General features: G+C 46.2%; 53 protein-coding genes and 5 riboswitches (1 of these 58 running past the window's edge). Of the genes, 39 read left to right on the forward strand and 14 right to left on the reverse strand.

Going from position 1 to position 57,671, the window contains the following annotated elements:
- The 3 genes from VP97_RS00840 to VP97_RS00845 all read left to right on the forward strand — a co-directional run.
- Positions 1-690 (forward strand): SGNH/GDSL hydrolase family protein (locus VP97_RS00840; RefSeq protein WP_050179721.1); only part of this gene is annotated, 690 nt, incomplete at its 5' end.
- 48 nt (positions 691-738) lie between these two features.
- Complete coding sequence (locus tag VP97_RS23615; RefSeq protein WP_156153373.1) at positions 739-879, forward strand: hypothetical protein; 141 nt, start codon at positions 739-741, stop codon at positions 877-879.
- Between the two features lie 124 nt (positions 880-1,003).
- The gene (locus VP97_RS00845) at positions 1,004-1,369 is read left to right on the forward strand and encodes a hypothetical protein (RefSeq protein WP_050179722.1); all 366 of its coding nucleotides are present in this window, start codon (positions 1,004-1,006) and stop codon (positions 1,367-1,369) included.
- 120 nt (positions 1,370-1,489) lie between these two features.
- Here the strand turns inward: VP97_RS00845 and VP97_RS00850 are convergent, their stop codons facing one another.
- Positions 1,490-1,972: a sigma-70 family RNA polymerase sigma factor gene (locus tag VP97_RS00850; protein ID WP_050179723.1), complete on the reverse strand. Its 483-nt coding sequence runs from the start codon at positions 1,970-1,972 to the stop codon at positions 1,490-1,492.
- Between the two features lie 344 nt (positions 1,973-2,316).
- On the opposite strand from VP97_RS00850, the gene VP97_RS00855 reads away from it, so the two are divergent.
- Positions 2,317-2,721 (forward strand): hypothetical protein, encoded by a 405-nt coding sequence (locus tag VP97_RS00855; protein WP_050179724.1) that lies wholly within the window; start codon positions 2,317-2,319, stop codon positions 2,719-2,721.
- A 58-nt stretch (positions 2,722-2,779) separates the two neighbouring features.
- Here the strand turns inward: VP97_RS00855 and fba are convergent, their stop codons facing one another.
- Both fba and tkt read right to left on the reverse strand, forming a co-directional pair.
- Positions 2,780-3,634, reverse strand: coding sequence for a class II fructose-1,6-bisphosphate aldolase (gene fba / locus VP97_RS00860; RefSeq protein WP_050179725.1), 855 nt, complete (start codon positions 3,632-3,634; stop codon positions 2,780-2,782).
- A complete protein-coding gene (tkt, locus tag VP97_RS00865; protein ID WP_050179726.1) occupies positions 3,631-5,643 on the reverse strand; it encodes a transketolase in 2,013 nt (670 codons plus the stop codon). The genes fba and tkt overlap by 4 nt, the downstream gene beginning before the upstream one ends.
- 197 nt (positions 5,644-5,840) lie before the next feature.
- Here tkt and VP97_RS00870 point away from each other — a divergent pair, with 197 nt between their 5' ends.
- The 9 genes from VP97_RS00870 to VP97_RS24660 all read left to right on the forward strand — a co-directional run bounded on the left by VP97_RS00870 (position 5,841) and on the right by VP97_RS24660 (position 13,374).
- Positions 5,841-6,629 carry a DeoR/GlpR family DNA-binding transcription regulator gene (locus VP97_RS00870; RefSeq protein WP_050179727.1) on the forward strand — a complete coding sequence of 263 codons (789 nt, stop codon included), beginning with the start codon at positions 5,841-5,843 and terminating at the stop codon, positions 6,627-6,629.
- A 6-nt stretch (positions 6,630-6,635) separates the two neighbouring features.
- Positions 6,636-7,790: a diphosphate--fructose-6-phosphate 1-phosphotransferase gene (locus VP97_RS00875; protein WP_050179728.1), complete on the forward strand. Its 1,155-nt coding sequence runs from the start codon at positions 6,636-6,638 to the stop codon at positions 7,788-7,790.
- A gap of 34 nt (positions 7,791-7,824) precedes the next feature.
- Positions 7,825-9,135, forward strand: coding sequence for an ABC transporter substrate-binding protein (locus VP97_RS00880; RefSeq protein WP_050179729.1), 1,311 nt, complete (start codon positions 7,825-7,827; stop codon positions 9,133-9,135).
- A complete protein-coding gene (locus VP97_RS00885; protein WP_050179730.1) occupies positions 9,089-10,084 on the forward strand; it encodes a carbohydrate ABC transporter permease in 996 nt (331 codons plus the stop codon). Before VP97_RS00880 ends, VP97_RS00885 begins: the two co-directional genes overlap by 47 nt.
- A 1-nt stretch (position 10,085) precedes the next feature.
- A complete protein-coding gene (locus tag VP97_RS00890; RefSeq protein WP_050179731.1) occupies positions 10,086-10,907 on the forward strand; it encodes a carbohydrate ABC transporter permease in 822 nt (273 codons plus the stop codon).
- 676 nt (positions 10,908-11,583) lie between these two features.
- Entirely contained in the window at positions 11,584-11,928 is a 345-nt protein-coding gene (locus VP97_RS00900) for a hypothetical protein (protein ID WP_050179733.1), read from the forward strand.
- Positions 11,903-12,019 carry a hypothetical protein gene (locus tag VP97_RS24860; protein ID WP_425388423.1) on the forward strand — a complete coding sequence of 39 codons (117 nt, stop codon included), beginning with the start codon at positions 11,903-11,905 and terminating at the stop codon, positions 12,017-12,019. Before VP97_RS00900 ends, VP97_RS24860 begins: the two co-directional genes overlap by 26 nt.
- A gap of 309 nt (positions 12,020-12,328) precedes the next feature.
- Positions 12,329-12,715, forward strand: a complete 387-nt coding sequence (locus VP97_RS00905; protein WP_050179734.1) for a Rok-like winged helix domain-containing protein — start codon at positions 12,329-12,331, stop codon at positions 12,713-12,715.
- Positions 12,716-13,122: 407 nt separating this feature from the next.
- Positions 13,123-13,204: riboswitch (cyclic di-GMP riboswitch) on the forward strand.
- Between the two features lie 38 nt (positions 13,205-13,242).
- Positions 13,243-13,374 (forward strand): hypothetical protein, encoded by a 132-nt coding sequence (locus VP97_RS24660; RefSeq protein WP_281175064.1) that lies wholly within the window; start codon positions 13,243-13,245, stop codon positions 13,372-13,374.
- A gap of 76 nt (positions 13,375-13,450) precedes the next feature.
- On the opposite strand, the gene VP97_RS00910 is transcribed toward VP97_RS24660, so the two are convergent.
- Positions 13,451-15,505 (reverse strand): methyl-accepting chemotaxis protein, encoded by a 2,055-nt coding sequence (locus VP97_RS00910; RefSeq protein ID WP_050179735.1) that lies wholly within the window; start codon positions 15,503-15,505, stop codon positions 13,451-13,453.
- A gap of 206 nt (positions 15,506-15,711) precedes the next feature.
- Between VP97_RS00910 and VP97_RS00915 the strand changes: the two genes are divergently transcribed.
- A complete protein-coding gene (locus VP97_RS00915; protein WP_050179736.1) occupies positions 15,712-18,066 on the forward strand; it encodes a phosphodiester glycosidase family protein in 2,355 nt (784 codons plus the stop codon).
- Between the two features lie 177 nt (positions 18,067-18,243).
- Here VP97_RS00915 and VP97_RS00920 read toward each other — a convergent pair whose 3' ends face one another.
- Together VP97_RS00920 and VP97_RS00925 are read right to left on the reverse strand one after the other, a co-directional pair.
- The gene (locus tag VP97_RS00920) at positions 18,244-19,566 is read right to left on the reverse strand and encodes an ABC transporter permease (protein WP_050179737.1); all 1,323 of its coding nucleotides are present in this window, start codon (positions 19,564-19,566) and stop codon (positions 18,244-18,246) included.
- Positions 19,563-20,222, reverse strand: coding sequence for an ABC transporter ATP-binding protein (locus tag VP97_RS00925; RefSeq protein WP_050179738.1), 660 nt, complete (start codon positions 20,220-20,222; stop codon positions 19,563-19,565). Before VP97_RS00925 ends, VP97_RS00920 begins: the two co-directional genes overlap by 4 nt.
- Positions 20,223-20,363: 141 nt before the next feature.
- On the opposite strand from VP97_RS00925, the gene VP97_RS00930 reads away from it, so the two are divergent.
- The 9 genes from VP97_RS00930 to VP97_RS00980 all read left to right on the forward strand — a co-directional run bounded on the left by VP97_RS00930 (position 20,364) and on the right by VP97_RS00980 (position 31,990).
- Complete coding sequence (locus tag VP97_RS00930) at positions 20,364-21,272, forward strand: GDSL-type esterase/lipase family protein (RefSeq protein ID WP_050179739.1); 909 nt, start codon at positions 20,364-20,366, stop codon at positions 21,270-21,272.
- Positions 21,273-21,794: 522 nt separating this feature from the next.
- Positions 21,795-21,878, forward strand: a riboswitch (cyclic di-GMP riboswitch).
- A 13-nt stretch (positions 21,879-21,891) separates the two neighbouring features.
- Positions 21,892-23,772 (forward strand): S8 family peptidase, encoded by a 1,881-nt coding sequence (locus tag VP97_RS00935; RefSeq protein WP_050179740.1) that lies wholly within the window; start codon positions 21,892-21,894, stop codon positions 23,770-23,772.
- Positions 23,773-24,206: 434 nt separating this feature from the next.
- Positions 24,207-24,301, forward strand: a riboswitch (glycine riboswitch).
- A gap of 3 nt (positions 24,302-24,304) precedes the next feature.
- A riboswitch (glycine riboswitch) is annotated at positions 24,305-24,386 on the forward strand.
- Positions 24,387-24,451: 65 nt separating this feature from the next.
- Positions 24,452-25,549: a glycine cleavage system aminomethyltransferase GcvT gene (gene gcvT / locus VP97_RS00945; protein ID WP_050179742.1), complete on the forward strand. Its 1,098-nt coding sequence runs from the start codon at positions 24,452-24,454 to the stop codon at positions 25,547-25,549.
- The gene (gene gcvPA, locus VP97_RS00950) at positions 25,546-26,886 is read left to right on the forward strand and encodes an aminomethyl-transferring glycine dehydrogenase subunit GcvPA (RefSeq protein ID WP_050179743.1); all 1,341 of its coding nucleotides are present in this window, start codon (positions 25,546-25,548) and stop codon (positions 26,884-26,886) included. Before gcvT ends, gcvPA begins: the two co-directional genes overlap by 4 nt.
- Entirely contained in the window at positions 26,883-28,349 is a 1,467-nt protein-coding gene (gene gcvPB, locus VP97_RS00955) for an aminomethyl-transferring glycine dehydrogenase subunit GcvPB (RefSeq protein WP_050179744.1), read from the forward strand. The genes gcvPA and gcvPB overlap by 4 nt, the downstream gene beginning before the upstream one ends.
- Entirely contained in the window at positions 28,346-28,642 is a 297-nt protein-coding gene (locus VP97_RS00960) for an iron-sulfur cluster assembly accessory protein (RefSeq protein WP_050179745.1), read from the forward strand. The genes gcvPB and VP97_RS00960 overlap by 4 nt, the downstream gene beginning before the upstream one ends.
- 179 nt (positions 28,643-28,821) lie before the next feature.
- Complete coding sequence (locus VP97_RS00965) at positions 28,822-30,042, forward strand: ATP-grasp domain-containing protein (RefSeq protein ID WP_050179746.1); 1,221 nt, start codon at positions 28,822-28,824, stop codon at positions 30,040-30,042.
- Positions 30,043-31,064: 1,022 nt separating this feature from the next.
- Positions 31,065-31,568, forward strand: coding sequence for a VanZ family protein (locus VP97_RS00975; protein ID WP_245629803.1), 504 nt, complete (start codon positions 31,065-31,067; stop codon positions 31,566-31,568).
- Between the two features lie 179 nt (positions 31,569-31,747).
- Positions 31,748-31,990: a hypothetical protein gene (locus VP97_RS00980; RefSeq protein WP_050179748.1), complete on the forward strand. Its 243-nt coding sequence runs from the start codon at positions 31,748-31,750 to the stop codon at positions 31,988-31,990.
- Between the two features lie 58 nt (positions 31,991-32,048).
- On the opposite strand, the gene VP97_RS00985 is transcribed toward VP97_RS00980, so the two are convergent.
- Positions 32,049-32,681, reverse strand: coding sequence for a DUF975 family protein (locus VP97_RS00985; RefSeq protein ID WP_050179749.1), 633 nt, complete (start codon positions 32,679-32,681; stop codon positions 32,049-32,051).
- 142 nt (positions 32,682-32,823) lie between these two features.
- Between VP97_RS00985 and VP97_RS00990 the strand changes: the two genes are divergently transcribed.
- Positions 32,824-34,149, forward strand: coding sequence for a M48 family metallopeptidase (locus VP97_RS00990; protein ID WP_082220173.1), 1,326 nt, complete (start codon positions 32,824-32,826; stop codon positions 34,147-34,149).
- Positions 34,130-34,576 (forward strand): YaiI/YqxD family protein, encoded by a 447-nt coding sequence (locus VP97_RS00995; protein WP_050179750.1) that lies wholly within the window; start codon positions 34,130-34,132, stop codon positions 34,574-34,576. Before VP97_RS00990 ends, VP97_RS00995 begins: the two co-directional genes overlap by 20 nt.
- A 33-nt stretch (positions 34,577-34,609) precedes the next feature.
- Here VP97_RS00995 and VP97_RS01000 read toward each other — a convergent pair whose 3' ends face one another.
- The 4 genes from VP97_RS01000 to VP97_RS01015 all read right to left on the reverse strand — a co-directional run bounded on the left by VP97_RS01000 (position 34,610) and on the right by VP97_RS01015 (position 37,716).
- Positions 34,610-34,939 (reverse strand): helix-turn-helix domain-containing protein, encoded by a 330-nt coding sequence (locus VP97_RS01000; RefSeq protein WP_050179751.1) that lies wholly within the window; start codon positions 34,937-34,939, stop codon positions 34,610-34,612.
- Positions 34,940-35,092: 153 nt separating this feature from the next.
- Positions 35,093-35,812 carry a twin-arginine translocase subunit TatC gene (gene tatC, locus VP97_RS01005; protein WP_050179752.1) on the reverse strand — a complete coding sequence of 240 codons (720 nt, stop codon included), beginning with the start codon at positions 35,810-35,812 and terminating at the stop codon, positions 35,093-35,095.
- 53 nt (positions 35,813-35,865) lie between these two features.
- Entirely contained in the window at positions 35,866-36,060 is a 195-nt protein-coding gene (locus tag VP97_RS01010; protein ID WP_050179753.1) for a twin-arginine translocase TatA/TatE family subunit, read from the reverse strand.
- A gap of 12 nt (positions 36,061-36,072) precedes the next feature.
- Positions 36,073-37,716, reverse strand: a complete 1,644-nt coding sequence (locus VP97_RS01015) for a PhoX family protein (protein WP_050179754.1) — start codon at positions 37,714-37,716, stop codon at positions 36,073-36,075.
- A gap of 172 nt (positions 37,717-37,888) precedes the next feature.
- On the opposite strand from VP97_RS01015, the gene VP97_RS24160 reads away from it, so the two are divergent.
- On the forward strand, positions 37,889-38,053 hold the full coding sequence (locus VP97_RS24160) for a hypothetical protein (protein ID WP_172656722.1): 165 nt from the start codon (positions 37,889-37,891) through the stop codon (positions 38,051-38,053).
- Positions 38,022-38,873, forward strand: a complete 852-nt coding sequence (locus VP97_RS01020) for a prohibitin family protein (RefSeq protein WP_050179755.1) — start codon at positions 38,022-38,024, stop codon at positions 38,871-38,873. The genes VP97_RS24160 and VP97_RS01020 overlap by 32 nt, the downstream gene beginning before the upstream one ends.
- A 36-nt stretch (positions 38,874-38,909) precedes the next feature.
- Here VP97_RS01020 and VP97_RS23620 read toward each other — a convergent pair whose 3' ends face one another.
- Positions 38,910-39,386 carry a hypothetical protein gene (locus VP97_RS23620; protein WP_156153374.1) on the reverse strand — a complete coding sequence of 159 codons (477 nt, stop codon included), beginning with the start codon at positions 39,384-39,386 and terminating at the stop codon, positions 38,910-38,912.
- A gap of 122 nt (positions 39,387-39,508) precedes the next feature.
- Between VP97_RS23620 and VP97_RS01030 the strand changes: the two genes are divergently transcribed.
- From VP97_RS01030 to VP97_RS01055, 5 genes are all read left to right on the forward strand, one after another.
- On the forward strand, positions 39,509-40,954 hold the full coding sequence (locus VP97_RS01030; RefSeq protein ID WP_050179757.1) for an LPXTG cell wall anchor domain-containing protein: 1,446 nt from the start codon (positions 39,509-39,511) through the stop codon (positions 40,952-40,954).
- Entirely contained in the window at positions 40,951-41,592 is a 642-nt protein-coding gene (locus VP97_RS01035; RefSeq protein ID WP_245629804.1) for a class A sortase, read from the forward strand. The genes VP97_RS01030 and VP97_RS01035 overlap by 4 nt, the downstream gene beginning before the upstream one ends.
- A gap of 152 nt (positions 41,593-41,744) precedes the next feature.
- Entirely contained in the window at positions 41,745-42,134 is a 390-nt protein-coding gene (locus VP97_RS01045; RefSeq protein ID WP_050179760.1) for a GntR family transcriptional regulator, read from the forward strand.
- Positions 42,127-43,026 (forward strand): ABC transporter ATP-binding protein, encoded by a 900-nt coding sequence (locus VP97_RS01050; protein ID WP_050179761.1) that lies wholly within the window; start codon positions 42,127-42,129, stop codon positions 43,024-43,026. The genes VP97_RS01045 and VP97_RS01050 overlap by 8 nt, the downstream gene beginning before the upstream one ends.
- On the forward strand, positions 43,001-44,995 hold the full coding sequence (locus VP97_RS01055) for a hypothetical protein (protein WP_050179762.1): 1,995 nt from the start codon (positions 43,001-43,003) through the stop codon (positions 44,993-44,995). Before VP97_RS01050 ends, VP97_RS01055 begins: the two co-directional genes overlap by 26 nt.
- A 616-nt stretch (positions 44,996-45,611) precedes the next feature.
- Here the strand turns inward: VP97_RS01055 and VP97_RS01065 are convergent.
- On the reverse strand, positions 45,612-46,403 hold the full coding sequence (locus tag VP97_RS01065) for a hypothetical protein (RefSeq protein WP_050179764.1): 792 nt from the start codon (positions 46,401-46,403) through the stop codon (positions 45,612-45,614).
- A 215-nt stretch (positions 46,404-46,618) separates the two neighbouring features.
- Here VP97_RS01065 and VP97_RS01070 point away from each other — a divergent pair, with 215 nt between their 5' ends.
- The 3 genes from VP97_RS01070 to VP97_RS01080 all read left to right on the forward strand — a co-directional run bounded on the left by VP97_RS01070 (position 46,619) and on the right by VP97_RS01080 (position 51,821).
- Positions 46,619-48,007, forward strand: a complete 1,389-nt coding sequence (locus VP97_RS01070; protein ID WP_050179765.1) for an O-antigen ligase family protein — start codon at positions 46,619-46,621, stop codon at positions 48,005-48,007.
- A gap of 153 nt (positions 48,008-48,160) precedes the next feature.
- The gene (locus VP97_RS01075) at positions 48,161-50,296 is read left to right on the forward strand and encodes a 5'-nucleotidase C-terminal domain-containing protein (protein ID WP_050179766.1); all 2,136 of its coding nucleotides are present in this window, start codon (positions 48,161-48,163) and stop codon (positions 50,294-50,296) included.
- A gap of 157 nt (positions 50,297-50,453) precedes the next feature.
- A complete protein-coding gene (locus tag VP97_RS01080; protein ID WP_050179767.1) occupies positions 50,454-51,821 on the forward strand; it encodes an aspartate kinase in 1,368 nt (455 codons plus the stop codon).
- Positions 51,822-51,875: 54 nt separating this feature from the next.
- On the opposite strand, the gene VP97_RS01085 is transcribed toward VP97_RS01080, so the two are convergent.
- Positions 51,876-52,031, reverse strand: coding sequence for a hypothetical protein (locus tag VP97_RS01085; RefSeq protein ID WP_156153375.1), 156 nt, complete (start codon positions 52,029-52,031; stop codon positions 51,876-51,878).
- 166 nt (positions 52,032-52,197) lie between these two features.
- Between VP97_RS01085 and VP97_RS01090 the strand changes: the two genes are divergently transcribed.
- From VP97_RS01090 to VP97_RS01105, 4 genes are all read left to right on the forward strand, one after another.
- The gene (locus tag VP97_RS01090; protein ID WP_050179769.1) at positions 52,198-53,451 is read left to right on the forward strand and encodes an S-layer homology domain-containing protein; all 1,254 of its coding nucleotides are present in this window, start codon (positions 52,198-52,200) and stop codon (positions 53,449-53,451) included.
- A 132-nt stretch (positions 53,452-53,583) separates the two neighbouring features.
- Positions 53,584-53,753, forward strand: a riboswitch (cobalamin riboswitch).
- A gap of 140 nt (positions 53,754-53,893) precedes the next feature.
- Positions 53,894-56,119 carry a ribonucleoside-diphosphate reductase subunit alpha gene (locus tag VP97_RS01095; RefSeq protein ID WP_050179770.1) on the forward strand — a complete coding sequence of 742 codons (2,226 nt, stop codon included), beginning with the start codon at positions 53,894-53,896 and terminating at the stop codon, positions 56,117-56,119.
- A gap of 12 nt (positions 56,120-56,131) precedes the next feature.
- Positions 56,132-57,172: a ribonucleotide-diphosphate reductase subunit beta gene (locus VP97_RS01100; protein ID WP_050179771.1), complete on the forward strand. Its 1,041-nt coding sequence runs from the start codon at positions 56,132-56,134 to the stop codon at positions 57,170-57,172.
- Positions 57,173-57,318: 146 nt separating this feature from the next.
- On the forward strand, positions 57,319-57,671 hold the start of the coding sequence (locus VP97_RS01105) for an S-layer homology domain-containing protein (RefSeq protein WP_050179772.1). The gene runs 5,149 nt beyond the window's last position; the window shows 353 of its 5,502 coding nt (coding positions 1-353); the start codon lies at positions 57,319-57,321; the stop codon falls past the right edge of the window.

Consider the following 57,671-nt stretch of genomic DNA (forward strand, 5'->3'; position numbering starts at 1 on the left):
AGTCTAGTTTATCGTTTACAGGCAGCCAATCCTGAGCAACCGCTTGTAGATTACCTTCGCTACAAGTCTTTAACTGAGGACGAGGTAACCATCTCGCTTTTTGGCAGCAGTGCCACTGCTGGAGTGGGCGCAAGTGAGCCGAAATATGCATGGGGAGGGCATCTTGAAGCACAGCTTCATGCCCTGGGGAAGGATTTTCAAAAGGTACAAGTCGTGGCACACGGATTTCCCACATACTCTACCACCCGGCTGGTGAAAGAAGTAAAGATTAAAAGCGTCCTGGCTGACAAGCCGGATCTTGTGATTGTGGAAACGGGTCTTTTTCACAATTATGATCAGCACGTGCCGCTGGATGAAACAAAGCAGAAGATTGACGCGATTGTTCATTCTCTTCAGAAAAACGTGCCTGAAGCAAAAATTATCGTTACGTCCTCGAATCCGGTATCGATTGTATCAGAGGAAAACACGGAAAACTACATAGACTATACATACAATGATTATATCGAGTCGCTTACCGGACTGGCGAAGGAGAAGGGGTGGGCATATGTGAATATCCATGATGAAATGGAGGCGCGTCTCGCTCAGGAAAACATACAGCTATCAAGCTTGCTGACGAAGGGAACTGACTTGATCGATGACGGACATGCCATCTGGGCGGAAGAGCTGGTCGAGTACCTATCAAAAAAATAAACGGAATATTCAATAAGCGTTGCTTTCTTTCTGTAAAGCAGCTAGTTGGTGACTAACTCATGTAAACGAGCCGTATTGGCGGATGCAGTGAACAAAGCTGTATCCGTTAATACGGCTTCTTCTTTTTGTTATGGCAGCCGCTTCATTTCCACACAGGGTCATGATCGTATCCTTTATGAAGGGGTATAAACAAAAATAAATTTCATTATATTTAACAATAAAGGGTTTTTATGTATTTTTATTGAGTGAAAAGAAGGATATAAGATGAATTTGTCGAATTTTACCTGTGTACGTTATTTCAAGGAGGGATTTGGTGGATCAGGAGATTCGCGTGAGTCGGTTTGTGGGCGTTTCGTATACGAAGGGGAAGATTGCTTTTGGGAATAAGAAAGCGATTGTGCCGTATGAGCTTGGGTTTCACGGAGAGCAGGCCTATCATGTTGATATGCAGGATTTGCGGGAGCTGATGGAAAAATATCCAGACTACTTGAATTCCTACAACAAGCAGCTTTACATGACCCGATCGTACTGGGGCCAGAACAATATTGAAGTCGGCCTGTGCTGGCTGATGAAAGAAGGACGCGTAACGCTGCGGCGGCAGCGACAGGATATCCACTTTACGTGGGTAGGCCCTGACTGGAATCCAGACCACCCGAATTGGAATCACCGAATAACGTAATGAACCAATACATAGCCCTGTTTTTTGGTTAGACGTGTGACGGTTTGTATAAAGGGGAGGCGGACTCTCTAGAGGGAGCCGCCTCTTTTTTTATGGGCATCGTGGCGATAGAGCTAAAGCTTACTGCTCCTCCGCAAACCGGGCTTTTAGTACAGCCTGTGCAGAGAGCTGCCATTTGCGTACAGCAGCGGGCGTTACGCCGAGCTTTCGGGCGATGTCAGGATTGGTAAGCCCTTCGATCACGGATAAGTTGTACCAGTCTTTTGCCCGACCGGTTAGGAGGTCGCCGCATAGATGCACGGCTGCCACTGTATCAGGTGTCGGAGCAGGATCAATTCCTTCATATAAAACGGGCTCTCCCGTCAGAACCATTTTGTCACTCGTTTTTGCGTCTTTCGTTAATGTGCTTTTTATCCGCCCTTGAATGTACGAATAAGCGAAAGGAGGGAACGCTCCTTTTGCCTCATCGAACCGTTCGCATGCTTCCCAAAGGGCAATCATTCCCACTTGAACAAATTCATCTTTGTTCTTGTAAATGTGCAGCTTCTGTAGGATGCGGTGAATCATCGGCGTGTACTGCTTGGCTAACTGTTCAAATTGCATGATAAACATCCAATCTGGCCAGCGCGCCAGCGGGTTTATTCCCGGGTTGCTTTAAGCATATAACAATTGTCGAAATGTGTTAACAGCTAGTCAAATTGACGTAATGCATAGGTATCGCATTCAGGAAATGGGAAAAAGACGAGATTTACATTTAACCCTTTTGGAACAGGGCTGAGCAGGATTATGAAACTAATGTAAAATTATTGTAAAAAATGGATGGAGAAGAATAACGCAGGTAGAAAGTCTTTGATAAGTAAACAAAAAAAGTCAGTAAGGGTTCTCATATTGATCATGATGGCATCTGTTTTTGGGGTACGGTGATGCTGTAAAGGAGGAAAACGGGTTTGGAAGAAGCATATTTGCATGGGGATATTTTTCATATTGAAAAAAAGCGAAGAGAAGTAGAGCCGCTGTTTAAAAATTGTCATGATGTGAAGAAATGGTTCAATGACCGGTATCGTGTTTTTTCGGAAAAAAGTGCTTTTACCTGCCTGTGCTGCAGCAGTCCCGTTAATATGAATTTGACGGAAGTGGAAGGACGCCCGTTTTATTTTAAGCATATAGACGGCGGAGAATGTTCTTACTCGGGCAATGCGAGAACCTACCAGGATCATGTTTCAAAATATGAAAGCAGGCCTGTAAAAGATATTGGACTGACGGTGTTCCGGGAGATTTTAGAAGGCCAGCTTGAAAATTCGGTATTATCTTTAAAAAACTTGCCTTTAAACAAGGTTAATTTTCGTAATTGAATGGTCCCTAAAGCTGGACAGGCCAGCTTTCGGGACAGCTTTGTTGAGGGATGGCAGTTTACACCCGGTTATTCGATCCAAACAGCCGAATTTTTGCACGAACAGTTTCTTTAATGGCCGCTCTGCCTTCACGAAGGAAATCACGTGCATCTGCAATGACCGGCTTTTGGTTTAACACGCTCCGGGTGCTTTCTGCAAAAGCGACCTGGTTTTCGGTATTGACGTTGATTTTGGCAGCGCCGGCTGAGATGGCCTGCTGGATAACCTCTTCTTTCACCCCGGACCCGCCGTGAAGCACGAGCGGGGCATTGATTCTAGAAGAAATGTCCGCAATGCGATCACAGCGGACATTCGGTTCTGCTTGATACAGGCCATGAGCGGTACCGACCGCAACAGCGAGTACATCTACCTTCGTTTGTTCCCAAAATGAAACGGCTTCTTCTACGGTTGGAAGCTGGGCATCTTTTTCCTCGACGGTAACGTCCTCTTCTGTTCCGGCAATGCTGCCAAGCTCTCCCTCTACAGAGACGCCGGCTGCGTGGGCCAGCTCGACGACTTTTTGGGTGAGCGCTACGTTTTGTTCAAGCGGATGATGGGAGCCATCAATCATAACGGATGAAAAGCCTGCACGGATGCATTGAGCGATCACGGGAAAAGAACTTCCGTGATCGAGGTGAAGGGCAACCGGGACACGGCTTCTTTTTGCGGCGCACTCGGCAATACTGACGACATAATCGATGCCCATATATTGAATGGTTGCTTCGCCGACGCCTAAAATGACCGGAGCTCTTTCTTCACTGGCTGCTTCGCAAATGGCCTGGGCAAATTCCATATTGATCATATTAAAATGTCCGACGGCATAGCGGTTTTTCTTCGCATCATGTAGCATATCTGTAATCGGTACTAAGCTCATTGAACCGCCCCCAAAATGTTTTTCCCCACGTAATCCATGATTTTTGCCGTGATGGCTTCCGGTGTGAATCCAAACTGCTCCATCATTTTTTCTCCGGGTGCGGAGGCGCCAAACCGGTCTATGCCGATAATGAGTCCGTGTTCCCCGGCATACTTTTCCCAGCCGCACGGGTGTGCCATTTCAATGACGACTCGTTTTCGGATCGAAGGCGGGAGAACACCCTGCTGGTATTCCTTAGACTGCTGCTCGAACAGCTCTTTGGACGGCATGCTGACGATGATCACGTTCATGCCCTGCTCTTCCAGTTTGGAGCGGACTTGGTCCGCTAAATGAACCTCGGAGCCAGTGGCGATAAACAATACAGCATCATCCAATAGGGGTGACTGGTAATACGTATAAGCACCTCTCGCAATGGTTTCAGGGTCTGCCGATGAATATGGCAGGACCGGAACATCCTGCCGGGTTAAAATCATCGCAATAGGCAGGGCGGTTTGCTGAAAAGCAAACTGATAAGCAGCTGCAGTTTCTCTCGCATCTGCTGGCCGCATAACGATCAAGTCTGGAATAAGACGCAGCGACGGAATGTGTTCGATCGGCTGATGTGTTGGGCCATCTTCTCCGTAGGCGATACTGTCATGGGTAAATACATATACGACCGGCTGTTTCATAAGGGCAGACAGGCGAATCGCCGGCCGTATGTAATCAGAGAAAGCAAGAAAAGTGCCGCCAAATGGCCGGAGTCCTCCATGCAGGGAAATGCCGTTCATGATGGCTGCCATCGCAAACTCTCTTACGCCGTAATAAAGATTAGCGCCTCCCGGATTTTCGACGCTGAATATACTCTTTTGATGCAGATTGGTTTTGTTGGAAGAAGCAAGATCGGCTGCGCCGCCTATTAAGAGATTCGTGTTTAAAGCATAGGCATTCAATATGTCTTCAGATGCTTGTCTTGTTGCGAGAAGCTGTCCCTCTTTGTATAAAGGAATGTTTTTCTCTTCTGCTTGAAGAGAAGGCTCTTTCATCGCTTTTATTAACCGGGCAGCAAGATCAGGAAATTCAAATTGATAACGCTTCCATTTATCTTCCCACTCCATATATTGCTGCTCGTTGGAAGAAGTAATAGCTTGAAAGTGCTGCTTTACTTCCTCTGGCACGTAAAAAGGAGGGTGCGGCCAGCTGTAAGCTTCTCTTACACGTTCCGTCTCTTTTTTCCCAAGCGGTGAGCCGTGGGCGTCTGAGCGTCCTGCTTTTGCAGGGCTGCCGTAGCCGATAATGGTGTTAACAATGATGAGAGTTGGGCGGTCGCTGTGATGAGATTGTCCGATGGCTTGTTCGATTTCCTGGAGGTTATTGCCGTCTGCAACCGAAAGAACATTCCAGCCGTAAGCTTCGAACTTTTTCTGTGTGTCTTCGGTGAAGGTTAAGGAGGTGGGGCCGTCTAAACAGACGTGGTTAGAGTCAAAAAGAACGGTTAGCTTACTCAGTTTCAAGTGTCCGGCAAGGGAAGCTGCTTCCTGGCTGACTCCTTCCATCAAATCGCCGTCTCCACAAATTACATATGTGCGGTGGTCAATGATGTCACAGCTTGGCCGGTTAAAGGCAGCAGACAAGTAGCGTTCAGCAATGGCCATGCCAACTGCCATCGCAAAGCCTTGTCCAAGCGGCCCGGTTGTGGCTTCAACCCCTTCTGTGTGGCCGTATTCAGGGTGTCCGGGCGTTTTGCTTCCCCATTTCCGGAAATTTTTTAAGTCATCCATCGTCAGATCGTAGCCGCTTACGTGAAGCAAACTGTACAAAAGGGCTGATCCATGGCCGGCGGAAAGAACAAAACGATCACGGTTCCACCACCTGGGGTGCCGGCTGCTTTGCGTTAAAAACCTGCTCCACAGTGTGTAAGCCATTGGGGCAGCGCCCATGGGCATACCGGGATGGCCCGAGTTTGCCGTTTCTACGGCATCAATCGATAGCATGCGAAGCGTTGTAACAGACAAGTTTTCAATCGAAGACATGAAAGAACCTCCTCTGTAATAAGAGAGTGATAAATTCTGACAATTCACTCTTTTTATCATCATATGCTCATTTTTTTTCGAAATCAATAAATTTTTGATCAAAAAAATAAATTTACAAACAACAAATGATCAACTATAATAAAAAAAAGCAAAAAATGAATCAATATTCTGAAAATTAAACAGTGGGTGATTCTGCTATGATTACAAAGCAAAGACATAATCTTATGATTGAAATGATTAAGGATAAAAAAACAGTCAGCATTTCTCAGCTGGCAAAGGAGCTCGGTATTTCCAGCGTTACGGCCCGGCGCGATGTAGAATTTTTGGAAAAGCAATTTAAAAACATTATTCGAATTAGAGGAGGGGCGGAGTGGAAAGCAGATCTGCCAGAGTACTCTACAAAAGGATTAAATGATCGCTTTCAGCAGCAGTACGAAAAAAACAAAGAGGAAAAGCAGCAAATTGCCCGAAAAGCCTCTTCGCTTATCCAGGATTATGAAAGCGTTATCATAGATGCGGGGTCTACCACCTTTCATCTTGCCCAGTACCTTGATTCACAAAAGAAAATAACCGCTTTTTTAACAGCGGTTAATATTGCCGAAGCCCTGGAGGAAAAGGAAAACATCACAAAAGTGCTGATGGGCGGCATTTTTCGCTCGCGTACAACGACCATTGTTAGTTCTGTACTGAAAGACAGCTTAAGTGAACTATATGCGGACAAGGTATTCATCGGGGTATCCGGCGTTTCACTGGAAAAAGGATTTACGTGCCACGATTTACTAGAAGTCGAGGTGAAAAGAATGCTTGCTCATTCTGCAAGGGAAGTCTACTGGCTGGCGGATTCTTCGAAATTGGATACCATTGCTTCTTTTCAAGTTCTAGACTTGGAATCTCGTCATACTATTATTACGGATGACAAGATAGATTCTTCTATTCTTGAACAGCTAAAGCAAAAGGTGAATGTAATCATTGCTGAAAGGGGGTGATGACGTATGACAAATATGCTGATCGCACAATCAGGCGGACCGACATCGGTTATCAATCAATCATTGTATGGTGCCGTTGCGGCTGGTATCGCACATCCGGATATTCAACATGTGTACGGTTCTTTAAATGGTGTAGAAGGTCTTTTGAATGGGCGTCTTGTACTGCTGGATGAAAAGCTGAGCACGTTAAAACAGGCATCCTGCCAGCCGGGAGCGATTTTAGGTGGTTCAAGATATGAACTGGCTGAAGGAGATTTAGACCGGATGATCAGTAAAATGGAGGAGCTAAGCATTGGGATTTTCTGCTATATAGGCGGCAATGGCTCATCCAGAACGGTAAATGTCCTGCATCATTATGCAAAGCTGCTCCAGAAAGATATCAGGTTTGTGCATATCCCAAAGACCATTGATAATGATTTGTTTGGCACAGACCATACACCGGGCTACGCGAGCGCCGCCGCCTTTTTAATACAGTCTATTCAATGGATTGGGGCGGATATGGATTCGCTGGGCACATATGATCAAATTGAGCTGATTGAAGTGATGGGCGGGAATTCTGGCTGGCTCGCTGCTGCGAGTGCTTTCGGCAAGCAAAAGCCGGAGCAGTTTCCACAGCTGATTTATCTTCCGGAAAAAAAGCGAACGCTCGATCAGTTTCTGCAGGAGATCGAATTGTATTACCGTAAATATAAAAAATTAATGGTCATTGTTCCCGATCACTTTCAAGTGGGTGAAATCCGGTCGGCTTCTTCCGCGAATAAAACAAGAAAAGGCTTCAATGGCGGCATCAGCTATACGCTGTCAAGTGAAATTGTCGAGAAGCTCGGTTACAAAACAAGACTAACCAATCCTGGCTCCCTGTATAGAAGTGCTTTCAGCCTCGCATCCCGAACGGACTTGGAGGAAGCAAAGCTTCTCGGGGAACGTGCTGTGGAAGCCGCCATGAGCGGTTTGTCCGGTGTGATGATGTGCTTAAAGCGGCTGCAGAATGAGCCTTACTTATGTAAAGTAGAAGACAGGCCACTAGACGATATTGCCGGAAGAGAAAGAAAACTGCCTTCTGCGTATTGGGACGACGGGACTCAAATGGCTACCCCGGCCTTTCAGCAGTATTTACGTCCTTTAATCGATTTTGAAATAATGAAACCGCTTACTATATAATGCACATTATTTTAAATTGAGGGAGATGAACCTTTTGAAGAAAAAATGGTTTTCAATGCTCTTTATTGTTTCTTTATTCCTGACTGCATGCTCCCCCCCTTCAACATCTAATACAGCCGGTTCTGAACCAGAAGAAGCATCCAAAAGTGAAGATGGTAAAACACAAGTACGCTGGATGCAGCACTGGGTCAATGAACAGGGTCCTGACAAAATCAACGAAGTAAAAGCCGCCTTTGAAAAAAAACATCCAGATATTGAACTCATCATTGAAGACATTCCTTTTGCACAAGAGCATGATAAACTTTTATCGCTTGACCTGGCCGGTATGCCGCCAGATGTCATTACTGCTTCAGGCGCCTGGGTAACAGAATTTGCGGATGCAGGCATTATCGATCCGATTGATCAGTATATTGAAGATCTTCCAGAGGATTATCAGGCTGCGATTGAAGGGCCGATGACTCAGCCGTGGAAAGGCAAGCGTTATGGCATTCCGATTACGAACGGCAATATTGCCCTGTTTTATAATAAAAAGCTGCTTGAAGAAGCAGGTGTAGAGCCGCCTACAACATGGGATGAATTTTTAGCGGCTTCGATTAAGTTAACCGATACGAGCAAAAACCAATATGCACTGACAGGCAACCTGGCTGCCGAGCCGCCGACGGTTATTTCTTACGAGGTCTTCCCGTTTATTCTTCAAGCAGGAGGCAAGATCATCGAAAACAACCGCGCTGCTTTTAACACACCAGAAGGCGTAAAAGCACTCGAGTTTTACAAATCATTAGTAAAAGAACATAAAGTCACGACGCCTGGAGAATTGAGTGCAGGCGAAAAAGAAAAACGGGCCAACTTCTCAGCAGGAAATGTCGCATTTATGTTTGAAGGACCGTGGGGAGTCAAAATTCAAGAAGGCTTGAACCCTGATTTGGAATTTGGCGTCGTGCCTCTTCCGGCAGATAAACAAACCGGCACGATTGCGCAGGGGTCAGTTCTGACTCTGGCTTCCAAAGGGAAAAACAAAGAAGCCGCCTGGAAGTTTATTGAGTTTATGGGCAGTGCAGAAGGACAGCTGTTGTGGGATAAAGCGACAAACTTCTTCCCGTATAACAAACAAACAATGAAGGATTCTTATTTCCAGGAAGATCCTTATTTGAAGGTGTTCATTGATCAAGCAGAAACGGCAGATCGGGTAGAAGTTATCGACAACTTCCTGCCGCAGGCAAATGATTTAAGAAAGCAGTTTACGATTGAAGTGCAAAATTATTTAACAGATAAAAAGACAGCGAAGGAGGCTTTGGACGATGCAGCGACCTATTGGAATGCAGCGTTTGAAAAAGCTGAGCAGTGATGGTGTTCGGGGGCTCACAAAGAGCCTCCCCTTCCTTAAAAACAAGGAAGAGCCAGCGGGTACGAAAGCAAAGAATTTACAGCAATTCTTTGTAAAAGTCTCCTTTATTATGCCGGCTATGACACTCTTAATTCTGTTAACAGGCTACCCGCTTTTTCAGGTGATTCAAATGAGCTTTTACGATTATACCGACAAGGCCAATCCGGTTTTTGCCGGTTTAGCGAATTACAGTCATTTTATTGTAGATCCGCTGTTTTGGAATGCTGTGAAAAATACCGCTATCTTCACATTCACGAGTGTTTTGCTAGGCTTGACGGTTGGCATGACGTTTGCTCTTTTGTTGAATCAGCCCATTAATTCAAAGTTCAGAGGCGTATTCCGGGCTCTTTTAATGTTTCCATGGCTTACATCTTCAACAGTTGTCGCCGCTATTTTTATGCTCATGTTCAACCCATTTGGCCTCATCAACTACTTACTGAAAGGCATTGGGCTGGAAACCATTTCTCAAACAGCGTGGCTGAGTAACGAAACGACGGCTCTTTTTGCCGTTATTATCGCCAATGTATGGCGTGGATTCCCGTTTATGATGCTCATGATTTTAGCGAGTCTGCAAACCATCTCTCACGATTTGTACGAAGCAGCCGACATTGACGGTGCAGGCTTTTTTCAAAAGCTGATCTACATTACCATTCCTCAAATTAAAAATATCATTTTAACAGTAGCCGTTTTAGAGTTTATCTGGAATTTCCGTTCCTTTGACCTTGTTTTTCTTATGACAGGCGGAGGGCCTGTAAATTCTACCGAGATCCTGTCTACTTATGTATACCATTATGCGTTTAGAACGCTTGACTTTGGTTACGCGTCTGCCACAGCCATTTTCATGCTGATCATTATGGTTGTGATTTCGTCATTTTATATTCGGGCAACGATTCGAAAGGAGAGGGCGTAACATGACAGGCAGGCCGCAATATACAACGTATGCTGCTTTACTTGTGCTGGGGAGCATTGCGCTTCTTCCGATTTTCTGGATGATCAGTGTGTCATTTAGAGCAAACACAGAGGTATTTTCGATGCCTCTGTCCATCCTCCCGCAAAACTGGACGCTGGAAGCATTCGAGAAGGTATTTCAAAATGCCGAGCTTATGAGGCTGTTTATCAACAGTTACGTGATTGCCCTGTCTGTTACCTTCGTGTGTCTTTTGTTTGCCGCACTGGCCGGGTATGGATTTTCAAGATTTAAGTTTAAAGGGAAAAGAACAGCCATTACATACATTTTGATTACACAAATGTTTCCGATGGTTCTTCTGGTCATCCCATACTTTTTATTTATCACCCGTGTTGGTCTTTATAACAGTTACTTTGCGCTTATTCTGGCTTACACATCGTTTGCGCTGCCGTTTTCGATTATGATGATGCGTGATTTTATTACAACGATCCCGTATGAATTGGACGAAGCAGCTAAAATCGATGGATGTGGTCCATTTCGGACGTTCTTCCACATTATTTTGCCCCCGAGCCTGCCAGGATTAATTGCAACCGGAGTTTACACATTCATTCTCGCCTGGAACGAATTTTTATTTGCGATTGTACTGACAAATTCGGTTAGTGTCCGGCCGCTTACGATTGGGATCGGAATGTTAATTGGTGAATTTACAACCGAATGGAATGCGCTAATGGCGCTGTCGTTTATGGCCAGTGCACCACTGATCGTCGTGTTCCTTTTTGTACAAAAGTATTTCCTTCAGGGGCTTACAGCAGGAAGTGTAAAGTGAACCACTGTTTTTCAAGAACCGGACGTTCCTGTGGAACGTCCGGTTCTTATTTATTTGCCTGTTCTTTTTTAAGAGTAAGTAGAATTTAGCGTTGTTAAGCTGCACGATTAACACCTGATCGCGGCACCAGCCAGTGGCTTCCTTACATACTCGAATCGGACAAATACGTTAATAGCTGTCGAAATGAGGGGGTATTAAAGAAACAAGAAAAAGGTCATCCTCCATCTCTACTGCAAACCTGTTTGCTTAAAATAGGGAAGTAGTAGGTCTTTTTTCACCATAAGTCTTTCAATGACAAAACCGGCTTTTATGTTAATAAACAAGCAAAATTTGTCTCCTGGAATCAATAAACAGATTGGGAGTGAAGAGGGTATAACAATACTATTTATAATGATATAAAGAAAAAAATCAATTTTTTTAAATATTTTGTTCGTTATAAAGGATTAAATGTGTAATAATGGGTATAAATGATAGAAAAGTAATTTAAGAGAATCGATTTGCTTATCCATGAAGCAAATCAAGCAGCGAAGGATTGTAATTGTGACAGTTACTTTAAAATGATGGAGTTATTTACTTTTTTTATGTATTCAACAGTGAAAAAGTACTACAATCTATGTATACTGTTAAAGATATATAGATTGTATATTTTTAATTCAAAGGAAAGGCAGAGGCAGCCATGAATAGTACGTTCGGGGAGAGAGAAGCGATTAAAAAGCGGCTGAATCAAATTGAGCAGCTTGAGAAGGACATTAAACGACATTTTCAATTGGAGCGGAAGCAGCTGTTCCTTAGACTGAATATAATAGAAACATTGGACACAGAATCTAGAGCAAGCAGTGTAACATTTCAGCGCAGAAAAGCACGGGTTACCTTTTTACAGGAAACGATTGTCGGCTATTTGAAGCAGGAAAACCGGCCCGTCCGCGGCCTGGCGGTGCAGCGGTATGTAGATAGAGGATCAGACCGGTCACCGTATTGGGAATGTAAGTGCGTTTATGAATGCGCTTATGCCAAAGTATAAAGAGGTCCGCAAACTCGGACGCGGGATGTATGTGTATGAAAATAAAGTGTTACCGCAGGAAAAACCGGAACAACGTCAACATCCTCGATAAGGAGCAAATCCCTTTACCTTCACAAGCAAAAAGGATGATTGGACTTTTATAATTTTCCTATATGAACGCCCGTTGCCGTTAACAATGATGAGTTGGAATCATTGGATCAGAAACAGGGCTAGTTTTGTTTAAAGATTCGTTATACTTATCCAGCTCTCACAAACATGCACAGCATATGTATATAAAAGCTATAAAGTGATAAAAAGATATTTATTATTTTTTAGTAATTTAAATAGAACAAAAGTTGCTTATATATAGTATAATATGGAATTATAAAAAACAATTTCCTAGGAGAGAAAGGAATCCATTTTGAGCGGAAGGTTTACTGAACAGCAGGCGATTAAAACAAGATTAAGCCAAATTGACCAAGTGGAATCACGAATGCTAAAAGAATTACAGGCAGAACGGGAAGCTCTTTTACAAAGGCTGGAGGATTTAGAAAGTGGTAAGAGCAGGGAGCATCAGCCCGTCCGCCGGCCGAAAGAAAACGTACATGAGCTGCGGGAGGTAGCTGTCGCGTATTTAAAAGAACGAAAAGAGCCAGCACGGGCAGTGGAGATTCAAGCGTTTGTTGAGCAGGCAACTGGCAAGCGTATTTCGAATATGAGTTCATTTATGAAAGCGTTAGAGCCTGAATATGACCGCGTTGAGCGGCTTGGGAGAGGCTTATACATTTATCGGTATGGAATAGAATAAGTAAAAAAGCAAGCCGCCTGAAGAGGCGGTTTTTTTGTCCTTTTCATTAGGCAGCGGCTGTAGAAGCAGGAAGTTAACGCTGTGCATTTCTTTATTCTTCCATTTTAGACCTGTTCGTTTCTGATTGTATATTTTTGTAATTATTAAAGGGATGTAATAAAGCGATAATATTGAAGTAAAATCCTGTATACACTATGTATGCAGGGCTTTCTTGTTTAAAGAAGGAAATGAAATTACTTTTTAATAACATAAGTATAATATACCAATTTTCAATGAAAATAGAGTAAAAGTGTATTTATGGAAAGGACAGTAAAAATCCTATAATAGCGCGGTTTGTAAGAATTTGTCGAACGAATATCCCTGTTTTTTTAAGCGTTTTTGTTCTATAATAAAGACACTATCAAACACGCACGAAAAGGCAAAATCGCTGAAAAGCGATGACGCAAAACTATAGGGGCTAACGGAAATCCATGCCAGCCAGTTGCCGAAAATGATCTTGTACACTCACATAAAGGAGGGCATGTCATATGCCATTGTACAGTATGAAGGAGATCTGGACGCCGCTAAAGTGGGTAGGCATCAAACTGTTTAAAACACTTGATGAAGGAAGCTACTATATAAAAGTGGGAAGTCGTCCGAGAAAGAAGATCAGCAGCTAGGTACTGGCCATGAACTGCCAGCGACACACATATTCATAATGAAAAAACGCCCTGTCAGGAAGGGCGTTTTTTTTCGTTATACTTTAAATGTGCCGGTCAGCGCCTGCAGCTCTTCAGCCATAGAAGCAAGAGATGCGGCGGAAGAGGAAATTTCCTGCATCGCGGCCAGCTGATCTTCTGTAGAAGCGGAAACCTGCTGCGTGCCATCGGCGGTTTCATGAGAATGGCGCTTTACAAGACGGATCATGTCGTGAACGTGCTCGGTGCCGGACTCGAGATGCTTTACCGCGGCGGATACCGCTTCGATATGTCGGGCAGTATCCCGGGCAGCTGCTTGAATACCTGCAAACGATCGGCCGGAGCTGTGAACCGAATCGATTCCAGCGGCCACTTCGGTGAGCACCTGCTTCATAGATTGGTCAGAACGAGCGATTTCAGACTGTGTCGCCGTAATCAGCCCGTTAATCCGGGCAGCCGACTCGGATGACTGCTCTGCTAACGCCCGCACTTCCTCGGCGACAATGGCAAAGCCTCTGCCGTGTTCGCCGGCCCGAGCTGCTTCAATTGCCGCGTTCAAGGCCAGCAGATTTGTCTGGCGGGCAATGGTGGTAATTACCTCTGTAAACTGGCCAATCTCCTCTGACCGCGCGCCGAGCTTTTCGATTGACGAAGCTGTTTCATACACCGTTTCCTGAACGGTATTCATCTGGGTAACAGCTGTTTGAATGGAGGTGCTGCCTTCCTCGGATTTTTCCAGAGACTCTCCAGCGCTTTTCAGCAGTTCTGCAGAACGCTCTGCAATTTGTCCGACATCGGCTGACATGTCTTCAACCGTCCGGCTCATTCCTTCGACGCTTTTCACCTGCTCATCCGTAGCAGCGGCCACATTTGCCACCGTGGAGAAAATCTGTTCAGATGCGCTGCTCATTTCTTCTGCGTTCGCTGTCAGTTCCTCGGAAGAAGCCGCCACCTGCTCGGTATGCATGGAAATCTGGGTGATCACATGCCGCAGCTGTTCCGTCATTTTGCCAAACGAAGCAGACAAACGGCCAATTTCATCTCCGCTGTTCAAAACGGTTCCCTCTGTCCGCAGGTCACCGGCTGCTATCTTTTCAGACTGGTCGGCCATATCCCGAAGCGGCTGTAGCATCCGTCTGATCATCCAGATGAAAAGGGCGGAAAATAGGGACGCAATGATAATCGTGCTGACGATCGATCGGCCAATGTTGTCCTTCATCGACTGTTCAACTTCATCGAGTGTTTTCTCGGAAATAGAAGCATTCAGGAAATAAGGAGCTGTATCAATCCGGGCAAAAAGCACATAAGCAGACTGTCCGTTTTTTGTGACCGGATAGAAAATATCGGCTGTGCTTTCGTCCATGTGGAGCTTCGGCTTGCCGCTTTTCAATACATCTTGAATGTTTTCGTTTTGAATGGTGTCGCCTTTTTTCCAGATCGGTGCTTCACCGTCCCCCATGTTCTGGGTTAACACCAGTCCGTCTGGGCTGATCATATAAATCCCTTTTATCCCATTTCCCTCGTATATATAGGTTTTCAAAGATGCTTCAAAAACATCAGCGTTCAAAGCGGCTTCGAGTACACCGCGCCCGTCCGCACGCGGGATGATCATAAACTTGAAGATTTCCAGTGTTTCCTGCTTTAAAATAAGCGGCTCTGCGATCACAGGTGTTTTCCCGTCCAGAACGGAGCGGTAGGCGGGGTTAAAGGAAAATAAATTTATCCCGATCGACGCTTCCTCGGTGGACTGCGTAAAAACACCCTGCCGGTCAGCCAGGTAAAGGTCAGTCATGCCGGTTTGTCTGGCAATGGCCTCCAGGTCCCTGCTTGTTAAGGAGCGGGTGCTGTCCATTTGCTGGAGTGTGTAGGCTGCATTGAGCATCGTTTTTTCTACCTGTCCTTCCAGAGACAGAAGATGGCTCGATATATTGGCTGTCAGTTCCGTTAGTTCTTTTTCGACGCTTTTCTGTGAGTTTTCGTCCATATTTGCAGAAGCGGCTTCCATTTGTTTTTTTAAGGAGCGCGATTCGATCCATTGGACCAGGCTTGAACACAAAACTAAAAGAACGATAAGAGAAACAAGCAAACGAACAATTTTTTGTTGAATCGACAAACGTAAACGACCTTCTTTCTATATGTTAGATTCTTTTGTAGGTAAAAAGAACCTGTTTTTTCTTGAAAATAAAAACTGCCTTTAAAAGAATAGTGTAATCTTCCTGGTAAGGCAATGCTTTTTTTCTATTTGTCCCTTTTTTTAACTTTTTAAATTCTCTCAATCTGGCTGTGCTATACTAGTTTCAAAAAGCAGGGAGGGTTTCCATGAAAAGGGTAAGGATATGGCTGCTTGGACTGATGCTTCTGTTTCCAACGTGGGCACAGGCAGCCGTTACAGAAGAATTTGATGTGTCGAATGGTGTGACGTATACGGAAATTGTGGAGGAAGGAACGGCACCCCAGTCGGTCCGGGTCATGGAGATTGATGCGACAGACCCCTATACGAAAGTAAAAGCAGGCGTGCCAAATCCGCTCAATAAGCTTGTGCAGACGTCGAAGCAGGCACTGGCAGCAAGCGAGGAAGGGCATGAAGTGATCGGGGCGATTAACGGGTCGTTTTTTAATCGGGAGCCGATGCCGCTTTATTTTGTGGCGATCGACAACTACCTGGTAAACGGCGGCACGGTTGAAACAAGTAAAAACGAGTTTGTGAGTCAGCAGATTGCTTTTGGCATGAACAAAGAAGGAAAAGGACAGATCGACCATTATTCTACCACCTTTACATACTCGCATAATGGAACGACGCGAACGATGGCCGGCCATAACGGTCAGCGCTCTCCGGATGAGACGATGATTTATACGCCGAATTTTTCTTCTGGTATCACAACGACCAATCCGTACGGCTATGAAGTAATTGTAGACGGAGCAGGCGACCCGTCACTTCAGTTTGGCGGCACTCTGACTGGAAAAGTCACCGGCTTCCGTCCATACGGGCAGGCAGATGGCGCGGTTATTCCGAAAAACGGCTTTGTGCTGTCGGCGCATGGCAAGGAAGCGGACGCACTAAAGAGCATGAAAATCGGTGATACCGTGTCGGTGTCCGTCGATGTGGATGAAAAATGGCAGGGTGCTGATTTTATGATTGGCAGCGGGCCGCTGCTTGTAAGAGATGGAAAATCAGTACTGGCCGAGTCGATGAATCCGAACAGTCCGAAAGCAAAGGAAAAAGCACCTCGTACAGCGGTAGCGATTGATAAAACAGGTGAAAAAGTGGCGTTTATTACAGTAGACGGACGCCAGCCGGGCTACAGCACCGGCATGAGTTTATCCGATTTTGCGGACTATATTCAGTCGCTCGGCTATGACCGGGCCTTGAATATGGACGGTGGAGGTTCTACAACGATGCTGGCACGTGAGCCGGGCGATTTTACCGCCACGATTCAAAACAAGCCGTCTGACCCGTGGGAGCGGCCGGTATCTACCTTTTTAATGGCGATTACAACAGCGCCAAAAGGTGTACCAACGACGATCGATGCGAGCCTGTCGTCTAACGCGCCGCTTGAGATTGGAGAATCACTTCAAGTAAACATCCGCTCGATTATGGATGAATACGGCAATCCGGTTAAAGTAGAAGATGTGACAATCACATCTGATCTGGGAACTGTTTCTGGAACGACCTTTACAGCGGCTAAATCCGGCACCGGCTTCGTTTCGGTCAAAAAAGGAACAGCCGAGGTAAAGCTGCCGATTACGGTCAAAGCAGCGCCGGAAAGCAAAGCGGTTCTGCTCGATTCGTTTGAAGGAGGAGGCTGGTCGATTTCACCTGTCAGCACCCGTGCTTATGACGGCAAGTATTCCCTGCAGGTGGATGGCACGGTTCGGCCGGCTCAGCCGCTTGCCTTAACTGACAGTCCAACATTTGTCAGCATGCGTGTGTACGGGCAGGCAGACGGGGCAGAAGTGACCGGCACGCTCCTCGATGCAAAAGGAACCGCTCATCAGGCGTCCTTTGGTCAGGTAACGTGGAACGGCTGGAAGAATGTACGCATACCGGTGCAGGCGGGATGGATGAAGCTGTCGGCTCTTTCATCTACGAAGCCAGGGGTGTATGTGGATGATGTAAAAGCTGTGTATGGCACTTCTTATCAAGAAGCGTTATTCCGTGATGTGCCCGTCAGCTTCCGGGCAGAGGGCGATATTGCTTCACTTGTAGACCGGGGTGTAATCAGCGGCTTCCCGAATGGCACTTTTGGACCGCAGGAAACGCTGACACGCGTGCAGGCAGCGATTATGCTGCAGCGGGCGATGAAGCTGCCAACAGACAGCGTGAAAAATCCGAACTTCTCTGACGTGCCAAAAACGTACGCTTTCTATGGAAGCATTGCTGCTGTGACTGAGGCGGGTATTATGTTTGGCCGGACGGACGGTACGTTTGATGCGCAGGCGAAGCTGACGCGCGCCGAGATGGCTGCAGTTCTGGCCCGTGCACTGAAGCTTCCGGAAGCCAACCGCAACTATTTCCCGGATAATTATGCCGGCACGTTTTCATACAGCTCGGTAAATGCACTGGCAGCGTCTGGCATTACCGAAGGATTTCCCGATGGCACGTTCCGGCCGGGTGAACCGATCAAGCGCGCTGATTTCAGTATCTTTTTAAATCGGGGGCTGACGAAAAACTAGTTTTGGGCCGAATTAGGGCTGCTCTGGGCCGGAATGAAACGCGTTTGGGCCGGAAAATCTTTTTTCCGGCCCGGTCCAAGCAAAATCCGGCCCAGATTCATATAAACCGGCCCAGCAGCAGGTCATATTTCAAAAAAGGCTTATCCAGCTTGTTTTATCAGCCGGATAAGCCCTTTTTTATTCAAATCGCAGTGCATGGCTTGGCTTCATTCGCGCCGCTTTTAGAGCTGGATAAATGCCGAATAATCCGCCGATTACCATTGTAGAGCCAAGTGCCAGCTTAACCGCCCACAGGGGAAGCGTCAGCGTAAAAGCATCAATGTAATGGTTCCATAGCTCGATAAATCCATAGCCGAGTCCAATGCCGACCAGTCCACCGATCAAACAAAGAAGCAGTGTTTCAAAGAAAAACTGGGCCATAATTTCAAATGTGGTCGCGCCGATCGCTTTTCGCACCCCGATTTCCCGCGTACGTTCTCTGACAGACATGACCATCACATTCATGATACCCGTGCCGCTGATCAACAGTGCAACGGCCGTAATACCAAGCAGCATCACCTGTAAAATCGTCGTTACATTGTCAATCGCGCCGAGCATCTGATCCTGCTTTACGACACTGAAGTCTATTTCCTTATGATTTTGCTTGATAGCGGAAAAAACGGCACCGTCCACCTCATCAATTACATCGGTGCTGTCCGCCTCCACGATCATTTTGTTTAAATACTTCATATCCGTGCTGGCAAGCGCTGTTTCAATGGGCATGACGATGTTGTTGTCAGTGCTCGAACCGAGTGTCGCGTTTGGCTCAAGCACTCCAATGACTGTGTATGTATGTTCGCCGATGGTCAGCTTTTGGCCGATTAACGTCGTTTCCTGGGCAGACACGACAGTACCGGCCATGAATGAGTCAAGCGCGCGCTGCCACCATGCCCTTTCTTCAGCAGCCGGAGCGCCTGTGCTTCCTGGCTGGGGCTGAGCTGTTTTTCCGAGCAGAGCGTCATGAATGTTGCTGCCAAGAACAACGACTTTTTCCTTTGACTGCTGCTCTTCATCTGTAAAAAAACGTCCTTCCGCCAGGGCAGCATGCTGAACACGGCTGTATTGATGGGTGCTGCCAACCAGTACCGCCTGAACATTTTGTTCTCCGTAAGCTGCTTTCGAAACGGTTTCAAGCTGTGGAGTGACAGTCTTTACATGCGGCACCGCTTCTACGGCCTTCGCATCGTCATACGTTAACGTGCTTGGCACGCTGGTAATGCCGCTTAAAAAATCTTTTTCTCCGTTAGCGGTATCCAGGACGCGGCCGGGCATGACGAGAATTTGTTCCGCGCCGAGACTGCCCATCTGTTTGAGCAATGTGTCCTTTACACCGACTGCGATGGAGATCAGGACGATGACCGCAAACAGACCGATGACAATGCCCATCATGGCGGACAGCACACGGAACTTGTTTGCCCAGAGACCGAAGCAGGCGAGTTTCAAAGCGTTCCCTATTCTCATACGAGCACCCCATTCCGCAAATGAATCACACGCTGGGCGCGATTCGCCACTTCTTGATCATGGGTAATCACGACGATGGTCGTACCCTGCTGATGCACGCGGTCAAATAGCTGCAAAATTGTTTCCGTCGTTGTTTCGTCCAGACTTCCGGTTGGTTCATCAGCGAGCAGAATAGAAGGCTCATTCACGAGCGCCCGGGCAATGGCGGCGCGCTGCTTTTCCCCTCCGGACAGACGGGCGGGCTTTTGCTTCCTTTTATCGGCGAGTCCGACTTCCTCTAATAGCTGCATAACCCGGGCTTTTTTTCTCCCGAGCTTTTTTCTTCCGTATGTAAGGGGAAGCAAAACATTTTGATAAACTGATAGATTTGGGATAAGCTGAAACTGTTGAAAAACAAAGCCAATTTCGTTGTTTCGGAGCCCTGTCCGTTTGGCCTGCCGCATTTTATGAACAGGTTTTCCAGCCAGAACGTATTCGCCTGAATCAGCAGAGTCCAGGGCGCCCAATATGTTGAGCAGTGTACTTTTTCCTGAACCGGATTTTCCCATAATGGCTACATATTCACCCGTGTTCACATGCAAATCCACGCTGCGTAAAATATCTTGCTTTCCGCTGCCTGTATGAAAAGCTTTTTTTATACGGTGAAGCTGAATCATGTCCCGACCTCCAAGGTTTTTCATCTCTGAATAGAATGCTAGCACAAGCATTGGAAGTTTCCCAGTCCTATCCATGTCAATTTAGGAATATGGTATAATAGTTTGCTTGAGAATAACGATAAGCAACGGGAGGAATTTGTTTTGAAGAAATATCATATACTCGCTGCTTTGCTCGTGTGCTTTACATTCGCAGCAGCGTTCAGCCATACGGCAAAAGCGGCTGATCCTACACCGGCAAAAGTGATTGTTCCTTCCCTGACGGTTCGCGATAATGCCAGTCCAAATGCAAACGTGATCGGCTCTCTGAAAAAATATACGACTCTGTCTGTGTATGGACAGGTGCCGGGCGGCTGGTCCGAGATCCGCTTTCAAAACCGCCGTGCCTATGTGCCGACCGGTCATCTGAAAACAGCCCGGGACACAGTCGTCGTTACATTTGGCGACAGCAACACCGAGGGAACAAACTGGCTGGAAAATCCTACATATGCCGAGTCTGATAAATGGGCCGCAAAGCTCGGACAAACGTATCAGGTGATCAATGCTGGAATCGGCGGCGATACAACGGTCAAGGGATATAATCGTTTCGAGCGGGATGTACTGGCTAAAAACCCGGATATCGTGACGATTATGTTTGGCACCAATGATGCGGTTATTTCAACGGAAGCAAGGGCGCGTGTATCGAAGAAAGAGTTTGAGGAAAACATCCGCTATTTCGTTGATACACTAAAAGCGCGGAAAATCCGCGTCATTCTTATGACAACACCACCGATGATTCAGGGCCTGTTTTATGAACGGTATAATGAGAATTTGTACCGGCCATACAACGGTGCCCGGCAATGGAACGATTCCTATAATGCCATCATCCGCAAAATTGCCAGAGAAAAGCAGGTAACCCTGATTGATAACTATCGGAACATGACGCTGGTAGCGGGCGGTGTAACGGATGCCCGCTTGATGTTATCAGGATTGATTGACTTCTCGGGTACGCATCTAACCCCAAGAGGCGCAGAAATGATTTACCATTCTGTGAATAGAGTAATAAGGCCGTAAAAGGAGGCTCCTGGTAGGGGCCTCTCAGACTGTAGACAAATGATTGAAACCACCATCACATGAATGGGATAGATCGGCGGCATCCAGGCAGCTCCGCTTTCCATGGGGCAGGCGCTGAGCCCGACTTCGCCTGGCGGCTTCACTGGTCTCAGCTGCCCTCCCGCCCCGCCGCCAAGTGGCTTGCACTAAGGGTGTATAGAGCTAAAAAGGGCGTGTTTTCTCTTTTTAAAAAAGAAAAAATGTCTATCCAGTCCCTGGCTGATTGACCTTCAACATCACTTAGTGAAGCAGGCCGGACGAAGACTCCTGCGGGAAGTACAGTGAGTCGGGAGATCCCGCAGGCTTCACTTATCGGCTCTTTTTTTAAAAAGAGAAAGACTTTGTCTACACACTGGGAGGCTCCTGATAGGGGCCTCTTTTTTTATAGTTCTTTTTCCATAAATATTTTAAAAGAATGGTGAGAAACGATCTTAAGTTTTATGAGAATCTACCGATATAAAAACAGGCAGTTTGATCTGCATAAATTTGAAAGGGCAAATCTGCGGAAATGCAGAGACGCAAAGCTACAGGGGCTAAGCCGTTTTGGTATGCCAGCCAGCTACCAGGGAGGAAATTCATCATGAAGAGGGCGGCAGCTAATTTGTTAGCCACCGGGTTGCTTGTTGCTTCTTTTGGTCCGAATCAGGCGTTTGCAGCGCAGGAAGAGGAACAAAATGTCATTGTGATTTTTGAAGAGAAAGTAGATAAACAGGCGATTGCCGAAGCGGATGGCGAAATTGATCATACGTTTAAGCAGCTGCCGATCGCTTCTGTGACATTGCCGGCAGACGAAGTGAAAGAGCTGAAGCAGGATGAGGATGTGATCCGGGTTGAAAAGGACATTACCATTCACGCATCGGCTGATACACTTGATTGGGGAATTGGCGCCACAAATGTGCCGGCTTCCTGGAACGCCGGCTTTACCGGCAAGGGTGTGAAGATTGCGGTCGTTGATACAGGGGTAGCTGCACATTCGGATTTAGCGGTTGCCGGCGGCGCGTCTTTTGTTTCTTATACAACGTCTTATGAGGATGATAATGGCCATGGCACACATGTAGCCGGCATCATCGGGGCAAAACATAATGGTTTTGGCACAAAGGGAGTCGCGCCGGATGCGGAGGTATATGCAGTTAAATCGCTAGAACGAAGCGGTTCAGGCAGTTTGTCGAGCATTTTAGCCGGCGTTGACTGGGCGATTACCAATAAAATGGACATTATTAATTTAAGTCTCGGTACACAAGTGAATTCAGCTGCTTTTCAATCGATGGTCGACAAAGCCTATGCAAAAGGCATTCTCGTCGTAGCCGCAGCCGGAAACGACGGATCGGCTTCCGGAACGGATGATACCGTTGATTATCCGGCGCGGTACGATTCAACGATTGCCGTTGGCGCCGTGGACTCGTCCTTGAAGCGGGCATCGTTTTCTTCTACCGGCCAGGCAGTGGATATTGCCGCGCCGGGACAAAGCATTCTATCGACCTATTTAAACAACGGGTATGCGCGTATGAGCGGAACTTCAATGGCCACGCCATATGTATCCGGCGAGCTGGCTCTTTTAAAGCAGGCCAATCCAACAGCGGATCATATACGTCTCCGGAACGCCCTTCAGGAAACAAGCAGGGATCTGGGTACAGCAGGAAAAGATCCCTGGTTTGGCTATGGCTTTATGCAGGTTCCTGCTGGTGCCGTCCTGCCGACAGTTCAGGCTGCACCGGCAGTGACGAAGCTGACATCCAGCGCCGCTTCCGTTTCTGCGCTGCCAGGCGAAACAAGCACCATTGCGCTGACAGCTTTTTATAGGGATGGCACAAAAGCAGATCGTACAAAGAAAGCGGCCTGGACATCGAGCAATCCGGCTGTTGCGACAGTGGAAGAAGGCGCGATTCACATTCATCAGTTCGGCAAAGCAACGATCAGTGCAGCAGATGGCGGAAAAACCGTAAACATTCCGGTTGATGCAACGGTTCGTTCTCTTACCGCCAGCACAACGTATGTGGCCGGCAAGCCAAAAGACACGAAAGCGGTCCGCCTGACAGCCATGCGGTCAAATGGAAGTAAAGTGGATGTGACGGAAGCTGCACAGTGGAAAACAGCCAGCAATAAAGTGGCAACAGTCGACCGCGGAACAGTAACCATTCAAAACTATGGCAAAACGTCTGTTTCTGGCGCATACGGCGGTAAAGCAGCGACGATCACTGTCGATGCGAATGTACGCAGTTTGAGTGTCAGCACAAAACGAGTGGCCGGCAAGCCGGGAACTGTAGAAAAGGTGTCGGTGACCGCTCTGCTTTCAAGCGGACAGCGTGTTGACGTAACGCCTCTTGTTACCTGGAAGGTGCTGAATCAGCAGGTGGCCAAAGTATCCAACGGCGTCGTGTCGATCTCTAGCTATGGCAAAACGTACATTGCTCCTTCTTTTATGGGCAAGTCGGTGAATATTTTAATTGAAAGCAAAAAATAAAGAATACTGGTTATGATGATAAAAGAAGTGGAAGCCCGGCCGAAAAGTGCCGGGTTTTTTATTTAGGCGCTGTTAAACGTTACCTTCGCTTATCAAAAGAAATCGAGAGTTCGTGTCCATTCCTTCATGATCGCTTCTTTTTTAAAGAATTCTTCCATAATAAATAAACGACGAATGTAAAAAGCTTCATTCAACCTACATAGATAAAAGGCAGTTATACTTTTTTATCAAGATGACCTTCCAACAGGGCATACATGAACATCCAGACTACATATAAGATTTCTAGAAGAATGTGAAAAAAACAGATAAAATCCTTTATCAGGTATAACTGTCAAGCAGCTTGTCATAAAATCGAACAATACTAATTTTTCTGAAAATACTTGTAAAAGCAGTTGCGATTGATTAAGATGGGAGTGTCAAATGAATATAGGCGAATGACGGCTGAGGGAGAGTGCATATATGCCGCCGACGGAGCAAGTTTCAAAAGCCTTGAAACGAATCTCTCAGGTACAAGGACCTCAATCGGACGCAGCTCTGGAGAGAGCATGAGATATAGTCATGCCACCAAAGGGGAAAATCCAGCTTGGATTAAGCTCTCAGGTAAACGGACAGGGAAAAGGATCACACCTTTTCCCTGTCTTTTTTTTGAAGCAAAACGACAAATGGGGGTGCGTGAAGGATGGAGCTGAAGAAAACACCGCTTTTTGATGAATACGCCAAGCATGGAGCCAGGGTAATTGATTTCGGCGGCTGGGCGCTGCCGGTGCAGTTTACCGGCATTTTAGCCGAGCATCATGCGGTCCGGACGCATGCCGGGCTGTTCGACGTGTCGCATATGGGGGAGGTGCTCGTGGAAGGCAGCGGAGCCGAGCCCTATTTGAACCGTCTGCTCACAAATGATGTGGCACTGCTTGGAGCAGGAAGCGCGCAGTATACAACCATGTGCTATGAAGGAGGGGGAACGGTCGACGATTTGCTTGTTTATAAAAGGGCAGATGGCTCTTTTTTGCTGGTCATTAATGCAGCCAACATCGACAAAGACGTGGATTGGATGCAGCAGCATACCGCAGGAGACGTAAAGATTACAAATGTATCCGATAAAACAGCGCTTTTAGCCCTGCAGGGACCCGAGGCGGAACAGCTGCTTCAGCCGCTTACGAACACAGATCTTTCTGCCATTCGGCCGTTTTGTTTTGTGGAGTCTGCTTCTATCGCAGGTGTAGACGATGTAATGCTTTCCCGAACCGGCTATACAGGAGAAGATGGCTTTGAGTTATACGTGCCAGCGGGGAGCGCTGTTTCTCTCTGGCAGCGGCTGGCCGAAGAAGGAATCCCTCTGTGCGGTCTCGGTGCACGCGATACGCTTCGTTTAGAAGCGAGACTTCCGCTGTACGGCCAGGAGCTGACACAAACGATCAGCCCGCTCGAAGCCGGCATTGGCTTTGCGGTGAAAACAGCGAAGAACCCGGAATTCATTGGTCAGCGTGCACTGAAAAAGCAAAAAGAAACAGGCCTGGCACGGAAAACCGTCGGCATCGAAATGCTGGACCGGGGTATTCCGAGAACGGGCTACCGAATCCTATCGGAACTCGGTGAACCAATTGGATTTGTTACATCCGGCACACATTCACCGACGTTAAAAAAGCCAATCGGCCTTGCGCTCGTTGACGCCCATTTTTCAGGTGTCGGCACCAAATTTTTCGTTGAGATACGCGGGAAAAGGGCAGAGGCTGTCGTTGTCCGTACGCCATTTTATAAAAGGGAGCGAAATGTATGACGTCCACATTCCAATATTTGCCTGATACAGACCAAGATCAAAAAGAGATGCTGTCGTTTTTAAATCTTTCATCTATAGAGGATTTGTTTTCTGATATGCCAGAGTCCATTCGCCTCCAAGGAGAGCTTGCGATTCCAAAAGCGATGCCGGAGCCCGTACTATGGAAGAAAATGAAAGGAATGGCCCGCCGCAATGCGGAACTGCCTCTGTTTCTTGGAGCGGGTACGTACGATCATTTCATTCCAAGTGTGGTCGGCCACATGATTTCCCGCTCGGAATTTTACACAGCGTATACCCCGTATCAGCCGGAAATTTCTCAGGGGGAGCTGCAGGCGATTTTTGAATTTCAAACGATGGTATGTGAGCTGACGGGAATGGATGTGGCTAATTCATCGATGTACGACGGCTTTACGGCTCTTGCAGAAGCCGCTTCGCTTGCCATCGCGCATACAAAACGTACGAAAGTTGTTGTGTCCCGCGCGGTTCATCCGGAGTCACGTGCGATCCTGCAAACGGTCGCAGCCGGACCGGATTACGCGGTGGAGGAAGCGGCGTTGTCTACAGATATAACAGATCTTGAGGCGTTAACAAAACAAGTAGACAGCCAGACGGCAGCGGTCATTGTGCAATATCCGAATTTTTTCGGCTCCATTGAGGATTTGCAGGAAATAAAAAAAATCGCTGCAGCACAAGGTGCGCTTTTGATTGTAAGCGCCAATCCGCTGGCGCTCGGTTTGCTTCAGGCGCCCGGTAAGCTTGGAGCGGATATTGTGGTCGGTGATATGCAGCCGCTCGGTATTCCAATGGCATTTGGCGGTCCGCACTGCGGCTACTTTGCGGTTACAAAGTCATTGATGCGCAAGGTGCCGGGCCGGATTGTTGGCCAGACAACCGATGCTGATGGAAACCGGGGCTTTGTCCTGACGCTTCAAGCACGTGAGCAGCATATCCGCCGTGACAAGGCGATGTCTAACATTTGCTCAAATCAGGCATTGAACGCGCTGGCCTCTGCTGTGTGTATGTCGGCTCTTGGCAAAACGGGCCTGCGGGAAATGGCCGTCTTGAATCTGGAAAAAGCCGATTATGCGTGCAGGCTGCTTCAGCAAAAGAGCTTTCCCATACTTAACGAGTCACCTTTTTTCAATGAATTTGTCGTTCAGCTGCCAAAGCCTGTTACGGACGTTCAAAACGCACTGATTGATGCAGGATTTATTGGCGGCTTTGATTTAGGGCCGGATTACGGAGAACCGAATAGGATGCTGATTGCCGTTACCGAGCAGCGGACAAAGGAAGAAATTGATGCTTTTATTCAGACACTGGAGGGGATTGTGCGATGAACGCCTACACAGATCTTATTTTTGAAATCAGCCGCCCGGGCCGTACTGGCTGCAGCCTGCCAGAACGCGATGTGGATGCGGTAAACCTGTCTAAGAAGCTGCCCGCACACCTTATTCGCGAGGAAGCGCCCGATCTGCCCGAAGTATCAGAGCTTCAGCTGGTCCGCCACTACACTGCCCTGTCGAATAAAAACCATGGTGTGGACAATGGCTTTTACCCGCTCGGCTCGTGTACGATGAAGTACAATCCGAAAATCAATGAAGATGTCGCAAAGCTTGACGGCTTCAGCCGCATCCACCCGTACCAGCCGGAAGCAACCGTGCAGGGGGCGCTTGCGCTTTTGCATGAGCTGCAGGAGGATCTTGCCGTCATTACCGGAATGGATGCGGTGACACTCCAGCCGTCTGCTGGCGCGCAGGGAGAATGGACTGGACTGATGATGGTGAAGGCGTATCACCAGCAAAGAGGTGAAAAGCGGACGAAGGTGCTGGTGCCAGACTCTGCCCACGGGACCAACCCGGCAAGTGCGACGGTCGCCGGCTTCCGCACTGTCACCATTCCTTCTACCAAAAACGGCCTGGTCGATGTGGAAGAGCTGAAAAAGCATGTGGATGACGACACAGCAGCTCTGATGCTGACAAACCCAAATACACTCGGTTTATTTGAAAAAGACATTCTGGAAATTGCCAGCGTCATTCACGAAGCGGGCGGGCTGCTTTATTATGACGGTGCCAATGCAAATGCCATTCTAGGCAAGACAACACCAGGGAAAATGGGGTTTGATATTGTTCACTTAAATCTTCATAAAACCTTTACGACACCGCACGGAGGAGGAGGTCCGGGTGCAGGTCCGGTCGGTGTAAAGGAAAAGCTGATTCCTTTCCTGCCGGTACCACGTATAGAAAAAAGAAACGGCCGCTTTGTCCTAAATAGAGAGGAGCCGTTATCCATTGGGCGGGTGAAAGGCTACTACGGAAACTTTGGCATCCTTGTACGCGCGTACACATATATTCGCACGATGGGGCCAGACGGGCTGCGTCAGGTGTCAGAGAGTGCTGTATTGCACGCAAACTATTTACGCAAAAAGCTGGAGCCATACTTTGTGTCGCCATACGAGCAGGTAAGCAAGCACGAATTTGTTCTGTCGGGCTCCAGGCAGAAAAAGCTCGGTGTGCGGACACTTGATATGGCGAAACGGCTGCTTGATTTCGGCTATCATCCGCCGACCATTTATTTTCCGCTGAACGTAGAGGAATGCTTAATGATTGAACCGACCGAAACGGAATCAAAAGAAACGCTGGATGCCTTTGCGGACGTGATGATTCGCATTGCCCGTGAAGTAGAAGAAGATCCAGAAACGGTACTGAATGCGCCGCATACGACGGTCATTGGCCGGCTCGATGAAGTAAAAGCAGCCCGGAAGCCGGTCGTCCGCTGGGAGCGGGAAACGGTCCGGCTGTGAACATTGTGCTGACGGATGCCGCCCGGCGACAGCTGCTCGTCTCCTCGCCGGATGATGGCCGTGTACCAAGAATTGATGCGGAGATGACAGGCGGCTGCGGTGTATCCGTCCGTCTGTCTCTCGTCTGGGATGAACCACGGCGGATGGATATCACGATACCGGTTGGTGATCATGTGTCTCTTCATCTGGATCGGTTCACAAAAAGATATGCGGGAGAACACCTTTTAGTGGATTACAATGAAACAGACGGATTTGTTTTGGGAGAAGCGTTCGATTCGAGCTGTACAACGTAAGAGACAGCATCCAGCTGTCTCTTTTTTCAATTAATAAGCAAACTGGGAGATTAGCAGACTTGTAATCCGTTCGCGTGATGTCTGGGTCTATATTCCTGTTTTTAATTTTTTGAGTTTGAAAGCGCTTTCCATTGGATATATATATGTAGTTAACATCCTTATGAAAGAAGGTGGCTTTAATGGGGGAAAGAGCTTGGCCGTTTCATTCATTCACAGGTGCGATTCAACCGAAGAAAAATTCAGAGGATATTTACGGAAAAGGATATGTGTATTCACCAAAGCTGTTTTCGCATGACTATGAGCACTTTGGCGGTGATTTGCTTAGTTTAGAAGCATTAACTGGGCGTGAACTAAGTGTGGCCGGAGAAATGCCGGTGATCTGCCATGAAGGTGCCGTAACCCCTGGAGCCGTCCGTCTGCTTGAAAAAGCGGGACTGAGGCTGCCATCCGTCCGTTATACGTATCGTAATGATCAAGAATATGTATCTATTTTAAATAAATTATCTTTGCAAGGAAAAAAAGTTATTTTCCAATATCCGCATCCGTCTGAGGATGCACCGGATTCTCTGTACTGGGTAGACCCGACTGTTATTGCATATTTAAGCGATAAGCGCAGCATTCCGGCTCTCGTACCACCCGAGCATGTTCCGCCAAGACGGATGGTCAGCCTGGAGGAGCTGCTTGAAGACACACCGCCTATGCCATTTATTTTAAAAACAGGCGATGGACGCCCCACTTCCGGCGGCTGCGGCGTACTTTTGATTGAAGAAAAGCAGCAGCTTTATGAGATAAAGGATGATTTCGGCGATTTATCTACGATTATTTGGGAGGAATTCATTGATTATGACCGCAATTTCGGCTTTCATTATGTCGCGGATCAAGACGGCCAGGTGCGGTTTTTAGGCAAGTCCGAGCAGGTAGTCAATGATGATAACTGCTTCCGCGGCAGCTGGGTTAGCACAAACGCTGAACCATTTGAGCGGGTAGTGGAAGCAGGGCTTCGAGTGATGGAAAATATCGCTGCAACAGGCTACGTCGGGGTTGCCGGCTTTGATGTGCTGATGCGTGGTGACGATTTTTATTTTATTGATTTAAATGTGCGCTTCAATGCGTCTACTTGTGCCCTTATGCTGCATGAAGAAGTCACGAATGCATACGGGAAATCGACAATCCGCTTGTCCTGCCTTGAATGGGACGGGCCGTTTACGGAAGGGCTGGCTGTTGTAGAAAAATACATGGACCTTGAACAATTTGTGCCGCTCAGCCTGCTCGACGCCGCTTATGTAGAAGGAGCATCGGGTCCTTCTAAAATCATTGGCCTTGTAATGGGCAGCGATGAAAGAGAAGTAGAGTCTATTTTAATGCGGATGGAAAACGATCGGTTAACAAGAAGAGAATAAAGGCAAAGCTGTCCTAGAGGGGGCAGCTTTTTTATTTACTGATTATTAAATGAGGTAGTATCTACTTAAACAAAAAGAATGTATTGTTTGCGAATATGGCAGGGAATCTAGTAATTAGTCAAATAACTGTAAGAAAAAAGAACCAGGCTCATCTACTATTTTAGCGGAATGAAAGAATACAAAGAAAAAGAGGATTGATTGATGTGAATGTTCCGGCCAAAGAATAGGAGAAAGGGCAAAAAGGGCATTTGCCTATTCCGGCATCTATCTCTCTGCATGTAAAAATTTTATAAAGTATTTGCAGTATGGCAAAAGAGAAGAAACAAGAATAGATACGAAAAATAAACTTCTATATACATTGAATGAAGCTTTTTTCCTTCACCGTTTAGTAGGACGGAAAAATGCTTTTTTAAAAAGCGGCGTAATGGGCTGCGAGCTGACGGCTACTTTTCAGGAAATTCGCCCGTACAGCAAGAAGAAACAAGAGAAAGCCGACACATACAAACGCAGGTCCACACATATGATAAAAGCAGCTGATTCATTAGGAATCGGCTGCTTTTTTTATGAGACAAGAAACAGGCGCTCGTTCATTTCTGGACAAGGTCCTCTATGGGACGGCAGGCAGCGGGTAGATATCAGCTGGTTGGCCAGAATGTCAGGTCCCCCGGTTATTTTCTTTAAAATCTCAACAAAGAGATTGGGTTGAAACCCTCATTCACAGAAGAAAGGCAAGACGTTGTCATACTGCAGCGGTCGGTCCATTCGATTAAAGGCCATTTTTAAAAGACGAAAAGATATTTTCGCCAGTCCACAGATGGATCTCCCGTCCGTTTTCTTATTTTGAATGCCTTGTGTATCACGGGGAATGAAGACCTGATCAGTTGTCAAAATTCTTTTGCGATAAATGGATAAAATTGTACAATGATAAAAGGGTATGATTAGACATTTGTTTTTTGTTCTAGTATCCTATTCACTTATCAGGCGTTTCAATAGCCTGGGACGTCCACAATGAGGTGGTTTTTGTGAAGAAACTAATACGCCTGGCAGTTTTAGTGATCATCGGTGCGGTTATTTTTAACTTTTCCTCGCAAACGTACGAACAGCAGTCGCTTGTACCGCTGCTTGAGCGTCTGCTTCCGGGAGAGCCGCTGGCCGGGCTGCTTGCTCCCATAGAAGTCTCGTATTGGGGAACGCCTATTTCGATTGAGACAAAAGGATACTATTATTTTCTTGAATTTTTTATTCGGAAGTTTGCTCATCTCTTTTTATTCGGCTGTTTAGCAGCAGCCTTGTTTCATGTGCTTGTGCTCGCCCGGCCCAGACGCATATGGCCGGTCGTCTGTTTATCTTTTGCCGGAACGGCTTTGTACGCACTGCTTGATGAGTATCATCAGCTGCTGACAGGCGGACGCACACCTATGTTAAAAGATGTGGGCCTCGATATGATTGGTGCATCCTTTGCCCTTGTTATATCCGTATTACTTTATAAAATCCGTAAACGAAAAGAAAAAACCCGGCTCTCCTAGTGGAGCCGGGTTTTTCAGTGTGTAGACAAAGTCAGTCTCTTTCAAAAAAAGAACCGATAAGTGAAGCCTGCCGGACTTCGCGCACCTTAGGCAGTGCGGGAGCCTCCTCGGCTGCGCCTGCGGGGTCTCCCGACTCACTTTACTTCCCACAGGAGTCTTCGTCTGGCAGGCTTCACTAAGTGGTGTTGAAGATCATAAGCAAGGACAGAATAGACATTCCCTTTTTTGAACAGAAAAATACAACCTTACTCGCTCTATACAATCTTGTCGCAAGCCACTTTGGCGGCAGGAGGGCAGCGCAGACTCCTATGGGACGAGCGGGCAGCAGAGACCGGGGGAGCCGCCAGGCGGATTCGGGCTCTGCGCCTGCCCCATGGAAAGCGGAGCTGCCCGGACGCCGCCGATCTCTCCCATTCATGTGACGGTTATCAATCATTTGTCTACAGTCTAAAACCCGGCTCTCCTAGGAGAGCCGGGTTTTTAAAATGCGCTTTTTTCTGCATACTCTGCACGAAGCGTATTGTAAAAATGTGCATAGGTGACGCTCATATAAGGAGCAATCCACAAAAAGCCGATAAACAATGTGACGACTCCAAGCAGCATCCAGCCAATAAAGGAAAGACCAAGCACCAGCGCTTCCGCTTTATGGCCATTCATCATGCGGCGTGATTTTGTAATGGCCTGAAGCGGAGATAATTCCGGTTCATCGCGCAAAATGTGATACGTCAGCATATAAGAGAAAGATTTAATAATGCCGGGAACAATAAAAAGAAGTGTCCAGAAAAATAAAAACAGGCCTTGAAGAACGGAAACAAGAATGCTTTTGCCAAACATGGTTTTATACGGCTCAATCAAATGCGCGAAGCTGATTTTTCCGCCGCGCGACAGGTCTACCCATGCCCAGACCATGCCAATGGCCAGAGGAAGCAATAGAATAGAGAGAACAAGAATGACCGGATCTTTCCATGTAAATTCATATTGGTCGGGATTTAAAATAAAATCTGGTGCACCGAACAAAATGGAAGCTACAACAAACAGACCGATGGCCATCAACCAGTTTCCACGAAGAGATTCACGTGCGTTTGCCCGCAATTTGCTATAGTACATATCCATTCCACCTTTCTCCTTTCTATACGTGCAAGATGGCAAAAAAGTTTCAGTTTGTTTGTAAAATAAGCCATTTTTTCATCTTGACCCCTGTCAGATTCTGTCGTATGTTGAAAAGCATGAAATAAAAAGAAAAGGAGAGTGTGGAGTGGAAAATCGAAATGTAGTTTATCCGAAAGAAACTCTTTACTTTATTATATGCTGTTTATTCAGTATAGGATGTTATCTGGCTTTATTTTTTTCCATCGTGTTAATTCCGATTGCGGCTGTTTTCATTTTACTGTCTTTCTTTTTTCATGCTTTGATGGTCGGATCAATTCGCGGGAACGGTGTTAAAGTAAGCCGGGAACAATTTCCGGATGTGTATGAGCGGATCGAAACATTGTCGCTGGACATGCGGCTGTCTAAAACGCCGGATGTATTTATTATTCAATCCGAAGGAGCGCTCAATGCTTTTGCCACACGTTTTTTTGGACGGGATGTAGTTGTTCTTTATTCAGAGGTATTTGAATTAGCCCGTCAGCAGGGAGAAAAAGAGCTGGATTTTATCATAGCGCATGAGCTGGCACATATTAAACGGCGCCACTTGTGGAAAAGCTGGCTGACGCTGCCGGCCGCATGGGTTCCTTTTTTAAGCAACGCATACTCGCGGGCAGCGGAATATACGTGTGACCGTCATGCCGCTCACTTTACTGGAGACGGTGAAGCGGCCAAGCGGGCATTAACGATTTTAGGTGTCGGGAAGGTATTGTACAGCGAAGTAAACGAAGAAGCGTATGTAAGACAAATCAAGCAGGAAAGCAATCCGTTTGTATGGCTGGCTGAAAAGCTTTCTACTCACCCCGCGCTGCCAAAGCGGATTCAGCATGTGGGGCAGTTTATGCGCTTGCCTGGCGCTACAGATTACCATATGCCAAAAGGGAAAACTGCTGCCGGCATTGCTGTTATGGCGGCAGCATTTATTGCGTTGAGTGCAGGCAGTGCTTATGCGGTTGAGAAACTCAGTACTTCAAGCTGGTTTGCGGATCTGGCCGAAGAAACATGGGCGGACGAGGAACTGATGCCGGACGAAGAAGTAACAGGAGAAACAGATGCCATGCTGGCTGCGTCGTCTGGAGATATATCTTCTCTGCAGCGGTTGATCGAAGAAGGAGCGGATATTCATGCCCTGAACAGCAATGGAGAAACGGCTCTTCATTACGCTTCTACTTACGGAGAGCTTGAAGCGGCAGAGCTTCTTTTAAAAGCAGGGGCGGATCCGAACATAGAAGATGAAGGAGCGTATACACCGCTCTGGAATGCTTATAGTATAGGAGATGAACAAATGGCCCGCCTGCTTATCCGGTATGGAGCAGACCCGAACCAGGAAGATATGTATGGAGAAACCGTACGTGAAGTAGCGGAAAGTGAAGGAGACGATACATTCTTGACTATTTTTGATGAGGAGAAGCCGGATGCCAGCTCTGTTAATTGATGCAGACGGCTGCCCGGTTGTAGACCTGGCCTGCCAGGCAGCGAAGGAACACAGTCTGCCCGTTGTACTGATTTGTGACACTTCCCATGAAATGACCCGGCCAGGGGCGGAAACAATCATCGTATCAAAAGGAGCGGACGCTGTTGATTTTGTGCTGGTAAACCGGGTGAAAAAAGGCGATATTGTCATTACGCAGGATTACGGCCTGGCAGCGATGGTGCTGGCCCGTCAAGGGTATGCGATAGACCAGAACGGCCGTGAATACACACCGGACAATATTGACCAGCTTTTACTCAGCCGACATACAGCCAAAAAAATCCGCCAGGCAGGCGGACGCTTAAAAGGACCATCAAAGCGGCAGGAAAAGGATAATGAGCGTTTCTCAATGGGCTTACACACCCTTTTCCAGCGTGTGATCAATCAATGAGAAAAAGCAGCGGGCATCCGAACCGCTGCTTTTTTATTTATCAGATTGTTTTTTCCACTTTTGGAAATTTAAAAATTCACGAAATTGTTCTTTGCTGATGCCTAATTCTATCGCTTCCTTGACCAGATGAACCCACTCCTCGTCAAAGGAAACGGAAGATGACTGAGACTCTGTAATAAGAGATTCTACTGATACATCGAGAACCGCCGCAATTTTTGATAAAAATTGAATTGAAGGATTCATTTGCAAGCCCCGCTCTACAGAAGAAAGGTACGACTTTGCTACGGCTGCCCGCAGTGCCAGTTCTGTTAGGGAAAGCTTTTTTTCCATACGCAACTTCCGTATACGTTCTCCAATCGACATCCTATCACCCTTACTTATGTTTTCCTTTTTAAATAGTATCAAAGAATGTGCTTCAATTATACAGAGGAACAAAAAAAAGCATAAAATGTAGTAAAGAGGAGCAATCCTCGTTCCGAAAGGAGGAGAACAGTCATGAAAAACAGCCGCACCGGTTTAGTTCGCGGCTGCGGCTAATTTTCGTTTGTAGACCATTTTGGAAAGTGAGACGCTTACTTCATATAGCAAAATCAGCGGAATGATCACAAGGACGTCTGATAAAAAGTCAGGCGGCGTAATTAAAATAGAAACAACAATCAGAGCAAAATACGCGAATTTGCGCATTTTTTGAAGGTTATAGGGATTTAAAATACCAAGGCTTGTTAAAAACATCATCACAACAGGCATTTCAAATAACACACCGAACGGAAGTGTCATATGAAGCAGAAATTTAAAATATTTTTCTGTTGTAAAAAAAGTAGCAAACAAATCCCCGGAGAGTGACATTAAAAACGATAGAACAATGGGAAACAAAACGAAATATCCGAAGGAAAGGCCGGCGATAAACAAAAAAAACAGCGCTGGAACATATGTAGCTGTTACTTTTCTTTCGACCGGTGACAGGGCAGGCCGGACAAACAGCCATGTTTGATGAGCAGCAACGGGTATGGTTGCTGCACCGGCCACAACAGCCGCGATCATCACATATACCATAATGATATCGCTCGGGCCAAGCAGCGCCAGCTTAAACGGCAGGTCCCGTACAATGTATTCGTAAATGTCTTGAACGAATGTAAAGGATACGATGAAAAAAACGAAAAACGCGGCAACGGTAATAATAAGCCGTTTACGCAATTCTTCAAAATGCTCGAGTGCTTTCATATTTTGATCTTCCATAATAGGACCTCCAAAAAAAGCCGCCCCGCAGCAGGCGGGGACAGCCGAAATGATTAAACCAATGTTTTTTCTTTTTTCTTTTCCGTTTTTTCCTCGTCATCTGAGACAAGTTCACGGGTAGATTTTTTAAATTCTTTCAGTGTTGAACCGAATGCACGGCCAATTTCCGGAAGCTTAGACGGTCCGAAGATAATAAGTGCGATCACCAGAATTAAAATTAATCCCGGTACCCCGATGTTTTGCAGCATAAAAGAGCCTCCTTAATATTTAAATCCAGTAATGGCTACAACGGATGGACGCGGCTGGTTATCGCCTTTACGGTGCGGCCACATGCTTGTTGGATTATTGATGTCTTCTGTTTCTTCACCTGGATGCTGAACAGCCAGGAACAGGGTAGTCTCGTCATCTGTAAAGCAAGGCCCCGTTAATTCTGCTTCAACCGGTGCAGAAGCAAACTGGTAGGCTTCACCCATCGCGTCCCCGCTTGTTGGAATCACGAACACGCCGTTGTTTTGGAATGTTTCATAAATGCCTTTTCCAACTGAGCTTGAAGAAATATCTGTTACGGTCCACAGGTTGCCATCGCTGTCGAATGTTAAATTGTCCGGCGCACTAAAGCCGCTTTGACGCCCGCCGCAGGCGAAAATCTCAAAGTCAAACGTCAGGGAGCCAAGGTCATCATTGCTTTCAAGGAAGCGTGTAATGTGGCCGTGCATATTTCCATGCTTGGCGTTATTTGTGTGAGCAATAAAAACAGACTTATCAAATGGGCTGATTTCCACATCTTCCGGACGGTCCGTTGGTGTGGCGCCAAGTAAAAGGGCTGCCTCAGCTGCATGCACAAGGACATCTGCCTGTGTCTGGAACTTGGCTAAAAGGTCTGCTTTGTCTTTCGCTGCTGCACGCACTGCTTCAATCGTGAGTGCCACCCATGTTCCTTTCGCCATGTTTGCTGCATACAATGTACCTTCTTCGAGCAAATCGGAGTTTGACTGCTTGCGTGATTTTACATATTTATTTTTACTGATAAATTTATACACGCACGCATCCTGCTTGTCGTCACCCATGTAAACTGCAATTCGCCCGTCATTTGTTAAGCCCATTGCGGAGTTTTCATGATGAAAACGCCCAAGAGCTGTGTGCTTGCGTGGTGCAAAATTGGTATCAAACGGATCTACTTCAACGATCCAGCCGTAATGAGTTTCGTTTAAAGAAGCTGCTTCTGATGTTGATTCATAGTTTTCTTCCGCAGACAAAACCGTGTTCCAGAGCGTTTTTCCGCCAGAGCAGTTTGCAAATGTACCCTGTACAATATCCACGCCGCCAACTGTTTTTGACCCGCGTGCCGGACCTGTTAAACGGAACGGAGTTAATCCAGAGATGCGGCGTGCATATTTGGACGATGTATCCATTTTCCAGATACCTTCTTCATCCTGGTAAATCTCGATGATCGAACCGCCTTGATTATAAAGAAGCTTTTGAATTTGGGAAGCGGAATATTTTCCGTTAACAGGCGAGCCTGTTACCCAAAGATCGCTTGTATATTCATGGTTGACCCAGAGAAGACCGCGCTGGTTCGAGCCATTTATCGGGAAAAACATGGTGAAATCGTTGTTGTAGCCAAAAGTATCACCGGATTTGTTGATGATGTCGCCATAGGCTGCGACTACGTCATATTTAAATCCGCGCGGCAGAACAAGCTCGTCCTTACCCGATGGCTGAATTGGTTTAAAGTTCAAGCCGGACACTTTTTTCTTTCGGCCGAACAAATGAGAAGCGGCTTTTGTGCCTTCTGCCTGTGTTTTAGGTGCGAATGCACCTAATCCGGCTGAAGCAACCGTTAAAGCGGTTACCCCTGTACCAACATAAGTTAAAAACTTTCGTCTGTTTAAATCTTGTGACATTACTGGACCCACCTTTTATGTATTTTTATCTCCCAGAGCTATAGTAGAAAAGAAGTGTAAAGTACGTATAGAAAATTTGTGTTAATTATGTAAAACATTATTAAGTTTGTAAAAATAATTGAAACCTTTGTGACATACTCTTCGTAGAAAGAAGCAAAGAGGTGATCGATAAATGAAAGTATTTATTGGCTCTGTAATTGTGCTTCTTCTTATTGGAGCAGGTATCTGGCTGCTGTTGTCGCCTTCATTCAAAAAGGTCGGGGAAACAGCAAGCAAGGTAAAAGAAAATTTAAAGGAGGAAAAAAATGGAGAAAGTAACCCCGAAAAAGAAAAGTAAAAGTGGAAACAAGAAGGTACTGGGCGGTTCACTGGTTGCTTTAGCACTTATTATTGGTTTAGCACTTTTATCTATGTTTATTGAAAAAATTCCAAACGGTTATGTAGGAGTCGTGTACAGTCCGAACGGAGGCGTTCAAGAAGACACATTGGGACAGGGATGGCACCTTGTTGGCTTATTTGATAAAGTAACCATTTATCCGGTACGCATGCAGACAGTCAATTATAAAGATATTCAAGTGGCAACATCTGACGGGAAAAGCGTGACAGTTGATTTTGCCTATAACTATAGTATTCAGCCGGACAAAGTAGTTGATGTATTTAATCAGTTTGGCCCGATTGAAGTAGAACAGATTGAAGACTCTTATTTACGCACACGCCTTTGGGATGCCGGGCGAAAAGGAATTGCGAAATATTCCGTTATTGATACTTATGGAGAAAAGTCATCGGAAGCAGCCGTAGATGTTCAAACACTTTTCGCAGAGGATATTAAAGGTCTGGGGTTTGTCGTTGATAATATGACACTTGGCGTGCCGAAGCCGGATGAATCCACCCAGGCAGCCATCAACAAGCGTGTAGAGGCTGCCCAGGAGCTTGAAAGAAAACAAATTGAGTTGAAAATAGCCGAGGCAGAAGCGCAGAAAAAGAAAATTGAGGCGCAGGGAGTTGCCGAGTATAACGAAATTATCAAAGCGTCTATTTCACCAGAAGTCATTCAAAACAAATGGATTGAAAAATGGGATGGCGTGATGCCGAAAGCAACCGGGTCAGATCAGCTGATTTCGATTCCGATGGATGAAACGGCACCGAGCCAGCCATAAGTAAAAAGGATTTCACCGCTAATGGTGAAATCCTTTTTACTCTGTTGAAATATGACGTTGTCGGGCTACGTTATCTTCAAAATCTACATGTTTAGTTACCGTTCTTAGCCGAAGCATAGAAAGAGCGGCATTCGTGGGGCTCCGCTTTCCATGGAGCAGGCGCTGAACCCGATTTCGCCTGGCGGCTCCACCGGTTTCAGCTGCCCGCTCGTCCCATAAGAATCTACGCCGCCCTCCCGCCGCCAAGTGGCTTGCAACAAGATTGTATAGGGCTATAAGGTCGTATTTTTTCTTTTTAAAAGAAAAGGAAATCTCTGTCTGCTCCCTGGCTGATTGATCTTCAACACCACTTAGTGAAGACTGCCGGACGAAGACTCCTGCGGGAAGTACAGTGAGTCGGGAGATCCCGCAGGTGCAAGCCGAGGAAGCTCCCGCACTGCCCGCGGAACGCGAAGTCCGGCAGGCTTCACTTATCGGCTCTTTTTTTGAAAAAGAAAGACTTTGTCTACACATTGAGGGTTTCACCGCTAACGGTGAAATCCTTTTTTTTCTGAAAATGCCTGCCGTTTTCGGGGTTTTGTATGGTAAAATTAGTTAGGAATGACAAGTAAAGAGAAAGCTGGAGGAGAGAAAAAATGAAAAATTGGTTAATGCTGCTTACGGCGTTGTTTGTTGTCATTGGGATTATGCAGCCTGCCCAGGCAGCGGCAGAGACAGCTTTTTATACAAAATCTGCAGTTGCACATGCAGATGGAACAACTACACCGGTTTATGCACTGAACGAGCCGATGACACTTCAGATCGACTGGGAATACAATGGGCAAGAGCCTGCGGTATACAAGGTGCCGACTCCTTTTTATATTAATAAGGACGGAGAACAGGTGCTGAAAGCCTCAACTGGAGAAACAGTTGGAACTTTAAAAATGGATGCAGCGGATAATACCATTACAGCTGTATTAGAAAACAACGTAAAGTCAGGAGTAAAAGGGACTGCGTCTGTTCCACTCGTATTCAAAGAGGACAAGCTGCCGAAAATCGGTTCCTACGGAGTGAATTTCCCGACAGGTGAACGACTTTCTTTTACAATTACAGAAGAAACAGAGGGAGCCATTAAAATTGTAGCGATGGATGCCAAGTCCGAAGCAAAACTGTCCGGTGCGGCATTTACAATTGTCAATGAATCTGGAAAAGTTGTTGCGTCATTGACAACGAATGCATCAGGAGAAGCATCCGTGAGAGACCTGGTGTTTGGCACGTATACAGTCACGCAGACAGCAGCACCGGATGGATATGCCGTTCCGCTGGAGCCATGGAAATTAGATTTAAATACCGTTCTTGTAACAAAAGAAATTATGCATGAAAAATCAACAGGCCTGACAGGTGCGCTCAACATTACAGCGGTTGAAAAGGGCACAGATGTACCGATTGCTGGAGCTGAATTTGAGCTGAAAACAGAAAATGGTCTTTTTTCGAAAACGGTTGTGACGGATGAGAAGGGAAAAGCGTCACTGACTGGTCTTTCTTACGGCAAGTATGAGCTTGAACAAACAAAAACAAACAGTGACTATGTCCTGCCAACGGAGCCATGGACTATCAACATTGGCCGCCAGACGCCTGTTGAACAAAAGATTGAAAACAGCCTGGTGAATGCGTATGGTTCTTTAAAAGTAACACTGACGGACGAGACGTCCGGCACGGAGCTTAAAGGCGCGGAGTATTCTCTTTATGATGAAGAGAAAAAGCTTGTTTCAAAGGTTGTGACAAATAACGATGGAATTGCCCTGTTTACAAGCTTAAAAGCGGGAAGCTATACGCTTGAAGAAACAGATGCCCCGGACGGCTACACACGCTCCACTAAAGAAACGGCCGTGACGATTAAGAGCGGTGAAACGCTGGAGCTGAAAATGAAACATACAAAAGCAGCCACAGCTGCTGCTACAACAACAACGACAACGACTAAAACAAAAGCTGCTACGCTTCCGCAAACAGGGGATGACTCCGGTATGACATTGTATCTGTTTGCGGGTGTACTGCTTGCAGCAGGGGCATGGCTGCTGATGAAAAAAGGAAAACGTGCGTGAAGCCAAGGCAAATAATAGGCGTGTTTTTTATCCTCGCAGCCATTGTGCTGATTGGAGCGCCTTTTTTAAAGTATGAACTGCTTGAAGCAAAATCCAGCCACGTAACCGCCGAAGCGCTGACGCCCGAAAAAATTCAGCAAAACAATGAGCAGCCTGCAGAGTTTAACATGGAAGCCATTGAGCCGCCTTCTGTCATAGATAGTGTAGTGAAGGAAGTTAAACCGGATAAAGAGTCGGTTGTCGGCCAAATCACCATTCCATCTGTGGACTTGAGCCTGCCGATTTTAAAAGGAACAACAAATGAAAACTTGATGGCCGGTGCCACAACAATGCGTGAAAACCAGTGGATGGGCGTAGGGAATTACCCGCTTGCCGGTCACCATATGAACCGGAAAGATCTTCTGTTCAGCCCCGTGTTACACGTGAAAAAAGGGGATGTAATCCAGATAACTGATTTAACGTATGAATATACGTATACGGTTACGAATATAGAAGTGGTTCATGAAAGCCGGACAGACGTGATGGAAAATACCATTGAGCCGAAAATCACGCTTGTAACCTGCTACAGTTCGGATGATCGGACAAAGCGATTTATTGTAACAGGCGAATTAAAAGAAACAAATGAATTCAAAAAATGAGGGCGCCTTTAACAGGTGCCTTCTTTTTTTTGAAAAAAAGCAAGAGCCTTTTAAAGAAAATATATTTTTTAGGAAAATATTGCATTTTTCCGGAAAATCCGTATTATTTATATTAATACAGTTAATACGGTCAATAGGAAAGGAGGACGGCGATGTTTACGATTGATACGAGAAGCCGTGTGCCGATATATGAACAGCTGATCGAAAAAATGAAGGAGTTAATCATCCGCGAAGTCATGAAAGAAGATGAAAAGCTGCCATCGGTCCGCGTGCTGGCGCAGGAATTAACCATCAATCCCAACACGATTCAAAAAGCGTATCGAGAGCTGGAGCGTGAAGGATTTATTTATTCAATCCCTGGCAAAGGAAGCTTTGTATCACCAGTGAAAAAGGAAATCAATAAGGAGCGGGTGGAGATGTTGAAACATGAACTTGAGCGGATCGTCGGCGAAATTTTATATCTTGGTGTACCGAAGGATGAAGTGATCAAGCTGATTGAAACGATCCAGGAACCAGAAAGGGGAGCAGGCGAAAATGATTAAAGCCGATCATATATCAAAGCGGTTTGGTCGTTTTGAAGCGGTAAAAGACGTACATATGCATGTCAAGAAAGGGTCGATCTATGGCCTGCTTGGATCGAATGGTGCCGGGAAAACCACCCTTCTTAAAATGCTGTCTGGCATTATGCAGGCCGATCAAGGGGAGCCCATGATCGAAGGGGTGTCTATTTTTGAACGGCCGGATGTGAAGAAGCGCCTTCTGTTCATTCCGGATCAGCCGTATTTTTTTCATCAAGCTTCTTTGCTTCAAATGGCCCGCTTTTATGCAGCCGTTTATGACCGGTGGAATGAGGAACGGTTTCACCAGCTGTATCAGCATCTTGACCTTGACCCGAAAACAAAGCTTTCGCGCATGTCTAAAGGAATGCAGCGTCAGGCCGCTTTTATTCTAACACTGTCTGCGATGCCTGATGCGCTTATCTTAGATGAGCCCTTTGATGGACTGGATCCTGTTGTACGCCAGCAGGTGAAAAACCTGCTTATTCAAGATGTCAGCAGCCGGGATATGACAGTTCTCGTTTCTTCGCATAATCTGCGGGAAATGGAAGACTTTTGTGATGCTGTCGGTGTGATGCACAAAGGCCGCCTGTTGTATGAACGTGATTTAGAAGAATTAAAAACAGATGTGAGCAAGCTACAGGTGGCTTTTAAAAGGATGCCGGATGAATCGTTCCTGAAGGGAATGGATGTAATGCACTATGAGAAACGGGGCCGGGTGCTGATTTGCATTGTTCGCGGAAACGAGGGTGATATTGATCGGCACGTGCGTGCTTATGAACCGGCGATTTACGATGTACTGCCGCTCACACTTGAAGAAATCTTTACGTATGAAATGGGGAGTGTCGGCTATGAAATCCGGAATCTTATCGTTTAATAAAGGACTGTTCCTGCAGCATACGCGCTCTATTTTATGGATCAGCTTATTTTTTCTCCTTTCGCAGATTGTACTGCTGCCGCTTGGCCTTTTCGTTGTACTTCGCGATGAGGGGAGCGTCCAGTTCTTTTCAGAAGCAAGCACTGGCGAGAATATACTACTGACGATTTCTTTTTCTATTCAGTATATAACGTACATGGTGTTTCCCGTTTTAGCGGGTATTGTGTTAACAAGCTATATGACTAAAAAAAGCTCATCTGATTTTATGCACAGCCTGCCGTTTACACGTGGCACGCTGCTGACACACGTGTATGCAGCAGGTGCAGTCTCTCTTGGACTGCCTATCCTTTTAAATGCTGTACTCCTTCTGGCGATACGGCCGGTAGTGAAGCCGCTCCATTACACAATGGGCCATATAGCCGAATGGGCCGGTGTTTCCTTATTTATCGTCCTGTTTATGTTTGTTACAACGGTTTTGATCGGCTTATTTATTGGTCCGGCTCTTTTGCAGGGTGTGATGGCCTATGGCATATTTGTTCTGCCGGCTGCGCTTATTTCCATAACGCTCGCAAACGCCCGCTACTTTATTAATGGGCTGGCTGTTGACTCCTACATTTCTAAAATTGTAGATGAAGGTATTTTCTTGTTTCGGGCGGCAGGCTACGAAACGCAGCCGTTCAGCGGTACAGAATGGGCCGTCTATAGCGCTGTAGGCCTGGCTATGATTGCTGTTTCTTACTATGTGTATAAAATACGTCCTGCTGAAGCAGTAGATGAAACGATTGTGTTTCCGTTTTTCAGATGGGCCTTTATTTTCATTTTAACGTTTGCAGCTATGATGCTGGGCGGCCTTTATTTTGCAGAACTTCTTGGTGCCACATCGGGCTGGATGGTTGCTGGTTATATCATTGGTGCCGCAGCTGGTTACACATTGCTGCAAATGATCGTACAAAAATCACTGCGGCTTACCTGGCCGTGGAAGGGGTTTGTTTTCTACGCCCTCCTGGTATTCATTTTGCTTATACCGGGTGCGATTTTCGCGAAGTCATACGAACGGGCTATGCCGGATGAAAATGATATTGAGAAAGTGTACATTGGTGAGGAAACCGAGCCATTCTCGGGCCTGTTTTATGAAGAGGAGCAGATGAAGCTGAAAAAAGCGGATGCAGGCTTTATGACAGGTGCCGATTCAGTTGAGCAGGTTCGCGATGTGCATCAGCAGCTAATGGACATTCAAAGTGAGCGACCTGGCTTAAATGGTTATACCATCAATATTACCTATGGCATGAAGGACGGCAGCCGGATGCAGCGCCAGTACTCGGTATCAACGGACGAAGCAGCTAAAGTTACAGAGGAACTGCGCAAAAACGTTGAGTTTATTAAAGCATCCACGCCTTTATTTGTTTTGAAAAATCAAGCTGCCATCAACTACTTAACAGTGTTCAACAATGCTACGGAAGGCCAAATGGCCAATGTAGCTGACAAGGAAGCCATTGCAGCGATTCGTTCTGCTATTGAACAAGACAGCCTGTCAGCAGAAGCCGATTTGTTCAGTGGAAACGGTTATTCAACAGCCGGATCAATTGATTTTTGGGTCGGTAAAAACAATGGAGCAAGTGTGTACAGTAACGTTCATTTAGATGATGAACATACGATTGCGGCTATTCGAAAATATGTGCCAAATGGTGAAACGTTTGCTTCCGCCGCAAATGTAGACAAAGCCTTCGTTGTAAATGCGGCCAGCGAAGAAGAAAGGAAGCAGCTAAACGATTTTCTTTGGAACAATGAAGGAAATGAACCGGATTGGAGCAACATGCCGCTGGAGTATGAGCAGGTAAAAGGTGAGCAGAAAATCCAGCAGCTGCTGAATCCGAGTGGGCTGAAGAGAAACGGCAGCCGGCTTCTCGTCATCAAGTGGAAAAGCTCTGCTGGTTATGCCAATATTTCTGTAGCCGGTTTGGCAGATTGATAACAGAAGCAGCCGTTTGAAAAACGGCTGCTCAGGCTGCTGAAATATGATGTTGTCCAGCTGAATCATCCTCAAAATCTATATGTGTAGTGACCGTTCTTAGGCGAAGCATAGAAAGAGTGGCATTCGCGGGGCTCCGCTTTCCAAGGGGCAGGCGGTGAGCTCGTCTTCGCCGCTTCGCGGCAAAGCCGATCTCACCTGTCCCACTAGTCCCTTAGGAGTCTCCGCCCCGCGCCTGCCGCCTTGGTGGGGAGGAAAGAAAGCCAGTGAAACCCGGTGTGTTTCCCCTTCTTTGCCGGAAGGAACAGAAAAAACCTTTCAACCTCTCTGTTTTTCAGAAGTACAACGGGCGGAGGGCTGTCGGCGCAGACTCCCGTGGGACGAGCGGACAGGGTGAAACAGGCAGCGCGAAGCGATGGCTGGTTCAGCGTTCGCCCCACAGGAAAGTGAAGCCGCCAGTCCGCAACTCTTGACGCTGTTTTTCAAAAGGGGGGAGGCTTTTGGGCAGGCTAAAAAAGAAACACGCCACCTACACTTTTTCAAAAAACGAATTTCCTCTTGACCTCTTTGTTCATCTATAGTCTGAGCAGCCGCTGTAAAAACGGCTGCTTTTTCCTTACTGCTCGAGCAGCGTTTTCCATGACTCGGCATGATGAACCGCAATATGACAGCCGCATTCGTCTTCCAGCTTTTTCAGCTCTTCTTGAAAGTAATCGGCGCTTTTTCCGTAAAAGGAAACGTTGTCTGCTTCCGGGTTGGAAATGGTTTCAACAGCAATCCAGACGTCCTTCTCAAGTGAACGTCCAAGAGCACGCTCTTTAGAGGAAACCTCCATAATGTGCTGAGCACTGTCACGATAGGCCATGATCACCGTGTAATCTGTTCGCTGAATCACAAATTCCGCCAGTGATTCACCGGTTGAAGAAGGAATTTCATCATACCAAAAAGGAATATCAGCACCGAGTGTCCAGCCGCTTTTCGCCGCCTGCTTGATGAGTTTCTCGTACCGGTAGACCGCCTGCTTCTGATTCTTTTTCCAGTTCTCGGATAAATATGGTTCAATATCAAGGTGAATACCGTCCCAGTTAAGAGACTGTACGCGCTGTAAAAATGTGTTCAAGTCCTTTTCTGTGTAATCGGGTGATCCGTCAAGTGCATGAACCTGTATGTCTTGATCGTGCGCTCTCTCAATAAAAGTTTGATAGACAGAGTTTGAAACAGATGAATCTATCTGGACGTATACATCACTTGTGTTTTGCTCCGCAAGGAATGAAAGCATCTCCTCTGAATCTCTCATTGCTTGGGCATCCCATATCCATGTAGCTCTTTCTTTTTTCAACAGCTCGTCCCCCAAAAAAAACAGCAGAATAAAGGCCAGCAGAACTCCGCAGTATACATAAACGCGCATGACATATTCGCCACCCTGTTTAAAATGTAATTATCACTAGTATAACAAAACAGAGAACTTTTTTTTCAATAGGGGAACCGTTCATTTTTCACTGGATTCTCAACATTTTTTCGATATAATAGAAAAGATGCATTTTCAGCTTCAAACGATCATTTTAAAATAAAATATGATAGTATAAAAATCTACGAATTTGGAAGGAAAGAGGACTTTTCAACATGAAGAATGAGAAGACATTTTGGCTGCTGGCCCTGGCTTTTATTATCTTTCAGCCGGTTATTGATGTGCTTACAAGTGCGTCGCTGCTTCTGCTTAACATTAGTTTAACTGTCGGTGTTATTGTCCGTGTCCTGTTTATGGCCGCTATTGTACTGATGCTTTTATGGAAAGCGCGACAGAGCGGACCGGCAAGGAAGTTCGTTTTTTACTTGCTTGCGCTTGCGGCTGTTATTGTCGTAAACATTGTGTTAAATCTCAATGTAAAGGACCCTTACTATATTGGAAGTGAGCTAAAGTTCTTTAACAAAGTTGTTTACTTCCCAATCATGTTTGCCGGCTTTAGCGTTTTGTATCTTTATTTGAAACGGGAGCACGAGCCTTTTAAAGAAAAAACCACTTCTTATTTCTTGTACGCCTCGCTTATCATCAGTGCAGTGTTCATTGTTTCTTTCGTAACAGGCACAAGCCTGTCCAATTACTCCCATACAAAAATCGGCTACACCGGCTGGTTTTTTGCCGGAAATGAAATTGGTGCGATCATGGCGGTTATTCTTCCGGTCACAGCTCTTTATGCGATTGAGAAAACAAACCGGGTAAAAGAGTGGCGCTACTGGATTCCATTTGTGCTGCTGGCTGTTTCCATGCAGTTTCTTGGCACAAAAGTCGGTTATGGCGGTATTGTGGTTGTGCTGCTGGCTGCTTTTTTCTCCATGCTTATTTTGTTCTTTACAAAAGAGCGGTCGGAAAAAACGCGTTCAAACATGCTGATTTCGCTTATCCTTATTGCGGTGCTGGCTGTGACAACACCGGTTACGCCTGTGTTTCATAACATGTTTGCACACTTAAGTTTATTAAACATCGACCTTACGAAGGATGAAGAGCCACAGCTTGATCCAGAGACAGGCGAAGAGCTGCCGGAAGATGAAGAAGAGGAAGAGCCTGCGATTACAAACGAACAGGTGCAAAATCTTGTATTCAGCAGCCGGGAAAAATATTTAGCAGAGATGAAAGGTCAGTTTGCCGAAGCACCGGTATCACAAAAGCTTTTCGGAATGGGGTTTGCCGGAAACTATGAAGAGCCGGAGCCAGGCAAAACACCGAGAATGATTGAGATGGACTTTTTTGACCTCTTTTTCTCACTTGGGATTGTTGGATTCCTGACGATGATTTCATTGCCGCTTTATTATGTGATCCGCTTTGTGATTCACTTTGTGCGTAATATTAAACAAACCTTTACGCCGGTTAACGTGATGTATGGCGTTGCGTTCCTGCTGGGCATCGGCATTAGTGCCACAGCCGGACACGTGTTAACGGCTCCTGCCGTATCCATTTATGTAGCAGCTGTTATGGCACTGCTGATGGTACGGGAAGGTATTATAAAAGAATGATAGACGAACCGTTCCGGAAAGATCCGGAGCGGTTTTTTTAATTGTGAATACAATGTAACTATTTTTTAAAGTTTTTGTAATATTCTTGTTTTTGAATTAAAGATCGCCTATGCTTTGAAGTAAGGGTTTTTATTTTGCAAGGGGGCAGGTTCATTGAAAAACAAACACAAATTTATTGCTGTAGCATCTGTTGCTTCGCTAAGTGTATCCGCTATGTCTGTTTCGGCCGCAGCGTCTTTTACAGATGTGCCGCCAAAGTACAAGGAAGCGGTTCAGTTTTTAACAGAAAATGATATTACAGCAGGTTATTCTGCGAACAAGTTCGGCACTGCTATGACGATTACACGTGTAGACGCGGCGATTCAATTGGCAAAAGCGCTCGGGTTTACAGAAGACGATACATATGAGGATGCCGGCTTTACTGATGTGCCGAAGCGGGGACAGTGGGCTGTAAATGCATTGGCTGAGTGGGGTGTAACAGCCGGCAAAGCAAAAGGTAAATTCGGGGCGTTTGAACCCATTACACGTGGCGAGGCTTCCTACTGGCTTGCCAATGCCTATGGACTTGATGTAGATGAAACAGTGACAGAAACGCCTTTCACAGATGTGAACGAACGCTTTGGACCATATGTCAATGCACTCGTAGAATCGGGTCTTGCTCTGGGCAAAACAGCGACATCATTCGGAGCAGGTGATAAGCTGCTTCGGGGTGAGTGGGCGCTTTTCCTTCACCGGGGATCTCAGCTTCCGGAGGAATTTCTTCTTTCTCTTATCCATACAAATGATACACATGCGCATATTGACAATGTCGCCCGTAAAGCAACCATTGTTGAAGCGCTTCGGGAAGAAAATCCGTCTTCTCTGCTTGTTGATGCAGGGGATGTGTTTTCCGGCACCCTGTATTTCAATCAGTTTAAAGGACAGGCTGACCTTGAATTTATGAACATGCTTGGCTATGATGCGATGACATTCGGCAACCATGAGTTTGATCTTGGGACAGAACCGCTCGCTGATTTTATTCAAAACGCGAAATTTCCGTTTGTATCAGCAAACGTGAATGCCTCAACGGATGCTAACCTTTCTTCCTTGATGAACGAAACGGTCACAGACAATCCGATGGATGGGCGAGTGTACAATGGCATTATTAAAGAGGTAGATGGTGAGAAAGTCGGCATTTTTGGCTTAACAACAGCGGAAACCGAAACGATCTCCTCTCCAGGCGATGATGTTGTATTTGAAAATTATATTCAAGAAGCAAAAAAAGCAGTCGCTTCCTTTGAAGCAGAAGGCGTGGATAAAATCGTCGCACTGTCTCACATCGGCTTCCGTGATGGCGGCGGCGATAACGATGTGACACTGGCAAAAGAAGTAGAAGGCATTGATGTGATTGTCGGCGGCCATTCACATGACAAGCTTGACGAACCATATATTGATGAAACAGGAACAGAGCCGACCGTGATTGTTCAGGCAAACGAATACAATAAGTTTGTCGGCACGCTTGATGTCATTTTTGATGAAGATGGAGCCATCACCGAGTACGCTGGTGAACTGATTGAAGTGGATGGGAAAAATGAAGACGGCACTTATGTTTTTGAAGAAAACCAGGAAGTGAAAAATCGTTTGGCGACAGCTTACACACCGGAAATTGAAAAAGTCAAAGCGCAAGTGGTTGGATCCGCTGCGACAGCCCTGGACGGCGAACGTGCAAATGTTCGTACGAAAGAAACAAATCTAGGCAATCTTATGACAGATGCTATGCTGGCAAAAGCGAAAACGCTTGATGCAGATACGGTTATTGCTCTGCAAAACGGCGGTGGTATTCGCGCTTCGATTGACGCTGGCGATATTACAATGGAAGAAGTGCTGACAGTCATGCCGTTTGGCAATGCGCTGGCGATTATGGACTTAACCGGGGCTGAAATCAAAGCGGCTCTTGAGCACAGTGTGAGCCTGGCGCCAGAACAAAACGGAGCGTTCCTGCAGGTGGCCGGCTTACAGTTCACATATGATTCCTCCAAAGGGGCGGGCTCCCGTGTAACATCGGTAAAAGTGAACGAAGGAGGCACATTCGTTCCGCTGGATAACGCGAAAACCTATGTTGTAGCAACCAATACGTTTACAGCAAAAGGCGGCGATAACTACACGATGTTTAAAACGGCGTACGACGATGGCCGTGTAAGTGAGCCAGGTAATGTAGACTGGGAAACATTCACAGATTATTTGAAAGAAAATCCTTCAGTGAGTGCATCGGTTGAAGGGCGTATTACAGATTCCAATCCAGCTCAATAACGAGAAAAAATGCCCGGGCAGCTCCATGCTCGGGCAAATTTTTTGTTTTTATAACGAAATTCTGATTATTTCTTCTTTTTTAGCACGAACGGTGGTATAATTTTTTGGATAAAGCGCATTTTCATCAAGGAATGCAAACCAGCAAGGAGTGGCAGACATGATCGTATGTAAATTTGGCGGCACATCCGTTGCCAGCGCCGAACAAATTAAAAAAGTAGCATCTATCGTAAAAGACGAACCGAAGCGAAAAGCAGTGGTTGTATCAGCACCCGGCAAACGTTTCAGCGATGACACGAAAGTAACGGATCTGCTGATTGCGCTTGCGCATGCTTCTTTAAAGGGACAAGACGCCGAGGCGGAGCTTAAAGCAGTTGTAGACCGTTACGCAGATATCGCCCGGGGACTTGGTCTTGACGATACGATTGTTTATATTATTGAAGAAGATTTGCGCGGCCGTCTAGAAGAAAACCGCGATAATCCGCCGCTTTTCATGGATCAGCTGAAAGCAAGCGGAGAAGACAACAATGCAAAACTCATTGCTGCGTATTTTACAAGCATCGGACTTGACGCGGAGTATGTAAATCCGAAAGAAGCCGGCCTGATTGTCAGCGACGAACCCGGTCGTGCGCGTGCCCTTCCAGAAGCGTATGAAAATCTGGAGAAGCTGCGTGAAAACGGTAAGATTGTCGTGTTCCCTGGCTTTTTCGGCTATACAAAAGAAGGCGTTATGATGACATTTGCCCGCGGCGGTTCGGATATTACCGGCTCCATTTTAGCCGCTGCCTTGAAAGCAGAGCTGTACGAAAACTTCACAGACGTTGATTCTGTTTTTGCGGCAAATCCAAATGTTGTGGACAATCCAGCTGAAATTAAGCGGATGACGTACCGTGAGATGCGCGAATTGTCATATGCCGGCTTCTCCGTTTTTCACGATGAAGCTCTCATGCCTGCATTCCAGCATTCTGTACCTGTTTGCATTAAAAATACAAACAACCCGTCCGCGCCTGGAACAATGATTGTAGCAGAACGGGAGTACACGAAAAACCCGGTGATCGGTATCGCCGCGGACGATGGCTTCTCTACTTTATACGTCAGCAAGTATTTGATGAACCGGGAAATCGGCTTTGGCCGCCGTCTTCTTCAAATTTTAGAAGAAGAAGATGTATCGTATGAGCATACACCATCCGGCATTGACGATTTGTCTGTTATTGTACGAAGCCATCAGCTGACACCAGAAAAAGAAGAACGTATTTTAGCCCGTTTCCGCAATGAGCTGCATGTAGATAAAGCCAATGTGGAGCATGGATTTGCGATGATTGTTCTGGTTGGAGAAGGAATGCATAATACGCTCGGGCTTTCTGCGCGTGCCACATCAGCCATTTCCCGTGTGGGAGCCAACATTGAAATGATCAATCAGGGTTCTTCAGAAGTCAGCCTTGTGTTCGGCATTCAAGCGAAAGACACAGACAATGTGCTGCGTGAGCTTTACAAAGAATTTTTCAGCAAAAGCGCTGTTCTTCAATAAAAAATAGACCAAAATAAAAAGACCCTACATCGCGAGGGTCTTTTTGTTTGCTTATTATAGTTTATCAAGAATACTTTTGCCGGACATACGTGTTCTGTGAGAATCACTGTATGATTTGCGCAAATTGTTTGTTCCTATGCGGTTTTTGATTTTCGGGTAAACGATTGGAGCGATAATAGCACCGTACTTGATCAGCTTTTTCAAATTCATTTCTGTCATCTCCGTTCTAAAATGTTCATTTACATTACTATACCCATTTACAGCTTTTTGAAACAACGTTTTCATTATATCACATTTCTTCATTTTTTCTAAGAAGTTCGCACGTTTTGCATGTTCACATGGTAAAATGGATAAAACGAGTGCGGGAGGAAAAAAAGTGAAAAAATACATATCAGCACTTTCAGCTGGCGTCTTAAGCATGGGCATTTTTCTCGTGACTGCGGCAAACGCAGCTGCCGAAAAAATAGACTATGTGGCTTTCGGAGATTCGATTGCGGCCGGCCAAACGCCTTATAATGTGAGAGTGGGAACAAGCTACACTGACTTTATTGCGGCGGAACTGAATGAAGAAGGAATGCTTTCTTCTTTCACAAAAGAATTTGCGGTTTCCGGAGAAACGAGCGCACAATTTTTAGCAAAGCTTTCCTTGCCGAATGTAAAGGAAGCAGTGGAAAAGGCGGAGCTGATTACCATTTCAACAGGCGCCAATGACTTGCTGAAGCTGGCTCTTGCTGGAAACACAGATCCAATCAAGCTCCTGGAAGCGGTGGCGCAAGTGGACCGAAATGTTACAGCCGGCATTGAACAAATTAAGGCGTTAAATCCGGCAGTTGATGTGTATGTAACAGGCTATTACTTTCCATTTCCACACATGGAGGAAGGAAAACAAAAAGATAATTTAAAAGACTTGTTTACGCTTTTTAATACACAGTTAAAAACAACCGCTGAAAAACAAGGGGCAGTTTTTGTGGATGCTTCTCATAAATTTGGTGTGGACTATTTGCCGAACCCGAGCGACATCCATCCGAATACGGCCGGTTATCAGCTGATTGCGGATCAATTTTTTGCTGTCTGGAAAGGCGTTTCAGACTCTCCGGCAAAAGATCCTTTTTCTGATATCAGTACGACAGGCTCTAAAGCCCGTCTGGCCATTATGAAGCTGGCGGAAAATGGCATCATCAGTGGAAATGCGGACGGGACATTTGCACCGAAAAACGATATTACCCGGGCGGAAGCAGCCATTATTTTAGCAAGAATTCTTGGGCAAACAGAAGCAGCGCCGAATCCAGGATTTTCGGATGTTTCACCGCAAATGAAATCTTACAGCGCTATTGCTCAGCTGACGAAAGCCGGGGTTTTTGCGAAAGCACCGAAGTTTAAACCGAATGAACCCCTTACCCGTGCACAGCTGGCTCGCATATTGACGCAGGCATTGAATCTGAAAGCTGATACAGCGGCAGCCTTCACTGATGTACCAGCTGCCCACTGGGCAAAGAATGAAATTGATGCTGTTTACGCAAAAGGCTTGATGACCGGCGGCACAAACGCTAAATTTCTTCCGGAAGCAAGCATTACACGCGAACAATTTGCTATGACTCTATTTAATGTGTGGAGCAGCAAGCAACCATAAAATTTGAAAAGAACTGCTGAATGGCGGCAGTTCTTTTCATTTGCGTTTGAATTAAAATCAACCCCTGGTTTTTTCACTGTACATCAGTGATACAATATGCTAGTATTTACAACGTGAACAAACACAATATATAGTATGCGACGAAAAATAGGTACCAGTGATGGTATAAAGGGAATCCGGTTGAATGCCGGAGCTGTCCCCGCAACTGTAAGTGCAGACAAATGCCAGGCCACTGTGAAAACGGGAAGGCGGCAGGAGGAAGACGCACGAGCCAGGAAACCTGCCTGTTTTTCGATAAGCAGCACTTTCTTCGGGGGTTAAGAGGTGAAGACGGCAGACTCTGCCGTTTTCTCCTTTTATTCACCTAGAGCGCGGACTCAGTCGAAAAGACTTGAGCGATCGCTCTTTTTATTTTGCTTATATTAAAAGGAGGACACACTTCATGACCATAACTACGGCTTCAGGCATTGATCAACTATTACATACGCTGACAACAGAATTCGGCGAAGAAAAAATCGGACCGCTTCTCCGCGTAAGCGAGCGCTGGACGGCAAAGCGCCCGGATGCGGACATGGATGCCTGGTCAAAAGCGATGACGCTGGAAGCACTCAGCTTTATGGATGAAGAAGAGCCCTATTGGACGTTTGTCGCAGCCCGTATTTATCTGCAGCAGACATACCGCGCCATTGCGGCAAAAAGAGGTGTAGAAGCGAAGGACGTTTACACAGCTTTTGCTGATTATCTTCACCGTGAAACAGAAAAAGGGCTTTATGATAACCGGCTGATCGAAGCGTACACAAAGAAGGAGCTTGAAGAAATCGGCAAGCTGATTCACCCGGAACGCGACCAGCTTTTTACATACATTGGACTTAAGATGCTAATGGACCGCTATGTGGTTCGTGATTTTGATAAAACACCCGTTGAACTTCCACAGGAACGCTGGCTGACAATTGCGATGACACTTATGCAAAACGAAAAAGAGAATCGTCTGGAAAAAATCGCTGAATCCTACTGGGCAATGAGCAATCTGTATATGACTGTAGCTACACCAACCCTATCAAATGCAGGCAAGCCGTACGGACAGCTTTCCAGCTGCTTTATTGATACGGTAGATGACAGCCTGCAGGGCATTTACGACAGCAACACGGATGTCGCGACGCTTTCAAAATACGGCGGCGGCATCGGGGTGTACATGGGTAAAGTACGCAGCCGTGGTTCATCGATTCGGGGATTCAAAGGCGCATCAAGCGGCGTTATGCCCTGGATTAAGCAGTTAAACAACACAGCGGTCAGCGTTGATCAGCTTGGCCAGCGCCAGGGTGCTGTAGCCGTTTACCTGGACGTCTGGCACAAAGATGTTTTCGCTTTTCTTGATTTAAAATTAAACAATGGGGACGAGCGTCTTCGTGCACATGATATTTTTACAGGCGTATGTCTTCCAGACTTGTTTATGGAAAAAGTAGACGCACGTGAGGAATGGCATTTGTTCGATCCGCATGAAGTTCGCACTGTGATGGGCTTCTCGCTCGAAGATTTCTATGACGAGTCGCGCGGCAAAGGCTCGTTCCGTGAAAAATATGAGCAGTGTGTACAAAACGAGCAGCTCTCCCGCGAAACGGTGCAGGCGATCGACATTATGAAACGCATTATGCGCTCGCAGCTTGAAACAGGCGTACCGTTCATGTTCTACCGCGATGAAGTAAACCGCAGTAACCCGAACAAGCATGAAGGTATGGTTTATTCTAGTAATCTTTGCACCGAAATTTTCCAGAATATGAGTGCAACAGAATTCCAATCTATTCAGCTTGAAGACGATGTGATCGTAACACGCAAAAAGCCGGGTGATTTTGTTGTATGTAACCTGTCTTCTATCAACCTTGGTAAAGCTGTGCCGGCAGATGTGCTGGATCGTTTGATTCGTGTACAGGTGCGTATGCTTGATAATGTCATTGATTTAAACATGATTCCCGTACCGCAGGCAGAGCGCACAAACAGCCGTTACCGCGGCATTGGCCTTGGCACATTCGGCTGGCATCACCTGCTGGCGCTGAAAAACATCCGCTGGGAATCAGACGAAGCGGTTCAGTATGCGGATGAGCTGTACGGAACGATTGCCCGTTTGACAATTCAAGCGTCTATGGAACTGGCAAAAGAAAAAGGCGCGTACCCATTGTTTGAAGGATCAGACTGGCAGACAGGTGCTTATTTCGATGTGCGTGGCTATGAAGGCGAAGAGTGGGAAGCACTTCGTAAAGAGGTACAGGAAAACGGTATGCGTAACGGCTACTTGATGGCCGTCGCACCAAACTCATCTACATCGATCATTGCTGGAAGCACAGCAAGTATCGATCCGATTTTCCAAAAGAGCTATTCTGAGGAAAAGAAAGATTACAAAATTCCTGTTACCGTACCGGATTTAAATGCGGAAACAACGTGGTTCTACAAATCTGCTTATTTTATCGACCAGCACTGGACACTGCGTCAAAACGCTGCACGCCAGCGCCATATCGACCAGGGTGTTTCGCTGAACCTGTACGTGCAAAACACAATTAAAGCGAAAGAATTGCTTGATCTGCATCTGGCTGGCTGGAAACAGGGATTAAAAACAACGTATTACGTTCGTTCAACATCTGTGGAATTACTTGAGTGCGAATCTTGCTCAAGCTAAGGAGAGAACACCATGACACTTATTGAAAAACGAAAATTAATGGATAAAGAAGCCCCAAACCGTTCGACGGCCATTGTAAATGGCCGTTCCTCCAATGTGTTAAACTGGGATGACGTCAAGTTTGACTGGGCATATCCGAAGTACAAGCGGATGCTTGGGAATTTCTGGACTCCATTCGAAATTAACATGAGCAATGACGTTAAACAATTTCCGAATCTTGAAGACAGCGAGCGGGAAGCGTTTTTGAAAATTATCGGCCTGCTGGCCCTGTTAGATAGCGTTCAAACGGACTACGCTGGTAAAGTAGCCGACTACTTAACAGATTCAAGCTTGCAGGCGCTGATGATTATTTTAGCGCAGCAGGAGGTTATTCATAACCATTCTTACTCCTATGTACTGTCCAGTCTTGTTCAAAAATCAAAGCAGGATGAAGTATTTGATTACTGGCGCAGTGAGCCGGTTCTTGAAAAGCGCAATGACTTTATCATGAAAGGCTATCAGTCGTTTGCAGAAAATCCAACTGTGGAAAACATGCTGGAGTCGATTGTATATGATGTCATTTTAGAAGGCTTATTTTTCTATTCAGGCTTTGCTTTCTTTTATCACCTGGCGCGCCACCAAAAAATGGTCGCTTCAAGTACGATGATTAACTATATTAATCGCGACGAACAGCTTCACGTAGACTTATTTGTGAAAATCTATCAGGAGCTTTTAAACGAATATCCAGAACTTGATACACCGGACCGGGCAGAAAAAGTACAGGCGATCTTTAAAGAAGCAGCTGAGCTTGAAGTGGAGTGGGCCCGGGAAGTTATTGGAGATAAAATTGACGGGCTTGATGTGGAAGATGTAGAAGCGTACATTTACTTTTATGCGAATGTTCGCTGCGCACAGCTTGGCTATGAGAAGCCATACCCGGATTACCGCAAAAATCCGCTGAAATGGATTAAAGCATATGAAGATGTGGATCAGGGCAAAACTGATTTCTTTGAACAGCGCTCGCGCCAATACGTAAAAGTAAACGTGCAGGATAACGGGTTCGACGAACTATAATAGACTAAAAGAAAGCTTCCGCTTGATTTTTTAAGCGGAAGCTTTTTTATGGACTTCTTTACATGATTTTTACACCCCATTTATATTCTTCATAAATTCTTTCGTTACACTAACAAGAGATGTTGATTAGAGGAGGAGTAACGTTCATGCAAAGAAAGCCTTTTTATTCATTAATGCTCGCCAGCAGTTTATCCGTTTCATCTCTTATCGCGCCATCAATGGCAGCTTATGCAGAAGAAACACCTTCTGCGCAAGCGGTTACAGCACCGCCTATTATGATTACAGAGCTGCTGCCAAACAGCGACAATCTGAGCGGATCGGACGCCTATGAATTTATTGAGCTGTACAACAATAGTACCGAGCCATTCAGTTTAAAGGATTATAAACTTGTGTATGGCTACCCGGACGGAAAAACGACCGATTGGACGTTTAAAGAGGACAAAGAGATTGCGCCAGGCGGGACGATGGTCGTGTGGGTAAAGCTTGCAAACAAAGCAAA

Source organism: Domibacillus robiginosus (assembly GCF_000966195.1).
GTDB classification, from domain to species: domain Bacteria; phylum Bacillota; class Bacilli; order Bacillales; family Domibacillaceae; genus Domibacillus; species Domibacillus robiginosus.

What these genes read in the sequence shown, in the direction of transcription:
- VP97_RS01030 (WP_050179757.1), top strand. Translation starts at nt 39,509, where the DNA reads ATGAAAAATTGGTTAATGCTGCTTACGGCGTTGTTTGTTGTCATTGGG.
- VP97_RS00890 (WP_050179731.1), top strand. Translation starts at nt 10,086, where the DNA reads ATGACAGGCAGGCCGCAATATACAACGTATGCTGCTTTACTTGTGCTG.
- VP97_RS01045 (WP_050179760.1), top strand. Translation starts at nt 41,745, where the DNA reads ATGTTTACGATTGATACGAGAAGCCGTGTGCCGATATATGAACAGCTG.
- VP97_RS01080 (WP_050179767.1), top strand. Translation starts at nt 50,454, where the DNA reads ATGATCGTATGTAAATTTGGCGGCACATCCGTTGCCAGCGCCGAACAA.
- VP97_RS00995 (WP_050179750.1), top strand. Translation starts at nt 34,130, where the DNA reads ATGCCAGCTCTGTTAATTGATGCAGACGGCTGCCCGGTTGTAGACCTG.
- VP97_RS00850 (WP_050179723.1), bottom strand. Translation starts at nt 1,972, where the DNA reads ATGCAATTTGAACAGTTAGCCAAGCAGTACACGCCGATGATTCACCGC.
- VP97_RS01010 (WP_050179753.1), bottom strand. Translation starts at nt 36,060, where the DNA reads ATGCTGCAAAACATCGGGGTACCGGGATTAATTTTAATTCTGGTGATC.
- VP97_RS01065 (WP_050179764.1), bottom strand. Translation starts at nt 46,403, where the DNA reads ATGCGCGTTTATGTATACTGCGGAGTTCTGCTGGCCTTTATTCTGCTG.
- VP97_RS01070 (WP_050179765.1), top strand. Translation starts at nt 46,619, where the DNA reads ATGAAGAATGAGAAGACATTTTGGCTGCTGGCCCTGGCTTTTATTATC.
- tkt (WP_050179726.1), bottom strand. Translation starts at nt 5,643, where the DNA reads ATGTCTTCGATTGAAAACTTGTCTGTTACAACGCTTCGCATGCTATCG.
- VP97_RS00885 (WP_050179730.1), top strand. Translation starts at nt 9,089, where the DNA reads ATGCAGCGACCTATTGGAATGCAGCGTTTGAAAAAGCTGAGCAGTGAT.
- VP97_RS00915 (WP_050179736.1), top strand. Translation starts at nt 15,712, where the DNA reads ATGAAAAGGGTAAGGATATGGCTGCTTGGACTGATGCTTCTGTTTCCA.
- VP97_RS00985 (WP_050179749.1), bottom strand. Translation starts at nt 32,681, where the DNA reads ATGGATATGTACTATAGCAAATTGCGGGCAAACGCACGTGAATCTCTT.
- VP97_RS01055 (WP_050179762.1), top strand. Translation starts at nt 43,001, where the DNA reads ATGAAATCCGGAATCTTATCGTTTAATAAAGGACTGTTCCTGCAGCAT.
- gcvPA (WP_050179743.1), top strand. Translation starts at nt 25,546, where the DNA reads ATGACGTCCACATTCCAATATTTGCCTGATACAGACCAAGATCAAAAA.
- VP97_RS01015 (WP_050179754.1), bottom strand. Translation starts at nt 37,716, where the DNA reads ATGTCACAAGATTTAAACAGACGAAAGTTTTTAACTTATGTTGGTACA.
- VP97_RS01050 (WP_050179761.1), top strand. Translation starts at nt 42,127, where the DNA reads ATGATTAAAGCCGATCATATATCAAAGCGGTTTGGTCGTTTTGAAGCG.
- VP97_RS00875 (WP_050179728.1), top strand. Translation starts at nt 6,636, where the DNA reads ATGACAAATATGCTGATCGCACAATCAGGCGGACCGACATCGGTTATC.
- VP97_RS24160 (WP_172656722.1), top strand. Translation starts at nt 37,889, where the DNA reads ATGAAAGTATTTATTGGCTCTGTAATTGTGCTTCTTCTTATTGGAGCA.
- tatC (WP_050179752.1), bottom strand. Translation starts at nt 35,812, where the DNA reads ATGGAAGATCAAAATATGAAAGCACTCGAGCATTTTGAAGAATTGCGT.
- fba (WP_050179725.1), bottom strand. Translation starts at nt 3,634, where the DNA reads ATGAGCTTAGTACCGATTACAGATATGCTACATGATGCGAAGAAAAAC.
- VP97_RS01100 (WP_050179771.1), top strand. Translation starts at nt 56,132, where the DNA reads ATGACACTTATTGAAAAACGAAAATTAATGGATAAAGAAGCCCCAAAC.
- gcvPB (WP_050179744.1), top strand. Translation starts at nt 26,883, where the DNA reads ATGAACGCCTACACAGATCTTATTTTTGAAATCAGCCGCCCGGGCCGT.
- VP97_RS00935 (WP_050179740.1), top strand. Translation starts at nt 21,892, where the DNA reads ATGAAGAGGGCGGCAGCTAATTTGTTAGCCACCGGGTTGCTTGTTGCT.
- VP97_RS00965 (WP_050179746.1), top strand. Translation starts at nt 28,822, where the DNA reads ATGGGGGAAAGAGCTTGGCCGTTTCATTCATTCACAGGTGCGATTCAA.
- gcvT (WP_050179742.1), top strand. Translation starts at nt 24,452, where the DNA reads ATGGAGCTGAAGAAAACACCGCTTTTTGATGAATACGCCAAGCATGGA.
- VP97_RS01020 (WP_050179755.1), top strand. Translation starts at nt 38,022, where the DNA reads ATGGAGAAAGTAACCCCGAAAAAGAAAAGTAAAAGTGGAAACAAGAAG.
- VP97_RS01085 (WP_156153375.1), bottom strand. Translation starts at nt 52,031, where the DNA reads ATGAATTTGAAAAAGCTGATCAAGTACGGTGCTATTATCGCTCCAATC.
- VP97_RS00925 (WP_050179738.1), bottom strand. Translation starts at nt 20,222, where the DNA reads ATGATTCAGCTTCACCGTATAAAAAAAGCTTTTCATACAGGCAGCGGA.
- VP97_RS00900 (WP_050179733.1), top strand. Translation starts at nt 11,584, where the DNA reads ATGAATAGTACGTTCGGGGAGAGAGAAGCGATTAAAAAGCGGCTGAAT.
- VP97_RS00920 (WP_050179737.1), bottom strand. Translation starts at nt 19,566, where the DNA reads ATGAGAATAGGGAACGCTTTGAAACTCGCCTGCTTCGGTCTCTGGGCA.
- VP97_RS00870 (WP_050179727.1), top strand. Translation starts at nt 5,841, where the DNA reads ATGATTACAAAGCAAAGACATAATCTTATGATTGAAATGATTAAGGAT.
- VP97_RS01000 (WP_050179751.1), bottom strand. Translation starts at nt 34,939, where the DNA reads ATGTCGATTGGAGAACGTATACGGAAGTTGCGTATGGAAAAAAAGCTT.
- VP97_RS01095 (WP_050179770.1), top strand. Translation starts at nt 53,894, where the DNA reads ATGACCATAACTACGGCTTCAGGCATTGATCAACTATTACATACGCTG.
- VP97_RS24660 (WP_281175064.1), top strand. Translation starts at nt 13,243, where the DNA reads ATGCCATTGTACAGTATGAAGGAGATCTGGACGCCGCTAAAGTGGGTA.
- VP97_RS24860 (WP_425388423.1), top strand. Translation starts at nt 11,903, where the DNA reads ATGAATGCGCTTATGCCAAAGTATAAAGAGGTCCGCAAACTCGGACGC.
- VP97_RS23620 (WP_156153374.1), bottom strand. Translation starts at nt 39,386, where the DNA reads ATGTGTAGACAAAGTCTTTCTTTTTCAAAAAAAGAGCCGATAAGTGAA.